The sequence below is a fragment of the Gordonibacter sp. RACS_AR68 genome, assembly GCF_030418485.1.
Classification (GTDB): Bacteria; Actinomycetota; Coriobacteriia; order Coriobacteriales; family Eggerthellaceae; genus Gordonibacter; species Gordonibacter urolithinfaciens.
Map to the genome: position 1 here is coordinate 113,231 of NZ_JAIPUP010000006.1, position 57,220 is coordinate 170,450.

Annotated in this window: 47 protein-coding genes (2 of these 47 cut by a window edge); 35 read left to right on the top strand and 12 right to left on the bottom strand. The window is 67.3% G+C overall.

Annotation, left to right across the window (positions count from 1 at the left end):
* Positions 1-1,006: the 3' portion of an MFS transporter gene (locus K9U15_RS12430; RefSeq protein ID WP_301156253.1), read on the top strand. It extends 767 nt beyond the left edge of the window; 1,006 of the gene's 1,773 nt are visible here — the last part of the coding sequence; its start codon lies beyond the left edge, outside the window; the stop codon is at positions 1,004-1,006.
* A 76-nt stretch (positions 1,007-1,082) separates the two neighbouring features.
* Positions 1,083-1,934 carry an energy-coupling factor transporter transmembrane protein EcfT gene (locus tag K9U15_RS12435; RefSeq protein ID WP_301156254.1) on the top strand — a complete coding sequence of 284 codons (852 nt, stop codon included), beginning with the start codon at positions 1,083-1,085 and terminating at the stop codon, positions 1,932-1,934.
* A 163-nt stretch (positions 1,935-2,097) separates the two neighbouring features.
* Here K9U15_RS12435 and K9U15_RS12440 read toward each other — a convergent pair whose 3' ends face one another.
* The gene (locus K9U15_RS12440) at positions 2,098-3,831 is read right to left on the bottom strand and encodes an FAD-dependent oxidoreductase (protein WP_301156256.1); all 1,734 of its coding nucleotides are present in this window, start codon (positions 3,829-3,831) and stop codon (positions 2,098-2,100) included.
* 205 nt (positions 3,832-4,036) lie between these two features.
* Here K9U15_RS12440 and K9U15_RS12445 point away from each other — a divergent pair, with 205 nt between their 5' ends.
* The 5 genes from K9U15_RS12445 (at position 4,037) to K9U15_RS12465 (ending at position 9,509) form a co-directional block, all read left to right on the top strand.
* Entirely contained in the window at positions 4,037-5,638 is a 1,602-nt protein-coding gene (locus K9U15_RS12445) for a response regulator transcription factor (protein WP_301156258.1), read from the top strand.
* A gap of 62 nt (positions 5,639-5,700) precedes the next feature.
* Complete coding sequence (locus K9U15_RS12450; RefSeq protein WP_301156259.1) at positions 5,701-6,594, top strand: MerR family transcriptional regulator; 894 nt, start codon at positions 5,701-5,703, stop codon at positions 6,592-6,594.
* A gap of 75 nt (positions 6,595-6,669) precedes the next feature.
* Entirely contained in the window at positions 6,670-7,149 is a 480-nt protein-coding gene (locus tag K9U15_RS12455; protein WP_301156260.1) for an SAM-dependent methyltransferase, read from the top strand.
* Positions 7,150-7,536: 387 nt separating this feature from the next.
* Entirely contained in the window at positions 7,537-8,829 is a 1,293-nt protein-coding gene (gene eno, locus K9U15_RS12460; RefSeq protein ID WP_227153804.1) for a phosphopyruvate hydratase, read from the top strand.
* Between the two features lie 101 nt (positions 8,830-8,930).
* Positions 8,931-9,509, top strand: coding sequence for a GNAT family N-acetyltransferase (locus tag K9U15_RS12465; protein ID WP_301156262.1), 579 nt, complete (start codon positions 8,931-8,933; stop codon positions 9,507-9,509).
* Positions 9,510-9,660: 151 nt separating this feature from the next.
* On the opposite strand, the gene K9U15_RS12470 is transcribed toward K9U15_RS12465, so the two are convergent.
* A complete protein-coding gene (locus K9U15_RS12470; protein ID WP_301156263.1) occupies positions 9,661-10,230 on the bottom strand; it encodes a gamma carbonic anhydrase family protein in 570 nt (189 codons plus the stop codon).
* A gap of 310 nt (positions 10,231-10,540) precedes the next feature.
* On the opposite strand from K9U15_RS12470, the gene glp reads away from it, so the two are divergent.
* Positions 10,541-11,797: a gephyrin-like molybdotransferase Glp gene (gene glp, locus K9U15_RS12475; RefSeq protein WP_301156265.1), complete on the top strand. Its 1,257-nt coding sequence runs from the start codon at positions 10,541-10,543 to the stop codon at positions 11,795-11,797.
* A 183-nt stretch (positions 11,798-11,980) separates the two neighbouring features.
* Entirely contained in the window at positions 11,981-12,463 is a 483-nt protein-coding gene (locus K9U15_RS12480; RefSeq protein ID WP_096227802.1) for a molybdenum cofactor biosynthesis protein B, read from the top strand.
* Positions 12,464-12,641: 178 nt separating this feature from the next.
* On the opposite strand, the gene K9U15_RS12485 is transcribed toward K9U15_RS12480, so the two are convergent.
* The 4 genes from K9U15_RS12485 to K9U15_RS12500 form a co-directional block, all read right to left on the bottom strand.
* On the bottom strand, positions 12,642-13,496 hold the full coding sequence (locus K9U15_RS12485) for a DmsC/YnfH family molybdoenzyme membrane anchor subunit (RefSeq protein ID WP_301156266.1): 855 nt from the start codon (positions 13,494-13,496) through the stop codon (positions 12,642-12,644).
* A gap of 2 nt (positions 13,497-13,498) precedes the next feature.
* Entirely contained in the window at positions 13,499-14,140 is a 642-nt protein-coding gene (locus tag K9U15_RS12490; RefSeq protein WP_301156268.1) for a 4Fe-4S dicluster domain-containing protein, read from the bottom strand.
* A gap of 167 nt (positions 14,141-14,307) precedes the next feature.
* Positions 14,308-14,943, bottom strand: a complete 636-nt coding sequence (locus K9U15_RS12495) for a DMSO/selenate family reductase complex B subunit (protein WP_301156269.1) — start codon at positions 14,941-14,943, stop codon at positions 14,308-14,310.
* A 15-nt stretch (positions 14,944-14,958) separates the two neighbouring features.
* A complete protein-coding gene (locus K9U15_RS12500; protein ID WP_301156271.1) occupies positions 14,959-17,373 on the bottom strand; it encodes a DMSO/selenate family reductase complex A subunit in 2,415 nt (804 codons plus the stop codon).
* A gap of 227 nt (positions 17,374-17,600) precedes the next feature.
* On the opposite strand from K9U15_RS12500, the gene K9U15_RS12505 reads away from it, so the two are divergent.
* The 5 genes from K9U15_RS12505 (at position 17,601) to K9U15_RS12525 (ending at position 24,372) form a co-directional block, all read left to right on the top strand.
* Positions 17,601-19,178, top strand: a complete 1,578-nt coding sequence (locus tag K9U15_RS12505; RefSeq protein WP_301156272.1) for a LuxR C-terminal-related transcriptional regulator — start codon at positions 17,601-17,603, stop codon at positions 19,176-19,178.
* A gap of 131 nt (positions 19,179-19,309) precedes the next feature.
* Positions 19,310-20,179: a hypothetical protein gene (locus tag K9U15_RS12510; RefSeq protein WP_096227808.1), complete on the top strand. Its 870-nt coding sequence runs from the start codon at positions 19,310-19,312 to the stop codon at positions 20,177-20,179.
* A gap of 314 nt (positions 20,180-20,493) precedes the next feature.
* Positions 20,494-21,708, top strand: coding sequence for an IS110 family transposase (locus K9U15_RS12515; protein WP_096227809.1), 1,215 nt, complete (start codon positions 20,494-20,496; stop codon positions 21,706-21,708).
* 536 nt (positions 21,709-22,244) lie between these two features.
* The gene (gene alr, locus K9U15_RS12520; protein ID WP_096227810.1) at positions 22,245-23,633 is read left to right on the top strand and encodes an alanine racemase; all 1,389 of its coding nucleotides are present in this window, start codon (positions 22,245-22,247) and stop codon (positions 23,631-23,633) included.
* Positions 23,634-23,667: 34 nt separating this feature from the next.
* Positions 23,668-24,372: a uracil-DNA glycosylase family protein gene (locus K9U15_RS12525; RefSeq protein WP_096227811.1), complete on the top strand. Its 705-nt coding sequence runs from the start codon at positions 23,668-23,670 to the stop codon at positions 24,370-24,372.
* A 270-nt stretch (positions 24,373-24,642) separates the two neighbouring features.
* Here the strand turns inward: K9U15_RS12525 and K9U15_RS12530 are convergent, their stop codons facing one another.
* Positions 24,643-25,566 carry a CorA family divalent cation transporter gene (locus K9U15_RS12530; protein WP_123673315.1) on the bottom strand — a complete coding sequence of 308 codons (924 nt, stop codon included), beginning with the start codon at positions 25,564-25,566 and terminating at the stop codon, positions 24,643-24,645.
* Between the two features lie 300 nt (positions 25,567-25,866).
* On the opposite strand from K9U15_RS12530, the gene K9U15_RS12535 reads away from it, so the two are divergent.
* From K9U15_RS12535 to K9U15_RS12545, 3 genes are all read left to right on the top strand, one after another.
* Positions 25,867-26,730, top strand: a complete 864-nt coding sequence (locus K9U15_RS12535) for a sulfide/dihydroorotate dehydrogenase-like FAD/NAD-binding protein (RefSeq protein WP_041239275.1) — start codon at positions 25,867-25,869, stop codon at positions 26,728-26,730.
* Between the two features lies 1 nt (position 26,731).
* A complete protein-coding gene (gltA, locus tag K9U15_RS12540; RefSeq protein ID WP_096227813.1) occupies positions 26,732-28,219 on the top strand; it encodes an NADPH-dependent glutamate synthase in 1,488 nt (495 codons plus the stop codon).
* A 73-nt stretch (positions 28,220-28,292) separates the two neighbouring features.
* Positions 28,293-29,612 (top strand): folylpolyglutamate synthase/dihydrofolate synthase family protein, encoded by a 1,320-nt coding sequence (locus K9U15_RS12545; protein WP_123673311.1) that lies wholly within the window; start codon positions 28,293-28,295, stop codon positions 29,610-29,612.
* 139 nt (positions 29,613-29,751) lie between these two features.
* Here the strand turns inward: K9U15_RS12545 and K9U15_RS12550 are convergent, their stop codons facing one another.
* Positions 29,752-29,970: an acyl carrier protein gene (locus K9U15_RS12550; protein ID WP_123673309.1), complete on the bottom strand. Its 219-nt coding sequence runs from the start codon at positions 29,968-29,970 to the stop codon at positions 29,752-29,754.
* A gap of 121 nt (positions 29,971-30,091) precedes the next feature.
* On the opposite strand from K9U15_RS12550, the gene K9U15_RS12555 reads away from it, so the two are divergent.
* Positions 30,092-30,703 (top strand): SOS response-associated peptidase, encoded by a 612-nt coding sequence (locus tag K9U15_RS12555; protein WP_301156276.1) that lies wholly within the window; start codon positions 30,092-30,094, stop codon positions 30,701-30,703.
* A gap of 18 nt (positions 30,704-30,721) precedes the next feature.
* Here K9U15_RS12555 and K9U15_RS12560 read toward each other — a convergent pair whose 3' ends face one another.
* On the bottom strand, positions 30,722-32,260 hold the full coding sequence (locus K9U15_RS12560) for a serine hydrolase (protein ID WP_301156278.1): 1,539 nt from the start codon (positions 32,258-32,260) through the stop codon (positions 30,722-30,724).
* 18 nt (positions 32,261-32,278) lie between these two features.
* Entirely contained in the window at positions 32,279-32,854 is a 576-nt protein-coding gene (raiA, locus tag K9U15_RS12565) for a ribosome-associated translation inhibitor RaiA (protein ID WP_087189928.1), read from the bottom strand.
* A gap of 338 nt (positions 32,855-33,192) precedes the next feature.
* Between raiA and nhaA the strand changes: the two genes are divergently transcribed.
* The 4 genes from nhaA to pth all read left to right on the top strand — a co-directional run bounded on the left by nhaA (position 33,193) and on the right by pth (position 38,598).
* The gene (gene nhaA / locus K9U15_RS12570; RefSeq protein ID WP_087189927.1) at positions 33,193-35,013 is read left to right on the top strand and encodes a Na+/H+ antiporter NhaA; all 1,821 of its coding nucleotides are present in this window, start codon (positions 33,193-33,195) and stop codon (positions 35,011-35,013) included.
* A gap of 280 nt (positions 35,014-35,293) precedes the next feature.
* Positions 35,294-36,673: a bifunctional UDP-N-acetylglucosamine diphosphorylase/glucosamine-1-phosphate N-acetyltransferase GlmU gene (gene glmU, locus K9U15_RS12575; protein ID WP_301156280.1), complete on the top strand. Its 1,380-nt coding sequence runs from the start codon at positions 35,294-35,296 to the stop codon at positions 36,671-36,673.
* Between the two features lie 395 nt (positions 36,674-37,068).
* On the top strand, positions 37,069-38,034 hold the full coding sequence (locus tag K9U15_RS12580) for a ribose-phosphate pyrophosphokinase (RefSeq protein ID WP_301156281.1): 966 nt from the start codon (positions 37,069-37,071) through the stop codon (positions 38,032-38,034).
* A gap of 6 nt (positions 38,035-38,040) precedes the next feature.
* Entirely contained in the window at positions 38,041-38,598 is a 558-nt protein-coding gene (pth, locus tag K9U15_RS12585) for an aminoacyl-tRNA hydrolase (RefSeq protein WP_301156282.1), read from the top strand.
* 208 nt (positions 38,599-38,806) lie between these two features.
* Here pth and K9U15_RS12590 read toward each other — a convergent pair whose 3' ends face one another.
* Positions 38,807-39,469, bottom strand: a complete 663-nt coding sequence (locus tag K9U15_RS12590; protein ID WP_301156283.1) for a DUF1648 domain-containing protein — start codon at positions 39,467-39,469, stop codon at positions 38,807-38,809.
* Positions 39,470-39,717: 248 nt separating this feature from the next.
* On the opposite strand from K9U15_RS12590, the gene K9U15_RS12595 reads away from it, so the two are divergent.
* The 4 genes from K9U15_RS12595 (at position 39,718) to K9U15_RS12610 (ending at position 45,920) form a co-directional block, all read left to right on the top strand.
* Positions 39,718-41,094 (top strand): DHA2 family efflux MFS transporter permease subunit, encoded by a 1,377-nt coding sequence (locus tag K9U15_RS12595; protein WP_301156284.1) that lies wholly within the window; start codon positions 39,718-39,720, stop codon positions 41,092-41,094.
* A gap of 400 nt (positions 41,095-41,494) precedes the next feature.
* Positions 41,495-41,929 (top strand): PadR family transcriptional regulator, encoded by a 435-nt coding sequence (locus K9U15_RS12600; RefSeq protein WP_096227821.1) that lies wholly within the window; start codon positions 41,495-41,497, stop codon positions 41,927-41,929.
* Positions 41,930-42,174: 245 nt separating this feature from the next.
* On the top strand, positions 42,175-42,555 hold the full coding sequence (locus K9U15_RS12605) for a NifB/NifX family molybdenum-iron cluster-binding protein (RefSeq protein ID WP_096227822.1): 381 nt from the start codon (positions 42,175-42,177) through the stop codon (positions 42,553-42,555).
* Positions 42,556-43,010: 455 nt separating this feature from the next.
* Positions 43,011-45,920 (top strand): hypothetical protein, encoded by a 2,910-nt coding sequence (locus K9U15_RS12610; RefSeq protein WP_301156286.1) that lies wholly within the window; start codon positions 43,011-43,013, stop codon positions 45,918-45,920.
* 9 nt (positions 45,921-45,929) lie between these two features.
* On the opposite strand, the gene K9U15_RS12615 is transcribed toward K9U15_RS12610, so the two are convergent.
* Positions 45,930-46,859, bottom strand: coding sequence for a LysR family transcriptional regulator (locus tag K9U15_RS12615; RefSeq protein ID WP_096227824.1), 930 nt, complete (start codon positions 46,857-46,859; stop codon positions 45,930-45,932).
* Between the two features lie 440 nt (positions 46,860-47,299).
* On the opposite strand from K9U15_RS12615, the gene K9U15_RS12620 reads away from it, so the two are divergent.
* From K9U15_RS12620 to dsrA, 9 genes are all read left to right on the top strand, one after another.
* On the top strand, positions 47,300-48,163 hold the full coding sequence (locus K9U15_RS12620) for a respiratory nitrate reductase subunit gamma (protein WP_096227825.1): 864 nt from the start codon (positions 47,300-47,302) through the stop codon (positions 48,161-48,163).
* A gap of 6 nt (positions 48,164-48,169) precedes the next feature.
* Positions 48,170-49,786, top strand: a complete 1,617-nt coding sequence (locus tag K9U15_RS12625; protein ID WP_301156287.1) for a (Fe-S)-binding protein — start codon at positions 48,170-48,172, stop codon at positions 49,784-49,786.
* 105 nt (positions 49,787-49,891) lie between these two features.
* On the top strand, positions 49,892-51,253 hold the full coding sequence (gene hemA / locus K9U15_RS12630; protein ID WP_087189917.1) for a glutamyl-tRNA reductase: 1,362 nt from the start codon (positions 49,892-49,894) through the stop codon (positions 51,251-51,253).
* Positions 51,250-52,179, top strand: a complete 930-nt coding sequence (gene hemC / locus K9U15_RS12635) for a hydroxymethylbilane synthase (RefSeq protein ID WP_154270037.1) — start codon at positions 51,250-51,252, stop codon at positions 52,177-52,179. The genes hemA and hemC overlap by 4 nt, the downstream gene beginning before the upstream one ends.
* Before the next feature lies 1 nt (position 52,180).
* Positions 52,181-53,713 carry a uroporphyrinogen-III C-methyltransferase gene (gene cobA / locus K9U15_RS12640; protein ID WP_227115064.1) on the top strand — a complete coding sequence of 511 codons (1,533 nt, stop codon included), beginning with the start codon at positions 52,181-52,183 and terminating at the stop codon, positions 53,711-53,713.
* On the top strand, positions 53,710-54,687 hold the full coding sequence (gene hemB, locus K9U15_RS12645; protein WP_087189914.1) for a porphobilinogen synthase: 978 nt from the start codon (positions 53,710-53,712) through the stop codon (positions 54,685-54,687). The genes cobA and hemB overlap by 4 nt, the downstream gene beginning before the upstream one ends.
* 52 nt (positions 54,688-54,739) lie before the next feature.
* Positions 54,740-56,026 carry a glutamate-1-semialdehyde 2,1-aminomutase gene (hemL, locus tag K9U15_RS12650; RefSeq protein WP_087189913.1) on the top strand — a complete coding sequence of 429 codons (1,287 nt, stop codon included), beginning with the start codon at positions 54,740-54,742 and terminating at the stop codon, positions 56,024-56,026.
* 63 nt (positions 56,027-56,089) lie between these two features.
* Complete coding sequence (locus K9U15_RS12655; protein WP_087189912.1) at positions 56,090-56,278, top strand: 4Fe-4S dicluster domain-containing protein; 189 nt, start codon at positions 56,090-56,092, stop codon at positions 56,276-56,278.
* A 34-nt stretch (positions 56,279-56,312) separates the two neighbouring features.
* On the top strand, positions 56,313-57,220 hold the 5' portion of the coding sequence (dsrA, locus tag K9U15_RS12660) for a dissimilatory-type sulfite reductase subunit alpha (RefSeq protein ID WP_154270036.1). Its footprint extends 283 nt past the window's final position; 908 of the gene's 1,191 nt are visible here — the first part of the coding sequence; it begins with the start codon at positions 56,313-56,315; its stop codon lies off the right edge, out of view.

Genomic DNA, 57,220 nt, shown 5'->3' on the forward strand with positions numbered 1-57,220 from the left:
GCTGGCCTTCGTCGTGCTGCTGCCGCTGTTCGTGCTCATCGAGCGGCGGGCGGCCGACCCGGTGCTGAACCTGTCGTACTTCCGGAACCGCGACATCCTCGTCACGCTCGTGCTGTCGGTGATCACGGGCGTCATCCTGATGGGGATCATCTTCATCCCCCAGTTCGCCGAGAACGTGCTGAAGCTGCCCTCAGGCAGCGGCGGCTACGTGGTGATCGTCCTCGCGGCGTTCGCAGGCGTGGGAGCCCCGGTATCGGGCAAGCTCATCGATCGGTTCGGCGTGAAGGCGGTCCTGGCCTTCGGGCTTGCCGCCTCGGCCGCCGGCGCGCTGTTCCTGGCGCTCGTGGCCACGCGGTTCGCGAACCTGGTGACGCTGATCGTCAGCCTGGTGGCTATCGGCATCGGGATGGGCTTCACCATCGGCACGCCGCTCAACTACATGATGCTGGCGAAGACGAAGGAGAGCGAGTCGAACTCGGCGCTGGCAACGTTGTCGCTCGTGCGCTCGGTGGGGACGGCGGTGGCCCCGGCCGTGCTGGTGGCGTTCATCGCGCATGCGGGCATGGCCGTGCCCGATCGCATCATGGGCGTGCTGCCCGACGTGCCGAACGGGCCTTCGATGGCGCAGCTGGCAAGCGGGGAGGGCGGGGGCGCGGGACTGCCTCCCGACCTGCAGCAGCTGATGGAGAATTCGGACGTGACGACGATCGTCGGCAACGTGAAGACGTTGGCGAAGACCGAGATAGCGCAAGAGGTGACGGCCGCCGGGATGCCGTCCGAGGCGGTCGATGCCGCCGAGGACCAGTACCTTGCCGCCATCGACGAGCGGGCGGGGACCATCGAGGACACGTTCCAGAGCACGCTCGACGAGGGATTCCGCGGAGCGTTCCTCCTGGTGGGGGCGTGCTCGCTGGTTGGCTTGGCGCTGCTCGCGCTCTATCGGGAGGATAGCGGGTCCCACGGGCGCGGGAGCGGCGAGTCCGCGGAGGCGCGGCGCGGTCGCTGACGGCGCCTTCCGCTGAACGCGCGGAATTGTCACCCCATGCGCGGCGGGCGGCCGGCACTTGTGGCATACTGCCAGCATGCGCATCAACGTCAGCTCCTACATCCCCGGAACCTCGCCGATCCACGCGTGCGATGCGCGCGTGAAGATCGTGCTGCTCGCGATGTACTCGGTCACGTTGTTCCTCGTGGACATGTGGGCGGGGCTGGTGCTGTGCGGCGCGCTGTTCGCGGCGGCGGCCGTTTCGTCGCGCATTCCCCTGCAGCGGTTCTTCGCGCTGCTCGTGCCCGTGTACGTGCTCGCGGCGTTCGCGGTCATTTTCAACGGGTTCACCTTCGATGTGGGCCAGGCCGCTCCGGGGGCGGCGCCGCCCTTGCTGGGGCAGGAGCCGGGGCTCTTCGGCAGCCTGCCGCCGGTGGCGCTCGTCGGGTCGTTCGGCCTCGTGCCCGCAGGCCTCGCGCGCGGATGCTTCTTCGCGGTGCGCATCGTGCTGCTGGTCACGGCCAGCCTCGTGGTCACGTACACCACCACGTCCACCGCGCTCACGGACGCGCTCGCCGACTTCCTGCGCCCGCTGCGGCGGCTGCGCGTGCCGGTGGACGACATCGCCATGGTGTTCTCGCTGGCGCTGCGCTTCATTCCCGTCACGGCCGAGGAGTTCGGGCGCGTGCACGACGCGCAGCAGGCGCGCGGTGCGTCGTTTACCGAGGGCGGCCTGTGGGAGCGCCTGCGTGCGTGGCAGACCGTGCTCATACCCCTTTTCGTGGGCCTGTTCCGCCGTGCCGACGCGTTGGCCGCGGCCATGGACGCCCGCTGCTACGGGGCCCAGCCGCATCGCACCTCCCTGCATGACCGTCGCCTTGCGGGCCGCAGCCTGGCCGTGCTCGCCGCCGGCCTCGCGCTGTGCATCGCCGTCGCCGTGCTGCTGTAGGGCTCTTGCGGACGGGCCTTGCCCGGAAGGGGAGCTGCCGGCCAGCCTGTCGCCCTTCGCCTGCCCGGCAAAAAGCGGCGGCCGCACAGCGGTCGCCGCTTTTTTGATAGTTGCGGCCCGGCCGCCGGGAGGGAGATGGCGTCCGGGCCGTTGCCGGGCCGGCCTACTCGGCGCCGGCCAGCTTGCGGCCGGTCACGTAGCCGAACGTGAGGCACGTGCCGCCCAGGTTATGGCCGGGGAAGTGCGTGGAGTAGCAGTTCGTGTACATGTCGCCCACCGTGGAGCCCAGGCAGTACAGCCCGTCGATGACCTCGTCGTCGGCGTTCATGGCCTGCAGGTCCTCGTTGCAGCGGATGCCGCCGGTGGTGGACAGGAACCACGGCGTGCACTCTATGCCGTAGAACGGGCCCTTCTTGATGGGTAGCAGCAGCTCTTTGCGCTTGCCGAACTCCTCGTCGACGCCTGCGTCGCAGTAGCCGTTGTACGCCTCGATGGTCTTGAGCGTCTCGTCCTTCGGCAGGCCCAGCTTCTCCACCAGCTCCTCCACGGTGTCGGCCTTGATCATCTTCACCGGGATGTCGCCCGAGCCGTTCATGTTGATGGTGCCGGGGCCGTCCACCACGGTCTGCCAGTAGGCGCGCACGTCGTCGGGCGTGTCGAACACCTTCGGGCCGTCCACGTAGCGGTGGTTCTGCCAGCCCGGCTCGTTCGCGTAGTCGTCGTCCCAGATGGCGAACGCGTGGTTGCCCTTCTGGTGCATGAGCGCCAGGCCGCCGTGCGAGATGACGTTGTCCTCGTTGTCGTAGCGGCGGCCGTCCTCGTTCACCATGAGGCCCTGGAACGCGCGCACCTGGCGCGTGATGGAGCGCCACTGGAAGCAGAAGATCATGGGCGCGGGCGTCTCGCTCTTGTCGACGGCGGCGCCGGCCCAGTACGCCATCTTGTGGCCCGAGCCGTTCCAGATGCCGCCGAACTCGGTCTGGTGCGCCGCCCAGGGAATGAACTTCTCCAGCATGTCCTTGTCCTGGCCGAAGTCGCCCGAGGCGATGACCACGCCCTTCTTTCCGTTGAACCGCACGTAGCCGTCCTTGCCCTTCGCCACGACGCCCACTACCTTGTCGCCGTCCTTCACGAGCTGCTGTGCGTCCGTCTCGTAGCGGATGTCCACACCGGCCTTCTCGCAATACAGCGCCATGTTCGCGCACACGTCCTGCTGCGGGTTGTCGTCGGGGCCCTTGCCGTTGGGCCCGTCGAGGAACTCGTGCGTGCCGGGGAACTCGCCGTTGATGTTCTCGGGATCCTCGTACCAGTGCTCCATGACGGGGGTCAGGTCGTCGCCGCCCACGGAGCTGGCCGTGGTCATGCGGTCGATGAGCCAGTCCATGGCCTCGCCCGAGCGGTTGAAGTGCAGCATCCACTTGCGGCCGTCCACGCGGTAGGAGTGATAGCCCATCATGCGCTTGTAGCGCTGGGCCACTTCCTCGACGGAGCACTCGTAGCCCTTCTCCTTCGTCAGCTTCGAGTTCATGGCGTAGATGGAGCCGCCGCGCCCGATGACGTGGTCCATGCGCTCGAGCATGACCACGTTCGCACCGTTCTCGGCGGCTGCGAGCGCGCAGCACAGGCCGGAGAACCCGGCGCCGATGACCACGACGTCGGCGTCCACCGTCTCCTTGATGTCGCCCTCGGCGATGGGATCGGGCGCCGTCTCGAAATCGTAGGTGCCGCCCGCGGCCTTGCCGTCGGAGGCCGACGTGCCCGCCTTGCCCTCCTTCGGCTGCGCAGCGCAGCCGGCGAGCGTCCCCACGCCCGTGACGGCGGCGGTAGCCACGGCGCCCGTGGCGAATGCGCCCTTGAGGAAGCTGCGGCGGTCCATGCTCGTCTTCTCGTTCTCCATGTGAAACCCCTTCCCTCCGGCGGAACGCGTCCAGCGCGCCCGCTCCCTGCCCGGCGCCCTCCGCACCGTGCGTTGCCCGCACCCTAGCACGCGTGGCGTGCGCTCCGCTTCGCGCATCGCAGGGAAAAAGCCGAATCGTGCGTTTTCACCCTGCGGGGTGAGGCGCGACGCGGTATGCTTGTGCGAGGGACAAAGGGGAGGGCCCATGAAGGGAAGCCACGTTCGCCACCTGTTCAACGAGCCGGGCGACCGCGAGCGCGTGCGCGCGGAGCTCGGCCACGCCGCAGCGGGAAACGCCCGCATCGCGCTGGCCATGGCAAGCTACATGGTTTGGCTCATAGCTTGCTGTACCGGGCCGGCCGTCGTGCTCGGGGCATGGGGGTCGGGAGGCGGCGAGATGCTCCTGCCGGCATGGCTGGGGCCGCTCGCGTGCATGGCGGCGGCGAGCGCGGTCATAGCCGTGTGGTTCAAGCGGACCCGCAAGGTGCCGAGTGCGACCTCGTGGACTGTGGCATTGGCGTCGCTTATGACGCTCGCGGCGGCCCTTCATCTGGTGTGGGCGCTCGACACCGGGCTGCCGACGGCTGCGCGGGGCGCGCTGTACCTGCTGGCGAGCCTGGTCATGGGCGTGGGATGCGCGCTGTTCCGCGTGGAGGTCGATCGCGTGTTCGGCTGGATAGGAACGCAGCAGACGTTGTGCCAGGGCATGCTGGCCACCGTGGCGACGGCAGCCGTGCTCGCGATGCTGGCGGTGGCGGGCCGGGTATCCGGGTCGGGCGACCTGCCCCTGCTGGCAGCGCCCCTCGTGCTGCCGTTCGCGGGCGCCGCGCTGCTGCGCTCCGTGGTGGGCGGTTTCCCCCGGGCGCGTTACTACGGGCATGGGCGCGACGTGCCGCTGCCGTTTCCCGCGAAGTTCGCTGCCACGTCGTGCGTGCAGGGTCTGGCTGCCGGCGTGTTGTTCGCGGGAATGTTCGCGTTAGGCGGCGACGGCGCCGGGGTGGCCGCCGTCTTTGACGGGGCGGGCGGCGCGGAGGCCGTGGCATGGACCTCCTCGTTCGGGAGCACGGCGCTGTGCTCTGTGGGGCAGCTTGCGGCGGTGGCTCTGCTGTTCGGCACGCTCGTGTTCCTGCGTCTCGATTTCAACCGGCTGGTGTACAAGGTGGCTTTCCCGTTCGTGGCCCTCGGCTTCGTTCTGCTTGCGCTGCTGCCCGATGCGACGGCGGTGGGCAGCGCGGTGCTGGCTGCCGGGTTCTGCTACCTCGACCTGGTGCTGTGGAGCCTGGGCGCCTGTCTCATGAAAAACATGGGGCTGCCCGCCACCTGGATCGCCAGCTGTCCGGGTGCCGCGCTGTTCTGCGGCGTGGTGGTTGGCGCAGGGCTGGCCTTGGGCTTTTTGGGCGCCGAGATGTCGCCCGATGCCGCGCTGCTCGCCAGCTGCGTGGCGTGCCTCGTGCTGGCGGCGGCCCTGTTCCTGTCCAGCGGCAGCAACCTCAAGTACGGCTGGGGCACCGTGCGTCCCGGCGAGAGCAGCCTGGCGGCGGGCGACATGGCGGGGGTGGTGAAGTTCGTGGCCACCGAGCGTGCGGTCACGCAGCGCGAGAGCGAGGTCATGCTGCTGCTGGCCGAGGGCAAGTCGCGCCGCGCCGTGTGCGAGGCGCTGTCCGTGTCGCCCGACACGGTGAAGACGCATGTGCGCAGCATCTACCGCAAGCTCGCCGTGCACTCCCAGCAGGAGCTCATCGACTACCTGGCGCGCGAGCGGGAGGACCTGGCCGCCGACGGCTCCGAGCATCCGTTGGGGGCGTGAGGCCGCCGCGCGCCCTTTCATGCTATGCTGCGTCAGCCGATTGGTCCCAAGGAGGTTTCCCCGTGCTGCAGATAGGCGAGTTCTCCCGGCTCTCGCGCATATCGGTGCGCATGCTGCGCCACTACGACCAGGTGGGTCTGCTCAAGCCCGCCGAGCAGGACGCCCAGACGGGGTACCGTCGCTATGCCGTGTCCCAGCTGGCGGAGGCGAACCGCATTACCGTCCTGCGCGACCTGGGGTTCCTCATCCGGGAAATCGGGCGGCTGGTGCATGCGGACGACAGGGAGCTGGCCCGCGCCCTGGACGATCGCGCGCGTGAGCTCGAGGAAGGCATCGGGCGCGAGCAGCGCCGACTTGCCGACCTGCTCCGCTTCCGGCAGGACGTGGAGGCCGGCGGGGCGGCCATAAGCTGCGAGGTGGCGCTCATGTCGATTCCCTCCTACCAGGTGGTGGCGCTGCGTATGGAGCTGGAGGGCTACGGCGAGGAACGGCGGGCTTGGGAGCGGCTGGGCGCATTCATGAGAGAGCGGAAGATTGCGCCATCCGAACCTTATACGGAGTACTGCGAGTTCTGCGACGAGGGGGCGGCGGCCGATGCGGGCGGCGACGCTGCAGGCGGTGCGGGGGACGCGATCGCCGCAGGCGGCGCGCCCTGCGGTGCCCCATCGCCCGTCACAGTGGAGGTGGCCGTGGCCACCGATGCGCACGGCGAAGACGACGGGCCGCTGCGCTTCTACCGCAGCGCCGCGCTGCCGCTTGCCGCGAGCATCAAGGTGTACGGCCCCTACGAGAACATCGCGCCCGTGTACGCGTCGTTCGCGCGGTGGCTGGAAGATCATCCCGCGCTGCGCATGGCCGGCCCCACGCGCGAGGTGGCCCATCGCGGCCCGTGGAACGCGGAAGACCCGCAGGACTACCTTACGGAGTTTTTGGTTCCCGTCCAGAAGACCGCTTGACCCTCCCACGGTGTCAGCCCCTATGCTCCTCATCATGTGCCGCCGCAGGGGCGGCCATCGCGAGAGGAGCAATCCATGCAAACGTTTTCCGTTCATCCCGTCGGCGTCGTGAGCGGGGGAGGGGAGGGGCCTGCGCAGCTGCGCATCGACCCGGCGTACCGCGACGGCCTGAGCGGCCTCGAGGGCTTCGGCCACGCCGTCGTCATCTGGTGGGCGCACGAGGTTGACGACCCCGAGCTGCGCGCGCTCACCGACGCGGGGCGCCCCTACACGCGTCTCGACCACGACCTGGGCATTTTCGCCACGCGGAGCCCGCTGCGGCCCAACCCGCTGGCTCTCACGGCCATCGAGCTGGCCGCCGTGGACGCGGACGCCGGTATTGTGGAGACGCCCTACCTCGACGCCGCTGACGGCACCCCCGTGCTCGACCTCAAGCCCTACACCCCCAGCATCGACCGCATCGAGCGCCCCATCGTCCCCGCCTGGTGCGCCCACTGGCCCGCAAGCGCGGAAGCCTCCGCCGATTTCGACTGGGCGTCCGAGTTCCGCTTCTAACGCGACGCGGAGCGCAGAAGTAATAAGTTCGTAATTTGACAAATCGTAACTTCATAAAGCACCGTATCCAGCTGATTCCCGCGGAAAAGCGCCTCTTGTTCCTGTTCTCGAAGTCCGGGTTCACCGAAGCGTGCCGCAACCGTGCGAATGCGATCGGCGCGACGTTGGCGAGCTTGGCCGAGTTGGGGTTGCAGAAAACGCTTCGCCGCCAATGCTTGCCCGGGCACCCTCGATCGCGTCGGCCAGCTTTACCGTTCGCCTTCATGGTTGTGGGAAACGGCCGCAGAATGGGGGATTGTGCTTCCGACGTGCTATGATTGCCGGGAAGGTCACGCTTCGGCGGAACGGTCCGGCGAAGCGGATTGGACAGACTACGAGGAGGCATTCATGAGCGTCATCATCGATGTGTTCGGTCGCGAGATCCTGGACTCGCGCGGCAACCCGACCGTGGAGGTGGAGGTCGTGCTGGAGGACGGGGCGTTCGGCCGCGCCGCCGTGCCGTCGGGCGCTTCGACCGGCGCGTTCGAGGCCGTGGAGCTGCGCGACTGCGACAAGGGCCGCTACCTCGGCAAGGGCACGCTCGACGCGGTGGCCCACGTGAACGAGGAGATCGCCGAGGCGCTCATCGGCCTGGAGGCCGACGACCAGCGCACCATCGACGACATCATGCTCGAGGTGGACGGCACCGACAACAAGGGCGCCCTGGGCGCGAACGCCATTCTGGGCGCCTCGCTGGCCTGCGCGAAGGCCGCGGCCGAGTCCGCTGAGCTGCCGCTGTACAAGTACGTGGGCGGCGCGAACGCGCACCTTCTGCCCACGCCCATGATGAACATCCTCAACGGCGGCGTGCACGCCGACAACAACGTGGACTTCCAGGAGTTCATGATCATGCCGGTGGGCGCGGACAGCTTCGCCGAGGCCCTGCGCTGGTGCGCCGAGATCTACCACACGCTGAAGAAGGTGCTGCACGACGCGGGCCTGGGCGGCGGCGTGGGCGACGAGGGCGGTTTCGCCCCCAACTTCAAGACGAACGAGGAGCCGCTCGAGTACGTCACGAAGGCGTGCGAGGCCGCCGGCTACAAGCCCGGTGTGGACATCATGTTCGCCATGGATCCGGCCTCGACCGAGTTCTACGACGCCGACAAGCAGAAGTACGTGCTGGCCGGCGAGGGCCGCGAGCTCACGAGCGCCGAGATGGTGGACTACTGGGAGGCCCTGGTGAACAAGTACCCCATCATCTCCATCGAGGACGGCATGGCCGAGGAGGACTGGGACGGCTGGAAGGCGCTCACCGAGCGCATCGGCGACCGCGTGCAGCTGGTGGGCGACGATCTGTTCGTCACGAACTCCAAGCGACTGGCCAAGGGCATCGAGATGGGCTGCGCGAACGCCATCCTCATCAAGGTGAACCAGATCGGCAGCCTCACCGAGACGCTGGAGGCCATCGAGATGGCGAAGCAGGCCGGCTACGCCTGCGTCATGAGCCACCGCTCCGGCGAGACCGAGGACACCACCATCGCCGATTTGTCCGTGGCGTGCAACACCGGCCAGATCAAGACGGGCGCGCCCTGCCGCTCCGACCGCGTGGCGAAGTACAACCAGCTGCTCCGCATCGAGGAGGAGCTGGACACCGCCGCCGTCTACGCCGGCATGAGCGCGTTCTACAACATCAAGCGCTAAACCGGTTGCGCACTGTGCGGGCGGCCCGCCGTGGGGAGCGGCGGGCCGCCCGCTTTGCAGGTGACAGAAGAAAAAGGGGATTCTACCAGGGGGTTCGTCCAATGTTGGAAGCACGTGCCGTCACGGCGGGAACCGAGGATGCGCAAGAGGTGGAGCGGTTGCTGGAAGCCGCGTTCCCACCGTATGAGCGCCCGCCGTTCTCGTTTCTTACCACGCAGGCCCAGCGCGAGGAAGTGTCGCTGCTCGCCTATCGCGACGAAGGGCTGTTCTGCGGATTCGCCTTCATGATAGAGGACGCGAGGCTGGCGTACGTGCTCTTCCTCGCCGTTGGCGAGGGGGTTCGCTCGAAGGGCTACGGCGCGCGCATGCTCGCCGACATCGAGCGGCGCTGCCCCGGCAAGACCATCGCGCTCGACATCGAGCCCGTGATCGAGGGCGCCCCGAACGTTGTCCAGCGGCAAAGGCGCCGCGACTTCTACCTGCGCAACGGCTTCGCGCCCACGGGCATTGCGAACTGCTTCGAAGGCGACGTGTACGAGGTGCTCGCGAAGGGTCCGGGTTTCGAGTCGGATCGCTTCCTCGCGCTGATCAACGAACTGCCGGAAGGCGAGGACAAGACGCTCGCCCCGCTCGAGCAGGCGGTGCCGGCCTACGCCGAGCGGCTGCTCGCTTCTCGATGAGCGCCCAGAGAAGCGCTGATTGACGCAACGGCGACGGAATCCCCCAAGGCAAGGGTTTCTGCCCTTGCCGGCAGCGGGATTGTTCCGCAGGAGGCGGCAAGCGCAGGGTGCTTGCCCTGCGAAACGGCCTATGACGGAGCTTCGGCGTTTTCTAGAAGCCCAGATGCGCGTCCGCGCCCGGCTCGGGGTTGTGCAGCAGGCCTTCCTCGAGCATGCGGGCGCCCACGGCCAGGTACTCGTCGCCCGCCGCGGTGCACAAGCATGCGATTTCCTCATCCGACAGTGTGCGGTTCACGCGCGCGGGCATGCCCATAACCAGGCTTGCGTCGGGAAGCTCTTTGCCCTCGGATACCAGCGCGCCGGCGGCCACCACGCAATTCGCGCCCACCTTCGCCCCGTTCATGACGATGGCGCCCATGCCCACGAGCGCGTTCGGCCCTATCTCGCAGCCGTGTATGACGGCGCCGTGCCCTATGGTGCAGTGGTCGTGGAGGATGGCGGGATGATCGCGGTCCACGTGGACGACGGCGTTCTCCTGGATGTTCACCTCGTCGCCGATGATGACGGGCGCGTCGTCGGCGCGGATCTGGGCACCGGCCAGCACGCAGGAGTCGCGCCCGATGGTCACGTCGCCCACGATGCCGGCGGCGGGGGAGAGGCGCGCGCTCGGGTGGATGCGAACGTTGCGGTAGAGGGAGGGCTTGGCTTCGGCGTGGGTCATAGGGATTCCTTTCGGTCGATTCCCTTCCTATTATAACGGCGCTTGCGAGGTGCCGACTGGCTTCGGTGGGCGCAGGAGAGGAAGCGGGGGAAATGCGGCAAGGGGAGGTGGGCTCGGCGAAGTCGAAGGTCGGTGCGGGCGGAGGGCGCGGCGAAATCGAAGAGCGGCGCGCACGGGGGCGGCAAAGTCGCCGTCCGCAACTATACTTTCAGCGCTATAATAGTCGGCATGGTATATCGAAGGTGCGCAACGGCCCGCGTCGGCGAAGGCGGCGGGGCGGGGCGCGCTTTTTCAGGAAGGGGACGAACCGATGAAGGAAATGATCTCGCTCGAAGAGGCCCGCGAACTCGTGCTCGCGAACGTGGAGCCGTTGCCGCAGGAGACGGTGCCGGTGCTGGAGGCGGTGGGCCGCGTGGCAGCCGAGGACCTGCGCAGCGACATCGACATCGCCCCGTTCGCGCATTCGGCCATGGACGGTTTCGCGGTGCGCGCGGCCGAGCTGGCTGCCGCGAGCGCCGAGGCGCCGGTGGAGATGGACGTCATCGCGGAGGTTGCGGCCGGCGACGTGTACGAGGGCTCCATCGGGGAGGGCCAGTGCGTGCGCATCATGACGGGCGCGCCGGTTCCCGACGACGCCGACGCCGTGGTGAAGTACGAGATCGTGGACGTGGTGACCGGTGACGGCAAGCCGGGAAGCCGCGTGGCGTTCACCGCCCCCGTGAAGGAGCGCAACAACGTGCGCGAGGCGGGCGAGGAGGCCAAGGCCGGCGGGGTTGTGGTGGAGGCCGGCGAGGTCATCGGCTCGGCCGGCGTCGGGTTCCTGGCGGGCTGCGGCGTGGTGGAGGTGCCCACGCACCGACGCCCGCGCGTGGCCATCATCTCCATCGGCAGCGAGCTGGTGGACCCCACCGAGGTCCCCACGCCCGGCAAGATCCGCAACTCGAACAGCTACGCGCTGGCCGCGTGCGCCCAGGCCGCGGGCGCCGCACCCACGATCCTGCCCATCGTGGAGGACACGCTGGAGGCTCTCGCGGCCGCCGTGTCCGCTGCGGCCTGCGAGTACGACTTCGTGGTGACGAGCGGCGGCGCCTCCAACGGCGACTTCGACTTCATCAAGCCCGTGGTGGAGGAGCTGGGCGAGCTGCTCATGACCACCGTGAACATGCGTCCCGGCAAGGCGCAGACGTTCGGCGTGGTGCAGGTCACGCCCGTGTTCGGCCTGCCCGGCAACCCGGCGGCCGCCTACGTGGGCTTCGAGATGATCATTCGCCCCGCGCTGCGCAAGATGCAGGGTTACCGCCATTTCACACGTCCCGTGGTGAAGGCGAAGCTCTCGCGCGACGTGAAGAAGAACGATCCGCGCCGCATCTTCCTGCGCTCCACGTTGTACAAGGACGATGCGGGCGAGTACGTGGTGGCGCCGGCGAAGAACCAGAGCTCGGGCCTGTTCGGCGTCATCCAGCGCAGCAACTGCATGGCCATCATGCCCGAGGGCTTGGAGTCGCGCACGGCCGGCTCGCTCATCGACTGCATGCTGCTGGACGTTTCCGAGGAGGTCAGCCTGTAGGTTCCGCCGGCCTGTCGGCCGCCGGAACAGCCGACGCTGCGAAGGGCCGTGGCACGCCGCCTTCGCGCGATCCCGGAAGCTCGCGTACCCAAAGTACGCTTCGCCTCCGCGATCCCGCGAATTTGGCGCACCCCAGCCCCTCTCGCTGACTTACTAACGCCAACCTGCGAGAAAGGAACGACCATGTCCGAACAAGCTCTGACATTCGCTCTTATCACCTGCTCCGACACGCGCAGCATGAAGGAGGACACCGCGGGCGCCGCGCTCGAGGCGCTCATTGCCGAGAAGGGGTGGACGTGCGCGAGCCACGTGGTGGTGCGCGACGAGCGTGCCGACATCGCCGCGGCCATCGTGGCCGCCTGCGACGAGCTTGATGCCGATATCGTGCTGACCTGCGGCGGCAGCGGTCTTTCTTTGCGCGACGTGACGCCGGAGGCCACGATGGACGTGTGCGAGCGCAATGTGCCCGGCATCGCCGAGGCCATGCGCGCCCACTCGCTGGCCATCACCCCCTACGCCATGCTCTCGCGTGCGCTGTGCATGCAGCGCGGCCGGCACCTGGTGATCAACCTGCCCGGCAGCGAGAAGGCGGCCCGCGAGAACTGGGACGGCATCGTGGCCGCCCTGCCGCACGCCGCCAAGATGATGGCGGGCGGCGGGCACTAGGAAGGTTCCGGCGGTCTGCCGACCGCCGGAACGAGCCGACGCTGCGGCCGGCTGTGGTACCCGATCTTCGCGCGATCCTGGAGACTCGCGTACAAAAGTACGCTTCGCCTCCGCGATCCCACGAATCTCGGGTACCACAGCCGGCCTCGCTGACTTACTACGCCAACCTGTGCGTCCCCTAAAACCCCACCGTCAAATGCAGCTGGTAGAACTCCACGCGGGTGACGAGCACGGCGGTCAGCAGCAGCAATGTTCCTGCCCCGCTCAAGGCCAGGGCCGCCTGCGGGCTGCGGCGGGATCGCAGCGACAAGGCGGCGCAGATGCAGCCGGCGGTGCCTGCGAGGGCGTGGAACGCGATGGCCGTGCCGTAGCCCGGCACGAGCGCGCTGGCCACCAGCTCGTTGTTCGCCACGTCGGCGAGGCTCTGCTGGTGCAACGCCAGCACGACCGTGCCCGCCGCCAGCGCAACGGCGCTCACCGCCACGAGCACGGCGCCGTACCGTCGCCGCCCGGCGCGTGCCAGGTGCAGGAACAGCAGCCCGAGCACCGGCCCCGCCAGCAACGCCGAGAACCACAGGTTCGTCGGCGTGAACCAGGTGTCCCAGGTGGGCACCGTGTCCACCGCATAGGCAAGCGACGTGCAGGCCACCAATGCCGCGCCGGCTGCGCAGGTCAAAACGAGCCACGGCTTCGCCACTGAATCGGGGAAGTGCTGCTTGAAGGCCGCCATCCAGTACGAGCCGGCCAGGAACAGGAAGGCCACGGCCGCCAGCACCTCGTTCGACAGCGGCGAGCGCCCCACGCCCGAGAACACGTGCAGCGCGTTGGCCGGCGTGCCCAGGTGCGTGGCCGAGGCGATGAAGCCCACGAGCACCACCGAGAACGGCAGCGCCGCCAGGCGGTCGATGCGCACGGCGGCCTCGTGGTCGCGCTCGAGCAGGCGCGCCAGGGCGAGCGCGATGAACGCGATGGTGCCGGCCGGCGCCAGCGTGGTGAACAACGCGAGCGAGAGCTCGTCGAAACCGCTGGTCATACCTATATCTCCTGGTGATTCGCAATATACCCGCCCTCTTGAGCGGCCAGTACGGCCGCGGGCGAGGGGAGGATGAAGAGGTTCGGCCACGTGGCGTCCTCCGGCGGCAGCGGCAGGATGGAGCGCACGACGCCCGGATGCCGTGCCGCGAGCTCTGCCGGGTCTCCCCATTCGAGCGCCCGCACGGGGCAGGCCTCGACGCATACGGGCCCCAGCCCCTCGTCCAGCCGCGCGCGGCAGCCGTCGCACTTCGAGCTCTTCTTCAGGTGCTGGTCGATGAAGGGGGCATGATAGGGGCAGGCCATGGTGCAGTACCCGCAGCCGATGCACTTGCGCTCGTCGGGCCACACGAGCCCGCGATCGTCCTTGTGCATGGCGCCGGTGGGGCACACGCGCGTGCAGGCGGGGTCGCCGCAGTGGTTGCATGCGAGCGACAGGTGGTAGGCGAACACGCCCGTGGCAACGGCCATGCCCGCCTCGGTGCCCGCGCCCGCCGCACCGGGCCGCTCCCACGTGCCGCCCTCGTAGTCGATGACGCGCCGGAACACGGCCTCGGCCCCGAGGTCGCGGTAGTCCTTGCACGCCATCTCGCAGGTCTTGCACCCGGTGCAGCGCGTGTTGTCGAAGAAGAACCCGAACGCCATGAGCAGCCCTCTGCCACGCTCCCCTGCCCGCACGCTCCTGGCGCGGGCATCCCCGCCCCAGTATACCGGAAGCGGCCGCGCCGGGGAGGGAGGGGCGCGGCCGCTTCTTCAGAGAGGTGCGGGCCCGGCGGCCGCAAGCGCTGCCGGGCCCCGCGGAAACGGTGCTGTTACGCGGGAACGTTCGTGACTTCCTTCTCGTTCGCTATCGCTCCCGTGGTGTCGCCGGGCTCCTTGGCGGCCGGGCAGGGGTTGATGGCGATGGACGGCGTGGTCTCGTCCGGCGAGGGCATGGGGGCGATGCCGGCCACGGTGCCGGTGTGAGCCGCACGCAGCTCCTCGATGTCGCCCCACTCGAGCGCCCGCACGGGGCAGGCGTCCACGCAGATGGGGTTCAGACCCTCGGCCACGCGGTCGGCGCAGCCGTCGCACTTCTGGGCCTTCTTGGCGTCGTCGAGGGCGGGCACGTTGTAGGGGCAGCTCGTCACGCAGGCGCCCACGCCCGTGCACTTCTCCTGGTCGATGTGCACGAGGCCCGTCTTGCCGTCCTTCTCGATGGCGCCCGACGGGCACTTGGCCATGCACGCCGGCATGGCGCAGTGGTTGCAGGCCAGCGACACATGGTAGGCGAACGTGTCGGTGGTGTAGACGCCGTCGCCGGCATCGGTCCACGAGCCGCCCTCGTAGTCGTACACCTTGCGGAACGCGATGGTGGCGGGCAGGTCCTTGTAATCCTTGCACGCCATCTCGCAGGTCTTGCAGCCCGTGCAGCGCGTGCTGTCGAAATAGAAACCGTACTGGGTCATGGTTGCGTTCCTCCTTTACGCTTTCGCTACTTGGACGATGAGCGAGTGCACGCCGTTGCCCTTCGCGAGCGGCGAGGGATGGTAGGGGGTGATGGTGTTGATGCAGCCGCCCTTGTCGATGCGATCGCCCGCCATATCGGCGTCATGCCACGCGCCCTGCGGGATGCCCACGGTGCCGGGGATGATACGCGGCGTGACCTTGGCCTCGATGAGCATCTCACCCACGGGGCTCTTCACGGAGCACTTATCACCGTTGGCGATGCCGCGCTCCTGGGCGTCCAGATCGTTGATCCAGATCTGCTGGCGGCAGGCCTGATTGAGCTCTTCCACTCCGCCGTAGGAGGAGTGTGTGCGGGATTTGTAGTGGAAGCCAGAGGCGTACAGCGGGAATTCGTCGGTGGTGCTGCCGTAGCCTAGGTAGCCCGGGTCGAACACGGGGATGGGGGTAACGACGTCGCCCTCGGCCAACTCGAGCTTCGCGGCATCCTCGGCAAGGCGCTCGGCGTAGATCTCGATCTTGCCCGACGGCGTCTCAAGCGGGTTCTTAGCGGGATCGGCCACGAAGTCGACCAGGCCGATGACCGGCTCGAGCTCGCGCTTGTAGTGCCCCTGGGCCTTGATTTCGTCCCAGCTGGGCATGTTGCCGTCCTTCTCGGCGGACTTCTTGTAGATCTCCTCGATCCACTGCTCCTGCGTCTTGCCCTCGGTGAAGTCATCCTTCAGGCCCAGCTTGTCGGCGATACCGGAAACGATGTCGTACTCTTTCTGGGCATCGCCCGGGGCATCCTGCGCCGGGCCGCCCACCACGACGCCGTTGTAGTACTCGGCATAGCCGTTGGCCGCCATGTGCATCTGCTCGGCGCGCATGGCGTCGGGCAGCAAGTAGTCGGCGTACTTGGCGGAGTCAGTCATGACGGTGTCGATGACCACGATGCACTCGAGCTTGCTCTCGTCCTGCAGGATGTCGTGCACGAGGTTGATATCGGAGTGCTGGTTCGAGATGCAGTTGCCGCCGTAGTTCCAGAGGAACTTGATGCCGGTCGAAAGCTTGTCGGCGCCGCGCACGCCGTCCTTTGCGGCGGTCATCTGCTCGCCGTGGTCGGCGGCGTTGAGCCACTGGTAGCAGTTGATAGCCGTCTTCACCGGGTTCTCGCCCTTGGGCATGCTGCCCAGGATGCCGCCCGGCTCGGCCTCGCGCATGCCCGTGTTCGTGCCGGGCTTGCCGATCATGCCCGTGAGGATGGGCAGCATGCAGATGGCACGCGAGGTGTTCTCGCCGTTGTTGTGGCGCTGCGGGCCCCAGCCCTGCACGACGAACAGCGCCTTTGCGGACGCGATGTCGGCGGCCAGCTGGCGGATGCGATCGGCGGTGATCTGCGTGATGGGGGCAGCCCACTCTGGCGTCTTCTCCACCATGTCGTAGCCGGTGCCCATGATGTAGTCCTTGTAGGACTTGTTCTGCCCCTTGGCGGACTCGGGCATGGTGTCCTCGTCGTAACCCACGCAGTACTTGTCCAAGAACTCCTTGTCTACCTGGTCGTTCGCGATCAGCTCGTGGGCGATGGCGTTCACGAGGGCCGCGTCGGTTCCCGTGCGGATGGGCAACCACTCGTCAGGGTGTCCGGAGCTCGTCTCGTTCAGGCGGTAGTCGATGTTGACGATCTTCGCACCGGCCTCGCGCACCTTCGCGAAGTCGTAGACGATGTTGGCGCCGCCCATGCGCGTGTCGGCCGGGCTGTTGCCGAACATGATGACCAGGTCGGACTTCTCGGCCTCCGACATGGACGAGGCGTACACGCTGTCATAGGGGTTGCAGCCGTCGCCGTAGGTGTAGGGCATGCCGGACTGCATCATGTTCGTGGAATAGTCGGCGTAGCTCTTCAGGTAGCCGCCCATCAGGTTCGCAAGGCGCGGGAACAGGCGGCTTGTGGCGGAGGAAACGCCGCTGCCGTAGTTCATGTACACGGCCTCGTTGCCGTACTTGTCGATGGTGTTCTTGAGCGCGTCGGCGATGCCCTGGTATGCCTCGTCCCAGCTGATCTCCTTGAACTTGCCCTCGCCGCGCTTGCCCTCGCGCTTCATGGGCTTCATGAGGCGGTCGGGCGAGTTGATCCAGCGGCGGATGGTGCGGCCGCGCAGGCAGGCACGGGCCTGCAACCCGGCGGCATTGCCCACGTTGTCCGTTTCGGCGTAGACGATCTTGCCGTCCTGCACGTGCCAGCGCAGCAGGCACGAGCCGCCGCAGTTGACGACGCACTGGCTGTAGACGATCTCGTCAGCCGTCGCGGCGCCCCCGTCCTTGGCGCCTTCCTCGCTCTTGGGGGCGCAGCCGTACAGCGCGCTTCCGGCGGCCCCGGCCAGCGCGAGCCCGGCGAGCGAGCCCTTCACGAACGTGCGGCGCGACAGCGTCGCTGCTTCGTTCATTGCCATGGTTTCCCTCCTTCTCCTTGGTAACTCCTCCAAGGGCCACGCTACCGAAATAACAGGGCAGCAGAATCACACTTTGCATGTGATTTAAGCGTTTGTCCAGTTCAGGGAGGTGTGGTATCACCCCATTCGCCGGGCGGCCTGCACAGTGCGCAGGTTGCCCGGTGCTGCTTTATACTATAATGGACGCACAGGGCAAGGAGATCGAGGCAGGGGAGGGCCGACTTCACGTGGCAGAAGGCGCCGCGCATACGCATGTGTCCAGTTGGGGGTACGCGTGCTTCCTCACGGTGAACGCCACGTCCATCTGGGGCGGCGTGTTCCCGTTTCTGCCGATGGAGTTCCAAACGGCGGAGGTCACGCTCACGTTCTTCCTCGCTCAGTCGCTCGCGTTCTGGGGCGCGTTCGTGGCAAGTGCCGTGGGGTCGTACCGTTTCCCGCACGGGGCGCGGCGCATGCTGGTGTCGTTGAGCGCCATCCTCGTGTTCGCCGGGTCGGCGTGCCTCATCGGCGCCATGTACGTTTTCGAGGCCGTGCTCGTGCTCGTGGCCGCGGGCGGCGTGCTCTTGGGCATCGGGTGCGCGGGCCTGTTCATGCTCTGGCAGCGTTACTTCGCCTCGCTGCCGCCCGCCCAGGGCAACGTGCGGCTCGTGGTGGGCACGGCGCTTGCTCCCTTCATCTACTTCGCGCTGTACCTTGTGCCCATCGCCCTCACAGCGTTCCTCGTGCCGCTCGTGTTCGTGCCCTTGTGCGGTCTCTGCATCGCGCTCTCCGTGCGCGAGATGCGCATGGACCAGCCCATGTTCGAAGATGTGCCGCGCCAGCATCCGCAGGTCTACCGCCAGGTGGTTTCCGACTACTGGCGCAGCGCGCTGTGCGTGGGATCGCTCGCGTTCGCCAGCGGGGTCATCCGCGGCATCGCCCTTCTGCACCAGGAGATCAGCTTCGTGGTGAACAGCGCTTCCATGCTGGGCTCGTTCGTGTCGGCTGCCGTGCTCTTGCTGCTGTGGCGGCGCATGAGCTTCCGCTTGGGGCTCACGTCGGTGTTCCGTGTGGTGTACCCGCTGGTCATAACGGGCTTTTTGCTGCTGCCGTTCTTGGGCGCGGGCTACCTGAACCTGTTCGTCGCCTTCACCTACATGGTGTTCTCGCTCGTGCTCATGCTCATGATGATGCAGTGTGCGCAGGTCTCGCGCGACCGCGGCATCAACCCCGTGTTCATCTACGCGTTCTTCGGCGCCGTGGTGTACCTCATGCAGGCCGTGGGCTTTCTGCTGGGGTGGGTGAGCGACTTCGTGTCGGTGGACGGGTTCGACTGGTTGTTCTTCGTGGCCATGGTGTCCAGCTACGTGCTGGGCATCACGCTGCTGGTGTCCACGGGCACGCTGTTCAAGGCCGTGGCATCGAAGGGCACCGTGACGGCGGATCCCATCGAGTTTTTGCGCCGCGGCTCCGCCGACGCCGACGGACGGAGCCCCGCTTCCGGCCCTGCAAAGGACGGCAAGCCCGCCAAGCCCGCCAAGGCCGCGCCGAAGCGCCGCAACCGCCCCAGCGCCTCGGACGACGCCGGCGCCATCCGCGACCGCACGTCCAAGCAGTGCCGCGCCATGCAGGAGGCCTTCGGCCTGTCCACGCGCGAGACGGAGGTCATGGAGCTCATCGCCCGCGGCAACAGCATGGCGAGCATTGCCGAGCGCCTGGTCATCAGCGAGAACACGGTGCGCACCCATGCGAAGCACATCTACACGAAGCTCGACATCCACAAGCGCCAGGAACTGTTGGACATGCTCCACGAGCGGGAGGGGTAGGGAGCTGCGTGCGGGAAATCGCTGATTGCGATCAGTGCACAGGGTGCCTACTTCGCGAATTCTACAGGTTCTGTTACAGAGCAGTGAACGTGCTCCGAAAAGGCACGGCAAAGACGAGAAAGGCTACTTAAATGAAGGAAATTACGATTGATGTATGGGCGATAGTGTCTGAACTGATCGAGCGGGTTCCCGGTTTGCTTATAAATCGCGAGGCATTTTTGAGGGATGTATTTCGCGATAAACTTAGTCCTGATCAGTTGAATAGAGTGGTTGAACTTGGCGATTACGGAGATGTTTCGCTGGATATGCTCGACTCGGCGGCGAATTCTTGCATCAACAAAACGCGCTTAACCACTTCAGGAGCTTCGTTCGTCGCGGGCTTACCGAGTTCGCTTCCGACGCTTCCCGCCACTGTAACCGCCGACATAACGCAGTCATTCGCTTTTTATGTTCGCATTGCGCAGCAGCTTTCTTACATATATGGAGAAGCGAACGACTTTACAAAGATGCAAGATGACGACAGGATGACGAAGCTTCTGCTGTACATCGGGGCTATGTTCGGCATCGAGGCAGCGTCGCAAGTGCTTGCCTTGATGAGCTATAACGCAGGAAGAATACTTGCCAAGAAATTCGGTCAGGTTGCTGTAACTAAAGTTCTTAATGGGGTCCCATGGAAAGTGGCGAGAACGATTGCCAAAATGCTCGGGGTCAAGCTGACGAAAGGCGTTGTTCAGAAGGGTATCTCCAAGGTCGTACCGGTTCTTGGCGGGGTCGTGTCGGGTGCTTTAACTTACGCAACATTCGGTCCGATGGCGAAGAAACTTCAGTGTGCTCTTCGCGATAACCTTAAAGCATCCGAAGCGGAAATCGAGGAGCTGTACGAAGTTATATCTTCGGAAGACGATATGGATATTGCGATCTCTGTCTGCAGCGATGTTATTGAAAGCGAGGTGTTGGACCCCGCAGAGTTCAAGGAGGATGGCTCCAAGGAGAAAAGCTAAGCAGGAGGTCACTGATATATCGGGCTCCGCCCACCTTGAAACGCGAGCGGCTGGTTCTCCCAGTGCTATTCTACTAGGTAGTTTCACTTATAATCCTCTTGCGGAAGCTATGCATGGCTTCCGCAGCTGGTCGTCGCTGGAACCGGACACCGGCGCAGTGCTAATGCTACCTATAGCTCCCAGTATCATGCCACCGGATCCAGCGGCGCCCGTCCATCGCCGATAAGATTGATGCCGACAGGCTCCGTAGAATACTGCTCGAGGACAGGCGCCCTGCGACAAGGCCAGCTTCCATTCATCGAGGAAGGGGAACTATGGAGCGGGCGGAGATGGATTACGACGTGTATGTCGGCGTGGATGTCGGGAAGACCAAGCATTACGCGGTGGCGCTCGACGGAGCAACGGGCAAGCGGTTGTTTTCCCGACCCTTCGGCCAGGATGAGGCGAGCATTCGCGAGCTGCTGGAGGATGCGAGCGGCTACGGCAAAGCGCTCGTGACCGTCGACCAATTCGGCAACATCGGACGATTGGTGGTGGCGGTCGGCAAGGATATGGGATTGGACGTTGCCCATATCACCCCCAAGGACTTTAAAGACATCTCTACGACCTACAAGGAAGGAAAATCGGACGCCAAGGACGCCTTCATCATCGCCGACGTGTCCCTCAGCACCCCGAGGCTGATCCGGCCGGTCGGCACGCGCGACGGTGTGATCGCAGAGATCAAAGTCCTCAACTCGCGGCGGGCGGATATCGTCAAAGAGCGCACGCGCTACTACAACCGCCTGCACGACCTCCTGCTTCAAGCGTCCCCGCCCCTCGAGCAGCTTTTCGAGGGCGAGAAGCTCCATTCAGGCCTGGCCGTGAAGATGTTCGAACGCTACGGCGGCCCGCGCGGGCTCAAGCGCGCCGGCAAGGCCCGCGTGTCAAAGTGGGCAGGAAGCGTCAAGTGCCAGAAGAACCGTGGCCCGGCGATGGCGGAAGAGGTATTCGAGGCGCTTGGCACCATGACGGTTGAACTCCCGGCGACCGAGGTCATCGAGATTCAGATCAAGAAGCTGGCCAGGCGCATCCTCGAGCTCGACCAGGAGGAATCCGAGCTGGACGCCGCCATCGAGGAGCGCGCAGATGCGGTGCCCGAGACGGCGATCCTGAAGAGCATTCCCGGCATCGGTCGCGTCCACGGGGCGACGATCGCCGCCGAGATCGGCGACATCAGCCGCTTCCCAGACGCGAACCACCTGGCTTCCTACGGGGGCATCGCGCCCGTGAAGGAAGAGTCGGGAACGAGCGTCAAGAAGAACAAGCGGAGAAAGAGCGGGAACCGGAGGCTCAAGAACGCGCTCATCCAGTCGGCGCAGATGGCGATTCGATTCGATCCCAGATGCAAGGCCTATTACAACAGAAAGCGCGCCGAGGGCTTGAAGCGCAAACAGGCGCTCCGAGCCCTGGCGCGACGGCGCGTAGACCTCATCTACGCGCTCCTGGCGAACGGCACCTTCTACGAGCCGTCGCATCGCGCAGCAGCCTAGCCCTTTTCCGAAAGCAGGTCCTTTGCGCTCCTCGTATTATAGAGCATGGGGGGTAGATTTTGCACACCCTGATCCCAGTCGGGGCAACAAGAAAGCCTTTCTTTTCCTCGAGGATCGAGCGGAAATGTCGCCTATAATATCGATCTGGACGGGCTGTGCATGGCTCGTCCGCTGGTCGTCGCTGGAACCGGACACCGGCGTTGCAATATTGCTCTCCGAGAGCCTAGCAAATCATGCCACCGGTTCCAGCGGCCCCCGTCCATCGCCGATAAGATTGATGCCGACAGGCTCCGTAGAATACTGCTCGAGGACAGGCGCCACGCGACAAGGCCAGCTGCTCCGTCTAGGGAGATAAATCAAAGAGTAAGGAAAGCTTCTGACAACGGAGGCTTGGTTGGTTGTGCGCCAAACAGGCTGGCAGCCGTCTCTTGACCGCAGTTTTCAAGGAATCCACGCCCCGTGATTTGCTTTTATTTCGTTATAGATTGATACTGGTGCGCGAAAACGAACGGCGATCGAGCGAGGACGACAGCAGCATGACGGCACAAGAGCTACCGAACGGATTCACCGGGTTCGCGAACCGCAAGCCGGGCTTCGAGCCGGCCAGCGCCAGCGTGGGGCACACGCCGGTGGGAGGCTACACCACAGGCGGCGGCGCGTCGCTCGCGGGCGTCCCAGCTGGCTACGAGCGGGGCGCGCAGGGGGCGTTCCAGTATGCACGCGACCATGCGCGGCCCGACACGGGCGCGGCGAGCTTCGACCCCGACAAGCTGCGCCTCATCCCCGACACCGACCGTCGCTGGGCCTGGACGGAGATCGATTTGAACGCTTTGCGCCACAACGTGGCGTCTCTCAAGCGCCACGTGGGACCCGGCGTGCGCGTCATGGCCGTGGTGAAGGCCGACGGCTACGGGCACGGTGCGGTGCGCTGCGCGAAGACGGCGCTGAACTCCGGCGCCGAGTATCTGGGCGTGGCCACGGTCAACGAGGCCATCGAGCTGCGCGAGGCACTGGTGAATGCGCCCATTCTCGTGCTCTCTCAGCCCCCTGACGAGGCCATTCCCCTGCTGCTGGCCTACAAGGTCATGCCGAGCGTCTACACGCCCGACTTCGCCATCCGCTACGCCGAGGCGGCCGACGCCTTCGGCATCCGCGCGCCGTACCACCTGGCCGTGAACACGGGCATGAACCGCATCGGCGTGCGGCACGACCAGGTGGTGGAGTTCCTGTCGCAGGTGAGCTTCCACCGCGCGCTCGACCTGGTGGGCACGTTCACCCACTTCGCCACGGCCGATGCGCCCGAGACGCTGGACTTTCACATACAGACGAAGCGCTTCCTCGAGGCTATCCAGGGCATGCGCGTGGCCGGCGTCGACCCCGGCATCATCCATGCCGCCAACTCGGCTGCGGCCATCCGCTATCCCGACGTGCACTTCGATATGGTGCGCCCCGGCATCGCGTTGTACGGCCTGCACCCGTGCCCGGAAACGCGCACGATGATCGACCTCAAGCCCGTCATGAGCGTGCACGCGCGCGTGACCGATGCGCGGCTCGTTCCCATGAGCGAGGGCGTGAGCTACGGCATGAACTACCGCAGCCCCGGCAGCGTGAAGATATGCACCGTGCCCGTGGGCTACGCCGACGGCCTGCGCCGGGGGCTCTCGGGCCGCACGGACTTCATCGTGTCCGGCCAGCGGTTCCGCCAGGTGGGCAACATCTGCATGGACCAATGCATGTTCGAGGTGGACATGCGCATCTACGGCACGCGCCGCCGCGTGGACCCGCAGATCGGCGACGAGGTGGTGCTGGTAGGACGCCAGGGAGACTCGGTGATCACGCTCGACGACATGGCGAACACGCTGGGCACGATCCACTACGAGCTGTCCATCGGGTTCGCGCAGCGCATGCCCAGAGTGTACGTGTAGGCTCTCGCAAAGAGCAGGGAGAAGGGGGATTCGCATGCCCAAGCCGCATATTCCGCTGGAGGACATCCGCGCACAGGTGGAGGCCTGCCGCAAATGCCCGCTGGCCGACGGCCGCACGCAGACGGTGTTCGGGGTGGGGAACCCCTCGGCGCGCGTGCTGATCGTGGGCGAGGCGCCGGGCAAGAACGAGGACTTGCAGGGCGAGCCCTTCGTGGGCAAGGCTGGCCAATATCTGAACGAGCTCTTGGCTATCGCGGGGCTGGCGCGCGAGGACGTGTTCATCGCGAACGTGCTGAAGTGCCGGCCACCCGGGAACCGCGACCCGCGCCCGGAGGAGATCGAGCTCTGCACCCCGTACCTGCGCGAGCAGACGCGCACCATCGACCCCGAGTTCATCGTCACGCTGGGCAACTTCTCCACGAAGTTCATCCTGAAGACGGAGATCGGCATCACGCGCCTGCACGGCACGCTGCAGCGCGCGGGCAAGTTCAAGGTGTTCCCCATCTTCCACCCCGCCGCCGCCATCTACGACGGCTCGAAGCGCGAGGCCCTGGAGAACGACTTCGCCACGCTCGGCGAGCTGCTGCGCGCGAGCGACGCGGAGAAGGCGGCGGCGCCTGCCGAGCAGGTCGACAGCTCCGCGACTCCTGCGCAGCCCGCCTCTGTTGCCGCCGAGCCGCCGGCGGACGAGACCTCCGCCGTCTCGCAGCCCGCGGTGGAGCAGCCGCATCTGCTCTAGGGAACACCGATATCTGCGTCACCTGCCCTGCGCTTCCGTACCCCGCTAACGAAAGTTTTCTTTCGTTAGCGGGGCATTATCGCGTCGTAACGAAAGAAATCGGCTGGTTTCTTTCGTTAGCGGGGTGTGACAAAGGGACGGGGATAATGTCACGCTCTGCGACTGGCAACGACGCCGAAACTCTTGCAGGAGCGTGACATTATCCCCGTCCCTTTGTCACACCGAAACTCGTGCGGGAGCGCGACATCAACCCCGTCCCCCTGTCACGCCCTACAGCCATTTCTTCCTCTTGAAGATCACGAGCTCCACCACGATGATGACGATGCATATCACGATGATGGCCTGATAGCCCCATTGCCAGTCCAGGCCGGGCATGTTCGCGAAGTTCATGCCGAACCAGCTTGTGATGAGCGTGAGCGGGGCGAACAGCGTGGTGATGACGGTGAACCACTGCATGGTGTCGTTCTGTTGGATGTCGATCTGCGTCTGGTAGAGCTCGCGCAGCTGCAGGCTGTACTCCTTGAGCGTCTGCGAGCGCTTGAGCAGGCGCTCCACCGTTTTCTCGAGTGAGTGGAACAAGCGGGCCTCCCCGTTGGTGAGCAGCTTGTTCTCGTTGTCGCCGATGGTGCCCGTCATGTCCACGAGCTGCTGGTAGAAGGTGTCGATGCGCAGAAGCCGCCGCCGAAAGCCCAGCATCTTGCGGTTCGCCACGTTGCCGCAGCGGTCGATGATCTGTTCCTCCACGTCCTCCATGCGGTCCTCCACGTCGGCGAGGTACGTCAGGTCGTCCTTCACGAGCAGCTTCATGAACTCGAACAGGCAGTGCGCCGCCGTGGGTTCCTTCAAAACGCCGATGCGCTCGATGTCGTCGAGCAGGCGCGTGCATACCTGTCCCTCGTCGATGAAGATGAGGTTCGTCTTGTTCAGGTAAAAGGCGAACTTGAGCGTCTCGCCCATGAGGTCCTTCTTGTCGGGGACGGCGAACGAGCCGATGAGGCTGTCGGGAAACACGTCGAGGTAGGTGCTCTCGGCTTCCGTGAGCGTGCGCAGCGCCGAGAGCGTGTCGGCGCCGGCCACGCCGAGCTTGGCGAACTCCTGGGTGGTGATGACCTCCACCACCGATGCCCCCGGCTCGATGGGCTGGTCGAGCGGCACGGCCTTCAGCTGCTTGGTCAACACGTATTTCTGCGCCATGGCTGCTTCCTCCTCGATGGGCGCCGATGCGGACGGCTGCACCGCGCCCTGCGGACGGCTACGCGGCAATCAGCTCGCCTTCTCCGTCGAAACGCAGGGGCCGCATGCGCCGGCTGCGCCCTCCATCGATTATAGGTTCCCTGCCACCTCGGCGATTTTCTCTCCGCTGACCGCTCGGTAACCTGTTCGAAACATGGGGACGGCGGGCATGTTGCTATAATGGCCGCCATACTTCTATGGGGAGCGGCACCGCCATCGTCCGGTGCTGCTTCTCTATCTGAGAAGAGAGAGGGCGAAGCCGTGTATCCCATCGAACGAGTAGAACCGCTCAATGCGGAAGTCACCCGCATGGTCGTGCGCGCGCCCGAGATAGCGCGCAAGATCAGGCCGGGCCAGTTCATCATGCTGCGCATCGACGAGCGCGGCGAGCGCATCCCGCTCACGATGAACGAATGCGACCCGGAGGCGGGCACCGTCACCATCGTGTTCCAAGCGGTGGGCGCCACCACGATGCGCCTCGCGCAGCTGAAGGCGGGCGACGCGCTGCTGGACTTCGCGGGGCCGCTCGGCAACCCCACCGAGCTCGAGGGCGCGCGCCGCGCGTGCGTCATCGGCGGCGGTCTGGGAACGGCCATCGCGTACCCGCAGGCCAAGTGGCTGCACGAGCATGGCTGCGAGGTGGACGTGATCACCGGCTTCCGCAACAAGGACCTCATCCTTCTCGAGGACGAGATAAAGGCGTGCTCCACGCGCCAGATCATCATGACCGACGACGGCTCGAACGGCAACAAGGGCCTCGTGACGCAGGCGCTGCAGCAGCGTATCGACGAGGGCGCGGATTACGACCTGGTGCTGGCCGTGGGTCCCGTCATCATGATGAAGTTCGTGGCCGCCACCACCAAGCCCTACGGCATCAAGACGCTCGTGAGCATGAACCCGCTCATGATCGACGGCACCGGCATGTGCGGCGGCTGCCGCGTGAAGGTGGGCGACGAGTACCTGCACGCCTGCGTGGACGGGCCGGACTTCGACGGCCACCTGGTGGACTACGACGACGCCATGCGCCGTGGCGTGATGTACCGCAGCTTCGAGGGCGCGGCGCGCGAGGCGGCCGAGGGCCGCGACTGCAACGGCGGAACCGACGGCGAGCGGAAGGGGGCGTAGCATGGCGACCAGCTACGAGGTGAACCGGCAGAAGGAGAAAACGCCCGTTTCCGAGCTCGATCCGGCCGAGCGCGCGAAGACGTTCGACGAGGTGGCGCTGGGCTATACCGAGGAAGAGGCGGTGGCCGAGGCGCGCCGCTGCATCCAGTGCCCGAACACCCCCTGCGTGGGCGGCTGCCCGGTGGGCGTGCCCATCCCGCGGTTCGTCGAGCAGGTGGCCGAGGGCAACTTCGCCCGGGCGTACGCCATCGTGAAGAGCGCGAACTCGCTGCCGGCCATCTGCGGGCGCGTGTGCCCGCAGGAGACGCAGTGCGAGGGCGTGTGCACGCGCGGCAGGAACGGCGAGCCGGTGGCCATCGGCCGCCTGGAGCGCTTCACATCCGACTGGGCGTTCGCGCATCCCGAGGAGGCGGCCGCGGCCATGGACGGGCTGCGCGAGGAGTGCGCTGCGGGCGACGAGCTCGCCTGCAGCATCTGGCGCGGCGCGGAAGGCGCGGTGTCGCAGGACCTGGCCGGCAAGCGCGTGGCGGTCATCGGCTCGGGTCCGGCGTCGCTGACCTGCGCGGGCGAGCTGGTGAAGCGCGGATGCGACATCACGGTGTTCGAGGCGCTGCACAAGGTGGGCGGCGTGCTCACCTACGGCATACCCGAGTTCCGCCTGCCGAAGGACCTCGTGCAGCGCGAGGTGTCGAAGCTGGGCGACAAAGGCGTTTCGTTCGAGGTGAACGCCCTGGTGGGCAAGCTCTACGACATCGACGAGCTCATGGAGGACCGCGGCTTCGACGCCGTGTTCGTGGGCACGGGCGCGGGGCTTCCCAGCTACCTGGGCATCGAGGGCGAGGGCCTCAACGGCGTGTCGGTGGCGAGCGAGCTTCTGACCCGCGTGAACCTTATGAAGGCGTACCAGTTCCCCGAATACGAGACGCCGGTGTACGCGGGCAAGAAGTGCGTGGTGGTGGGCGGCGGCAACGTGGCCATGGACGCGGCGCGCACGGCGAGGCGCCTGGGCGCCGACGTGACCGTGGTATACCGCCGCGGACGCGAGGAGATGCCGGCGCGCGCCGAGGAAGTGCACCATGCCGAGCAGGAGGGCATCAAGTTCCAGCTGCTGACGAACCCGGTGCGCATTCTGGGCGACGAGAGCGGCTGGGTGTCGGGCGTCGAGTGCGTGCGCATGGAGCTGGGCGAGCCCGACGCGAGCGGACGCCGCCGCCCCGCGCCGATCGAGGGCAGCGAGTTCGTCATCGACATCGACATGCTGGTGGTGGCGGCAGGGTCGAAGACCAACCCGCTGATCGCGAAGACCACCCCGGGGCTCGAGGTGACGCCGCGCAGCCTGATCGTGGCCGACGAGCGCACGGGCGCCACGTCGAAGCCGGGCGTGTTCGCCGGCGGCGACGCGGTGATCGGCGCGGCGACCGTCATCCTGGCCATGGGTGCCGGCAAGCGCGCCGCGGCGGGCATCGGGGAGTATCTGACGCAAGAGTAACGCGTTTATCCATCGTTTTCTGGAACGAGTGTTTCACGTGAAACACTCGTTCGTTTTATTGAGGAGGCCTTCCATGTCGTTCGACCCGATCGCCTACATCAACGAGCCGCGCTGGCTAGAGTCGCGGCTCGGGCTCGATCGCATTCGCGAGCTGCTCGATCGGCTGGGCCGGCCGCAGGACCGCCTCAAGTTCGTGCACGTGGCCGGCACGAACGGCAAGGGGTCGACCTGCGCCTACCTCGCCTCCATCCTGCAGGCCGCGGGCTTGCGCACGGGGCTGTTCACCAGCCCGTACCTCATCGCGTTCGAGGAGCGCATCCGCGTGGACGGGGCGAACATCTCGGCCGACGACCTCGCCGAGGCGACGCTGCTCGTGAAGGAGCAGGCCGAGGCCATGGCGGACCATCCCACCGAGTTCGAGCTCATGTGCGCTGTGGCGCTCGTGCATTTCGCGCGGAGCGGCTGCGACATCGTGGTGCTCGAGGTGGGCCTCGGCGGCCGCCTCGACTCCACGAACGTCATCGACGCGCCCGAGGTTGCCGTCATCGCGCGCATCGGGCTCGATCATACGAAGCTGCTCGGCACCACGCTTGCCGCCATAGCAGGAGAGAAGGCGGGCATCGTGAAGCCGGGTTCGGCCGTGGTGTCGTGGCCCCAGGAGCCCGAGGCGATGGTGGCGGTCGAGGCAGCGGCTGCGGCGGCGGGTGATGTGCTGACCGTGCCCGACTTCGCATGCTTGGAAGCAGGCTCGGTGGACTGGGGGGCTCCCGGGGCGCCTCTGCGTCCGTTCTCCTATGGGCGCTTCACCGACCTGCGCACGCGGCTGCTCGGCAGCTACCAGCCCGCGAACGCGGCGCTCGCCATCGAGGCGGTGGAGGCGCTGCGCGTCCGGGGTTGGGCCGTCAACGACGATGCGGTTCGCCGGGGCATCGCCGAAACCGCGTGGCCCGGGCGTTTCGAGATCGTGCGCGCGGCGTCGGGGGAGCCCACGGTCGTGGTGGACGGCGGCCACAACCCGCAGGGGGCCCGCGCGCTCGCCGATTCCCTGGCCGACGTGTTTCCCGGCCGCAAGCCCGTGTTCGTTGTCGGCGTGCTGGAGGACAAGGACTATCCGGCCATGTTGGAGACGGTGCTGCCGCTCGGTGCGGCGTTCGTGTGCGTGGCGCCCGACAACCCCCGCGCGCTTTCCGCCGACAAGCTGGCGCGCGCCATCCGCTGGACGGGCCAGGACCTCCTGGGATGCTCGGCCTGCACGCGTCCCTACGTTGCGCGCGATATGGCCGATGCGCTCGCCCGCGCCCGCGAGCTGGCCGGCCCGGACGGCCTCGTGTGCGCCTTCGGCAGCCTCTACTCCGTGGGGGCGGTGAAGGCGGTGCTCGGGGCGACGGCGTAAGCGGGCGGAAGGCGGCTGCCGGACGCCCGGGCCGTCTTCGCGCGAACCGGCCGCCAAGGCAAAGCCCCGCCCGTTGCAGGCGCGCAACGGGCGGGGCGGCGGGGCGCAGCCGGCAGCGCCGGCGTGCTAGGATGGTGCTCTACAGGGAATCGATGTACGCCACGAGGTCGCCCACGGTGTTCAGGCCCTCGGGCTCGCCGAAGTCCACCTCGCAGGCCTCCTCGAGGTCGCAGATGAGCTCCACCATGTCGAGCGAGTCGATACCGAGCGAGTCGAACGTGGACTCTGCGGTCACGGTGGACGGGTCGATGTCGAGGTTCTCCTGCAGGATGTTCGTGATGGTGTCGATGGTGGCCATGGGCCTTCCTTTCTATGGAAAATCGTCGGCATCCATGGTAGCAGACGCGCGGGGCGCGCGCAGCCCCCGCGCACGGAAAGGGCGGCGCCCGGAGCGCGGGCGCCGCGGCGAGGAGGCGGCGATGTGCGGACGGTTCGTCATGATCCCGCGCGACGTGGTGGAGCGCATCGTGCGCGAGGTGGAGCAGGGCCTGCCGCCCACCGTGCCCGACTACGAGCTGGCCGGCCTGGACGCGTTCCCCGGCGCGTGCGTGCCCGTGGTGGTGCCGGGGGAAGGCGCGGGCGGGTCGGGGCGCCTGGCGGTGGCGGAGCTCGATTGGGGGTATCCGGTGAGCTGGGCGAAGCGGCCCGTGTTCAACACGCGCGTGGACACGGCCACCGGCCCGCGCGGCCAGATGTGGCGCGAGTCGCTTGAGCAGCGCCGCTGCGCCGTGCCCACGCTGGGCTTCTACGAGCCCCACCGAACCGAGCGCGCCGTGAGCCCCAAGACGGGCCGCGAGGTGAAGGTGCAGTGCGCGTTCGGCCTGCCGGAGAACCCGGTCACGTTCTTGGGCGGCATCTACGAGGACGGCCATTTCTCGATCATGACCTGTGAGCCCAACCGCTGGGTGCGCGACGTGCACGACCGCATGCCCCTCGTGCTGCGCCCGTCCGAGCTGGGCGATTGGCTGGGCCCGCGCTATGCCGACTTGTTCGACCGCCGCGACGTGGAGCTGGCCTGCCGCGTGGCGTGACCGGACGAGGCGCGTCCCCTACGCCAGGTCGCCGCGCGCGGCGAACACGGCGGCGATCACGTCCTCGAACAGGTCGACGTTCGAGGTGGTGTACGGTATGTTCGACATGACGCTCACCAGGTAGCGGCGTCCGTCCTTCGCCACGATGCCCGCGTCGCACAAGGCGTTGTACTCGCCGTTCTCGAACGATTCCATGGACCAGCCCGGCTTGCTCTGTACCTGAACGCCCTCGTCCTTCAGAGCTTCGCGCAGGTAGGATGTCTCGTCCCTCTCGAGCAGCCCCGCGAGCCACTGGGCCGTCTCGGTGCCGGAGGCCAGGTACTCGCTCGCGTTCGGCCACAGCCGCACGCCGTCGCGCACCGTATAGTGCGGGAACCACGTGTCGTAGGCCAATGCCGGGTCGACGCCCAGGCCCTCCAGGTACGCTGCCAGCGCGTCGTCGCTGTAGTCGTAGCGCAGGGCGCCGTAGGTGTCGTTGCTGGAGAACAGGATGGCGCTCTCTATCATGCTGCCTATGAGTTCGGAGCCCTGCGAGGAGAACACGCCCGACTCGCTCATGAAGCCGCTCGTGACGAAGTCGTCGCGGGTGGCGAGGCCCGTCTCTAACTGGCTTTGGCAGAAGTAGACGCAGTACGGCCCCTTGAACGAGCTGGCCCCGTAGAACACGGCGTCCACGTTGCTCGCGATGCCGCGGCCGGTGCCCAGGTCCACAAGCGCGAACCCGAAGGAGCGGTCGTTTTCCGCGAAGGGGGCGAAAGCCTGGTCGATCGCCGCTTTCGACGCGTCGGACAGCACGGGCTGCACGGCCACGGCGCTGCCCTCCGCCGGGGCGGGGGCGAACGCTTGCGGCTCCGTACCCGTCGGAAGATCCAGCTCGGCCAACCCCGTCTCGACGGCGGGCAGCGCCGCAAGGCGCTCCTCGGGTGTGGGAGGGCTCTCGGCCTCGGCCTCGGCGGCGGGCTCCTCTTCCGTCGGGGTAGCAGAGCAGGTGCTGAACAGGTTTGATATCCCGAAAAAGAGCAATGCGCACGCGGCTACGACGCCTGCGACGAGCACGATCCTCCGCAGCGGGTTCTGGTCGGGCCCGCCGCCGGCGTAGAGCGTGGGGGCGGGGCGCGCGGAGGAGCGGGTCGCCGGGCGCTTGGACGGGCGGGCGGCGACCTGTCCGGCGGGATGGGCGTCGGGCCGCGGTGCGGTGCGGTTCGCGGGGCGCTTTGAAGCCGGGGAGGTACGCTCGGCCGGTCGGGACGCTGGGCGTTCGGTCACGTGCGCGGAAGGCCGGGCCGAGGGGCGCTGCGGGCGGTTCGACCGGGTCTGCGGCCGATCCGCATCCCCGTTCTCGGGCGCCAATGCCTCGCCGCACGTGCGCGTCTGCGCGTCCTCCGGGGTCGACGACCTCCGGTTTCCCGCATTTTCCGCGGCCGGGCCGATCTGCTCGGCCGTCTGGCCGGGGGTGCTCTTCAGGTAGTCCCGGGCGGAGAGCACGACCCGCCCCGCCCGGGCAGGGCGGGGAGAACGGGAGGACCGAGCGTCATCGTGCTTGTTGGGATCGGTCACCGTTCTCCCCTTCGGATGCTAGGCTTCTTCGCGCTGCTTGAGCAGGCCGTAGCCGCCGTCGTCGCGGCGGTAGAGCACGTTTACCATGTTGGTGTCGCGGTCGGTGTAGGCGAAGAAGTCGTGGCCCAGTAGGTCGATCTTCACGAGCGCCTCCTCCTCGGTCAGCGGCTCGAACTCGATCTCCTTCACGCGCACAACCTCTTCGTCGGCTGCGAGCTCCTCCATGAGCTGGTCGAGGTCCTTGGTCGGCACGGGCTCGGTGCGGATGGTCTCGTCCACGGCGCGCAGTTTGCGGTCGATGACCTTCGTCTTGTACTTGCGCAGCTGGCGGACCACCTTGGCGGCGGCCACGTCGATGGCTGCGTACATGTCCTCTTCGCATTCCTCCACGCGGATGATATGGCCCTTCGTGCGCAGGGTGACCTCGCAGCAGGCAGGACGGGGATTCGCGGGATTCTTCTCCACGTACAGAACAACCTCGGCAACGAGAGGGTCGATGTCCATGACCTTCATCGAGTTGCCGATCTTCTCCTCGGCGTATTGACGCAGTGCATCGGTTACGGGCATTTTGCGTCCGGCTACGGTAATGCTCATAGCACTCACCTCTTACCTCGTGGCGAATAAAAAAAGCTTGGCCGGAAGCCCTGGCCGAGGTCGTGCGGGGCGGATACCGATATGCCGCTCATGCAAGACCCAAGTCGACTCCTCACGCCAAACTGATAGGTACAGCATAGCGCAAAACGCCCGACTGCGGCAGGGTATTTTAGAGTCGTTGGCAAAACGGCGCACGCGGCGGGGGCATGCGGGGTGCCGTCTTGGAGAGAATGCGCTACGTTGTGAAATCGGGTTGGAAACGAGTGGCGAATACGTGGCCCACGAGGGTGTATAAGGGATAATACGACCTTCAGGCATTGTCGACAGATAGGGCGGACATGGCATCCACACCGGCCAAAGAGCAGAAGCTGTTCATCAACGAGGTGCAACGCCATCAGGCGCGCTACCGCAAGCTCATCCAATTCACGCACTCTTCGACGAAGGCCGCGGGCGCCATGCTCCTGGCGGCCGTCGTGGCGCTGATCGTGGCGAACACCGGGGCGTACGAGGCGTTCCTGGACTTCTGGCACACGGAGGTGGGCGTTTTCTTCGGCGACGGGTTCGCCGGCATGTCGCTCGGACACGTCATCAACGACATCTTCATGGCCATCTTCTTCCTGCTGGTGGGCCTGGAGGTGAAGTACGAGCTCACGGTGGGCGAGCTCACGAACATCCGCCAAGCGCTGCTGCCCATCGTGGCGGCCGTGGGAGGCGTGCTGGCTCCCATCGGCATCTACCTGGCCTTCAACGCGACGAACCCGGAGACGGCGCACGGCTGGGGCGTGCCCACGGCCACCGACATCGCGTTCGCGCTGGGCATCCTGGCGCTCTTGGGCAACCGCGTGCCGAACGGCGTGCGCGTGTTCCTGAGCACGCTGGCCGTGGCCGACGACATCATCGCCATCTTGGTCATCGCCATCTTCTACGGGCACAGCCCGTCGCTGCCGTGGCTGGCCGTGGCCGCCGTCGTGCTGTTCGTGCTCGTGCTCATGAACCGCAACCACATCTACTCGCTCATTCCGTACCTGCTGGTGGGAGCCGTGCTGTGGTACTGCGTGTATATGTCCGGCGTGCACGCCACCATCGCCGGCGTGCTGCTGGCGTTCACCATTCCCTCGGGGTCGCGCGTGAACATCAAGAGCTTCCTCACCTGGTCGGGCGACAAGGTGCGCGAGGCGCGCTCGGCCTACCAGCCCGAGACGCCCGTCATCGCGCAGGGCGGCTACATCGAGACGGTGCAGGACCTGAGCCGCGTGGCGCGCCAGGTGGTGCCGCCGGCCACGCGCCTGGAGCACCGGCTGTACCCCTGGGTGTACTTCGGCATCCTGCCGCTGTTCGCCCTCACGAACGCCGATGTGAGCTTCCTGGGTGTGGACGTGGGCGCCATGCTCTCGAGCCCGGTGCTCTACGGCGTGCTGCTGGGCCTGCTCGTGGGCAAGCCGCTTGGCATCATGCTGTTCAGCATGGCGGTGGTGAAGTCGAAGCTGGCGTCGCTGCCGGAGAACGTGAACTGGTTCCACATGCTGGGCGCGTCCATCCTGGGCGGCGTGGGCTTCACCATGGCCATCTTCGTGGCGAACCTGGCGTTCCCCGACGAGGGCCTGGTGGCCACGGCGAAGCTGGGCATCCTGGCGGCGTCGCTCCTGGCCGGGGTGCTGGGCTTCGTGCTGCTGCTGCTGCAGGCGAAGGCGGCGCAGAAGCGCGGAGTGGCGTACCTGTCGTCGAGCGCCGACGACATCACGCGCCAGACGGCGGGCGACGAGGCCGCGCGCGAGGCCGAGGAACTGCTGCGTGATTTGGAGGATCCGGCGATCAAGGACGAGGTCGAGGCGGCGAAGAAGCGCGGCGGCGTGTTCGAGATAGCCGTGGACTTGGGACCGACCGGCCTTTTGGGCGGCGGCTCCATCGGGGACGTGCGCGAGGCCGTGCGCAACGAGGTGGTGCGCGTGCTGCGCGAGGAGGGCAAGGACGACCTCCTGGAGAAGGTGCAGGAGGAGTTCAAGGAGCACGCCGGCGAGCCCCCGCTGGCCAGCGTGGAGGAGACGCTTCTGCGCGAGAGGGGCGAGGACGCCCTTTTGAGGGCGATTCGCCGCGAGAGCGATGACGTCGTCGGCATGAGCGGTGGCAAGGGCGGAGACGAGGACGAGCCGCGGGATTAACGGCCTCCGGTATCCGCGTAGGGGGGCGTGCCGGTGCCCGGTATGCGCCCGTCCAGGCCGCCGAGCTTCCGTTCTCCGCGCGAGCCGTGCCGCACCTGCGCCATGCCGCGACCGCCGGTGCCGCGCTTCCGCACGGCCGCAGGCTGCGCTGCGTGCGAGTCCCGGGAGACGGCTGCCCGGGCCTCGCTGTCCGCATGGCTTCTGCGTGGGGTTCGCGCCCGCCGTGCGAGCCCTGCGCTATACTGTACGGTCGAAAACGCCATGCGAACGAAGGGAAACCATGGAAGCTGCCGCCATCGTGCTCGCCGCGGGTGCCGGAACCCGCATGAAGTCGAAGAAGCCCAAGGTCGTCCACGAGGTGCTGGGCAAGCCGCTCGTGCGCTGGGTGGTGGACGCCGCCCACGAGGCCGGCATCAGCCGCGTCGCGACCGTCGTGGGCCACGAGCGCCAGCAGGTGGAGCCGCTTGTGGAGGCCGACACCGACGTGGTGGTGCAGCCCGAGCGCCGCGGCACGGCCGACGCCGTGGCCGTGTGCGCCGAAGCGCTCGCCGACTTCGACGGCTCGCTCGTGGTTCTCTCGGGCGACTGCCCGCTCATCACCGCCGACACCATCCGCCGGCTCGTGGACATGCGCGAGCAGGCCGACGCGGCCGTGGTGGTGCTCACCATGGAGCTGGAGAACCCCTACGGCTACGGGCGCATCGCGCGCGACCGCGTGGGTGCCGTGGAGCGCATCGTGGAGCAGAAGGACGCGAACAGCGCCGAGGCCGCCATCTGCGAGTGCAACTCCGGCTTCTACTGCTTCGACGCCCGCGCGCTGTTCGACGCGCTCGGCCAGGTGGACGACGACAACGCCCAGGGCGAGTTCTACCTCACCGACGTGCTGGCCATCTGCCGCGCCGCCGGCCGCCCCGTGCTGGCGCTCCCCACCAACGATCCGTCCGAGTGCCTGGGCGTGAACTCGCGGGCCCAGCTGGCCGAGGCCACGAAGTTCGCCCAGCGCCGCATCAACGCCGCGCACCTGGCGGCTGGCGTGACCATGACCGACCCCGACCAGGTGTGGATTGGGCCCGACGTGGTCATCGAGCAGGACGTGGAGCTGCTGCCGCAGACGTTCCTCATGGGCAGCACGTCCGTGGGCGAGGACAGCGTGATCGGCCCGAACTCGCGGCTGACCGACACGGTGGTGGGGCGCGGCTGCACCGTGGACGAGACGGTGGCCGTGGAGGCGCTCATCGACGACGGCGCCTCGTGCGGCCCGCGAACCTACCTGCGCCCGGCCGCGCACCTGTGCGAGGGCGCCAAGGCCGGCACCCATGTGGAGATCAAGAAGTCCACGGTCGGCAAGGGCTCGAAGGTGCCGCACCTGTCCTACATCGGCGACGCCACCATCGGCGAGGACGTGAACATCGGCGCCGGATCCATCACCTGCAACTACGACGGCAAGAAGAAGTGGCCCACCGTCATTGGCGACGGCGCGTTCGTGGGGAGCGACACCATGATGGTGGCCCCGGTGAGCATCGGCGCGGGCGCCATCATCGGCGCGGGCTCCTGCATCACGAAGGACGTGGCGGCCGACGCGCTGGCCCTGACGCGCCCCGAGCAGCGCGAGATTCCCGGTTGGGCCGCCAAGAAGCGCGAGCAGCAAGCCCAAGGGTAGGTCTGCCGCTTCCTGCCCAAGGGTTCTTCGTGAAAACGGGGTCGGAAAGTCACCGTTTTGGTCGCTGTGAAGTGTTTTGACGCGCCCGGAGGCTCTCCGGGCGCGTTTTTCGTGGAGCACAAGCGCATTTCCCCTGGTCGGCGAAAGCACGTGGCCCCCTTTAGGCGTCCGAGAGCTTCACGGTGTCCAAAACTGTGCATCGAGTTCCCGGAAGGTCGAAATGCCCCGAAGGGGGGCAATTCCCGATCAGGATATTTCGTTGCGGTCAATCTGCGAAGATACCGAAGTTGTCACTGTGCGGGCACGCTGCCTGCGGATACAATAGTGCCCATGTGAGAGGGGGCGACTGCTGCGGCGGGCGCGGCGGCCCCGCGGCAACACGAAGGAGCGCGCACATGACGGAAGTGCAGAAGAGCATGGCCTTGTTCTCGGGGTCGGTCAACCCCGAGCTTGCCGACGAGATAGCGAGGCACCTGAACGCCTCGCTCGGCAACGTGAAGCTGGAGAAGTTCGCGAACGGCGAGATCTACGCGCGCTACCAGGAGAGCGTCCGCGGCGCCGACGTGTTCCTCATCCAGTCGGTGTGCGGCGCCGAGGGCTACGACGTGAACGACGCGCTCATGGAGCTGCTCATCATGACCGACGCCGCCAAGCGCGCCTCCGCGCGCTCCGTGTCGGCCGTCATCTCGCACTACGGCTACGCGCGCCAGGACCGCAAGGCCGCGCCGCGCGAGCCCATCACGGCGAAGCTGGTGGCCGACCTCTTGGCCGCGGCGGGCGTGGACAACGTGATCACCGTCGACCTGCACCAGGACGCCATCCAGGGCTTTTTCGACCTGCCGGTGAACCACATGACGGCCATGCCCATCTTCGTGGACTACTACCGGTCCATGGGCTTCGACCCCGAGCAGCTGTGCGTGGTGTCGCCCGACGTGGGCCGTGCGAAGGCGGCGAAGAAGTTCTCCACCATGCTGGACTGCGACATCGCCATCATGCACAAGGATCGTCCGAAGCACAACCAGGCCGAGATCACGGCGCTCATCGGCGACGTGAAGGACAAGGTGTGCATCCTCAACGACGACATGATCGATACGGCCGGCTCGCTGGTGGCGGCCGCGTCCACCCTCAAGGCAAAGGGCGCCGCGCAGGTGTACGCGTGTGCCACCCACGGCCTGTTCAGCGGTCCGGCGTACGACCGCATCGCCAACTCCATCATCGAGGAGGTCGTGGTGACGAACGCGGTGCCCGTGCCGCTGGAGCGCCAGACCGGCAAGATCAAGGTGCTGTCGCTGGCCTCCCTGTTCGCGAAGACCATCAGCAACGTGTACGACAACGGCTCCGTGGCCTCGCTGTTCGAGTAGGGCGCGATGTACCTGATCGTAGGCCTGGGGAATCCGGGCGAGGAATATGCGCACACGCGCCACAATGCCGGGTTCGACGCGGTGGATGCCATCGTGGGCGAGGTGGGAGCGCGCTACTGGAAGACGGAGTGCGGGTCGCTCACGGCCAAGGGCGCCTACCGCGACGTCGACCTCGTGCTCGCCAAGCCCCAGAGCTACATGAACACGTCGGGCGGCCCGGTGAAGCAGCTCATGAACGCCTACGGCGTGGACGCGGAGCACCTTATCGTCATCCACGACGAGCTGGACATCGATCCCGGTACCGTGCGCGTGAAGTTCGGCGGCGGGCACGCGGGGCACAACGGCCTGCGCTCCATCTGCGACAAGCTGGGCACGCGCGATTGGAGCCGCGTGCGCGTGGGCATCGGCCGCCCGCCGGGACGCATGCCCGTGGTGGACTGGGTGCTGTCGCTGCCAAAGAAGGAGGCCGCCGACGACTTCGCCTACGCCGTGGACCGCGGCGCCCAGGCCGCGCTCTCGCTGGTTACGGCGGGCTTGGAGAAGACCCAGCAGGCGTTCAACTAGGGGAAGCGCCGATTCTCGCCGCATTGGCGTTGGTGCCGTAAAGCAAGGGCTGGGCCCTCGTTGGAAACCTACGGCATTTTCCTGTTGAGCGACAAGGGCAGTGCCCCTGCTCTGCGGGACGGCTGCGGCGCGCCCAGCGCTCGCCCCGATGCGGATGCGCGGGTTTGCGCTTCAGCAGCTCCTTGTCTGCAATAAAGCCGTTTCTCGCTCATCTCATCGTCACTATCCACTCCACGAGCAAGAACGCCGTGATGAACAGCAGCAGCGCGCCGATGGCGCGCGCCTGCTGCTTGTCGGCTCCCAGCTTCCGCTCCAGCTCGCTCGATCCCGGGTGGGAGTTCACGAACTGCAGCCCCTTGTCCGTGATCAGCATGTACAGCGAGAACGCGAGCAGGCCGAACACGATTGCGCCCATCCCCAGGTCGACGAGCAGCTGCGCCACGTCGACGGGCGCAGCGAACCCGGCTTCCGCGAAGCACATCGCCACGCTTGCCGCCTGGAAGAGGTCGAGCACGGCGAACACGCCGGCGACGACGGGAAACGACATCTGACCGCCGAAGCTGTCCGACACGAGCCAGTCCTCGCGCCCGGTCGCTCGCTGACGCTCGAAGACAGCGAACAGGAGAGCGGCCGCGATCTCGATGACGAAGAGAATGCCAGCGCCGACGAAGAGCTCTGCTTTTGATCCCCAACGGTCGGGCCCGTCCACGTCGAAGTGCACGGGAACCGTCTCCGGCAGGAACGGCTGGGCGGCGGCGGTGAGGACGAGGGGAAGCGCGGCGAGCGCGATGAGGGCCGCGATGCGCCAGCGACTCCGCCGTGCAGGGACTTGACCGTCGGCAACGCAGTTGTGCTCGGAGTTGGAAGACATGGCCGCCGTCCTTTCGAACGCTCGCATAAGCATATTTAGCAATACTAAGTATAGACGAAGGGGAATCAACGAGGCAAGCGGGTCCCGGGCGCTGCGTCCTGCCGGGCGCTTAACGGCAGGACACCTGCCCAGGGAGCGCACCTCGGCCGCTCCGCCCGGAGCGTTTCCCCGATTTAGGAGCGTTTGGGCCGCGGCGCTTGGGCTATACTTGAAGGGACGGCGAAGGTACGGAGGCAAAGGAGGCTGCGGTGCGGGAGTTGGTCAAGGGCGAGCGGGGGCGTGTGTACGCGCTGTTCGCCATCGTGATGCTTGCCTCCGCCTTCGGCAACCTCTCGCAGACGGCCGTGAACGCCATGATGCCCGAGATCATGGGCGAGTTCGCACTCGACGTGAGCTTGGGCCAGTGGCTTACCACCAGCTACATGCTGGTGCTGGGCATCGCGGTTCCCGCGGCCACGTTTTTGGGGAAGCGGTTCACCACGCGCCAGCACGTGTTCATCGCCCTGGCGTTCTTCCTGGTGGGGGCCCTTGCCGACTGCCTGGCCTCGAATTTCGCCGTGCTGCTGGCCGGGCGCATCTGCCAGGCCGTATCCACGGGGCTTCTGCTTCCGCTCATGCAGACTATCGCCATGACGCGCTTTCCCGAGGGTCGCCGCGCCACGGCCATGGGCATCGCGGGCATCGCCATGGGCTTTGCGCCGAACATCGGACCGACTGTCGGCGGGGCCTTCAGCTTCTCGTTCGGATGGCGCAGCTTCTTCGTGCTGCTGCTGGCAGGCGTGGCAGTGCTGGGGGTTGCCACGGCGCTGCTCGTGCGCGGCGGGGAGGGCAACCGCAGCGAGCGGTTCGATACGCTGTCGTTCATGCTGTCGGCGCTGGGCTTCGGCGGCTTGCTGCTGGGGTTCTCCGAGGCGAGCAGTTTCGCGCTCACCAGCCCGTTCGTCTGGGGCCCGCTCGTGGCGGGCGCGGTGTTCCTCGTGCTGTTCGTGCAGCGGCAGAAGCGCGTGGAAGATCCGCTCATCAACATGGACATCTTCAAGTCGGGCCAGTACACGGTCGGTTTCGCGGTGTTGTGCCTGCTGCATGCCTCGTTCATGGGCGTGACGCTGGTCATCCCGCTGTACGTGGAGGGGCCGTGCGGCGGCACGGCGCTCGACGCGGGGATCGTGCTTTTGCCCGGCACGTTGGCGGCGCTGTTCCTGAACCCGCTGGCCGGCGTGCTCACCGATCGGTTCGGCATCCGTCCCGTGACGTTGGCATCGGGCGCGCTCTTGGCGGTCGGATCGGTGCTCATGGTGTTTCTGGACGAGGAGACGCCGCTCGCCGTTACCACGTTCTGCCAGGCCGTGCGCGCGTTCGGCGTGTCGGGGCTCATGGGTCCGCTCATCTCGTGGAGTCTCGCCGGCCTGCCGGGGCGTATCGTTACCGACGGCAGCTCGTTCTCCATCGCGGGGCGCCAGGCGTGCGCCTCGCTCGGCACGTCGGCCATGGTGCTGCTCATTGCCCTGGCGGGCACCTCGGCTGCCGCGGCCTCCAACCCCGCGCTGCCCTACCAGCTGGCGTTCGCCTTCTCTGCTGTGTTCGCCGTGGCCACGTTCGTCGGCATCGTGGCGAAGGTGCGCTAGGGCCGCTTCGGGCACGCTCTGGGACGGATAGCGCTGCTGCGGCTCACCTGCTCGGGTATCGTCGAACCAGGCTGTGGCTGGCGCGGGCACGTTGATATCAGCGCAACGACCGGATGACGGCTTTTCGGGACGCATGGCGGCATGGGCAAAGATATATGTTGACAACATAGATGTTTCGGGAGTATATATGTTCATGTCATATAGCTGTAGACGACAGAGCGGGCGAACGGCGAATGCCGGCAGGTCGCGGAGGAACGACGACCGCCGCAGAAGGGGCGGCCAGACGGCGTAAAGCTTGCGGCCTGCTGAGGCAGCGCGACGGAAGCGCCGCGTTGGCCGGTGCAAGCCGCTAACCCGCCGAAGAGACGGCCGACGGGCCGAGTAAAAGGAGGCGACGCGCATGCCGCGAGGCGACTGCGGAGGAGAGGGTGCCCGGCAACCGTGCTGTCGACGGCGCGGCGGGGGCGGCGGAGCGTTGGTGGAGCCGGCGGCGTTGGCGGCCCTGCTGTATGCCGGCGGCTACGGCTACGACATGCGCCGCACCATCCTCGACATGACGGACGGCGAGGTGGACGTCGACGTGGGCGGGCTGTACCGTTCGCTGCGGAGGCTGGAGGACGAGGGCGCTGTGGCGTCGCGCTGGTGCGAGGACGCCTCCGGCCCACGCCGGCGCGAGTACGAGCTCACGGAACAAGGCCTGGAGCTGGCCGAGCAGTGGCTCGACGCGCTTCGGGCACGCCAGCGGCTCGACGAGCTGCTGGTGGGGTTGCTGGAAGGCGGCCTGAACGCCGCCGGCCGAATCCGCGAGAGCGCGCAAGCGCCGAGCGAAGGCTGAAGAACTCCGGATGGCGTCGCAATAAGCTGTAGGCGATGGGCGCGAAAGCTCTTGCCAGCCCAGCGAAACGGCGGATGGCGGCGCGGGCGCGAAGGCGCGCAGATGGCTGCCGACCGTCCGTCCTGCTGACTCGGCAAGGCGGTGTCTGCGCGGGCGTTCGGGAAACGAGAAGGGCACGACCCGAGGCGACGAGGCCTCGGAAGACGATAAGCGGAACGGCGACGTTCCGGGAAAGAAGGGTCATCATGGGAGAAACGCTGAAACTCGCGGTGCCGACGATGGGCGCAGCCGACCTTGCATCCGAGCGCTCGGGCCATTTCGGCCACTGCGACTGCTTCACCATCGTGGACATCGAGGACGGCGAGATCAAGGGCACGTCAGAGCTGGCGAACCCGCCGCACGAAGAGGGCGGCTGCCTGCGCCCGGTGGGCCTGCTGGCCGACGCCGGCGTGGACGCCATCGTGGCGGCCGGCATGGGCATGCGCCCGATGATAGGCTTCAACGACGCGGGCATCACGGTGTACTTCGAGAACCAGACGCCGAACGTGGGCGAGGTCGCGAAGCTCGTGGCGGCCGGCAGCGTGCCGATCATGGGTGCCGAGAACGCCTGCAACCACCATCACTGAGTTCGCAAAACGATCGATTGCGAGGGGCGCCCGCCGAACGGCAGGCGCCCCTCGTGCGTTCTAGGGAGAGACTGATTAACGTAACGACGCCCTTCTTGATTGCGCTAGGTTTGCAGCATTTGAACACGGCCCTTTAAATACGACTGAAAGAGTCATGGACTAAATCAGAGGCTAGAGCATGCTTGAACGAATTTCTGCCGACACGAATCCGAGAAACCTCTGGTGGCGAAAAGCCGTCCCCGAGGTTCGCCGTCGAAAACATGCCATAGCCTCCGACTTCGTCCCGCCCCTTCTGCGGTGCTTTTCTGCTGTGCCCTTTTGGCGGCTCTAGGGAAGCACCGTTAACCAGCGTCTTCCTAGGGGATGGCGTGCACGTATGCCATGCAGACGTGCTGGGTTTTGGGCGCAGGGCTGCCTGGTCGTGCTATCCTGCTCGGTGAGAGAAAGGAGCGGGCTTGGGCCGCGGAGAGGAACAGGGACGAAGCGCAGGGCAAGGCGGGACGTACGTCGTGTCGGCGGCCAGGTCATTGCTTGGCGCCACGCGCCGCGTGCTGCCCGATGCCGTGCCGTCGCCGTCCGCGCCTGCAGCGGCAGACGCGCAGGCGCCGGTATACGGCTGGATTGCCGGGGCCTGCGCGGCGCCATCCAAGGGCGACCGCTACGTGGTGGAGTTCACGGGCAGGCGGGAGTTCCGCATCCTAGCCTACGTGGACCGCTTCGGGCGCGCGTTCTCCACGGACCGGCCGCTCACTGCGCCGCCTGCCCGCAGGCCCGATCTCGACTTCGCGCGCTTTGTCGACGAGGGTCCCGCGGACATGGGCCGTGGCCCTGCAGAGATGTGCGCGGACGGGCATACGGCCGTCCGGGGAGCGCGCACCGACGCGGAGCGCGGCCCGGGGGCTCGCCCGGACGGGGAGCACGGCTGCGTGGAGGTGCGCACGGGCGGCGAGGACGAGCGGCAGGTGGCGCGGTACTTGTGCAAGGGCGGCCGCTACACGTTCACGGACACGTGGTTCGACTTCGGGCCGCACGCCGCAGGCCTCTCCTACGACGACGCCCTCGCCCGCGCCTACCTGGCGTTCGTGCACCGGCCCCGGCTGGGCGGGGCGGAGGTGCCCGAGAGGGGCACGGCCTTCGTCCACGAGCGTCTGCGGGAAACCCCGCTCCTACCGGTCCTGCGCACCATCGTCGACGAGGTGCGCAGCGCTGAGAGCGACCCGGTGGTGCAGCCGCCCGCCCTGGTGAGAGGCCTTGTGCGGTGGCTCGAGGAAGCCGGCCTGGACGGCCTGCGCCCGCCGGCCGTGCCGGACGAGGCGCTGCGGCTCGTGCGCACCGCGCGCTACGCCGACCTTTACTACATAGCGCAAGAGGACGAGGACGCGGCCGTCGACCGCCGCACCGTCTGGGCCCTGGAGGCCGCGCTCAACCGGTTCACCCTGATGGAGGAGGCGTTCGGTGACCGCGCGACGCTGGCCGGCGACGCGGACTGCGCACGCTGGGATGCCTACCTGATAGAGACGGCGGGGGCGCAGGCGTTGGGCGCCGAGCGCCTGGCCGGCACGCCCCGAGGGTCCGATGACGGTGAATGGGAGGCGCGTTGCCGCCTGGCCGGCGTGCTGGAGCGGCTGAAGCTGCCGGTGCGCATCGAGGCGCAGATGCAGGCGAACGTGGCGGAGGGCCTTGCAGCTTTCCGGCTGACGGTGCCGGACGCCGCGCTCATGCCCGCGCGCCGATGGGTCGAAGGCCCGGCAGGTGCCGGCTGGGAGGACGTGCCGACCGCCGAGCGCGACGCCCAGGCGCGCCGCTACGCCATGCACTTCGGCCTGGCGCTCGCCACCGCGGCGTTCGAGGCCTCTCCGGCCATCCGCCGCGTCGACGTGGCGGCCTGCCCGCTCGGGGACGGCGCTCCGCCTGCCGCGCCCGATGGCTGCGAGAACCCTGCCTCGCCGGACGCCGAGTTTCCCGCCGATCGGCAGGAGGCGGCCTACTACCAGGTTGCGCTCACCCGCCGGGCCTACGAGGAGTCGGGCTGCTTCCGCAGCGCCCTCGAGGGCGACCCCGCGCCGCTGCTCGCGTATTGCGGCGCCGTGTGCGACCTGCCCGGGGCCGACCCGTTCGCGCTCATGCAGGCGCTGCCCTCCACCGTGCGGCGCCAGGAGCTGCCCGAGCTGGACGACGCGCCCCTGCCGCAGGCCGTGCGGCCCGTGCTCGGCACCGACGATGCGCGCGACCTGCGCATCGCGGCCGAGGCTCGCCGCCGTCGCGTGGGAGAGGGGTTGGCCGACCGCATCGCGCGCGCCGGCAGCGCCACCGAGGCCATTCGCATCGTGCGTAAGGAGCAGCACGCCGCCCGCACCCTCGGGGACGACCAAGGGGTCTCGGCCTGCACGCGCCTCATGGCGGCGCTCGCGGAGGGAACGCTGGACACCGAGGACCAGAACGCCGCGGTGACGTGCTTCCTCGGCGAGGACCGCTGCCTGGCCGCCCTCGCCCGCGCCCGTGCGCTCGCCCCGCGCGACCCCGCCGAGGCGGTGGCCGTGCTGGCGGACGCGGTGTCCGAAGCCGCCGCGCTCGACGGCTACACGGACGGCGCCGTGACCGCATACCGTGCGTTCGACTCGTACGCGGCGCGCGTGCGGTACTCCCGCGCCCTGCGGGCCGTGCGCCAGAGGGGCGCCGGCGGTTCGCAACCATCAGCCCCGTCCGACGCGCCCGCTGTGCCGACCCTCGCCGCTCGGGCGGCCGCGGACGCGGGCAGGAGCATCCAGCTGGCGCCCGACTCGTTCTTCCTCTGCCATTTGGAGATCGTCACGCTGCTGGAGCGCTCGTTCGACCGCGTGGACGACGCCTTGCGCTACGGCAGGCGCGCCATCGAGCTGGCGCCCGCCTCGGCCGGCGGTTACCGCCAGCTCGGCCGCGCCTACATGCTGGTGGGCGATATGGACAGCGCTGCGGCCGTGCTGGAGGCGGGCCTGGATGTGGCCGCGCAGCCGAACGACGTGGCCATTGCCTACTACCAGCTGGCCTATGCGCTGTGGAAGGCGGGCAGGCCGCGCGCGGGTGCGGCCTGCTACCTCAAGTCGGTCATGACGTCGCCCGTGATGGCGCTGCAGGCCGTGGCCGAGCTCAAGGAGCTGGCCGCAGAGCACGGCATGGAGCCGATCGAGCGCGATGCCGTGGATGACGAGCTGCGCAGCGCAGGGATAGTGCTGGCGCCGACGGAGGAGATGTTCGAGACCCTGGACGCGGGTGCCGCGGCCGCTGTGGACGCCGGCCTGTTCCCGGTCGCCCGAAACCTGTTGTCGCTGCGCCTGCACTACCGCCCGGACGACGCTCTGGTGAACGTGCTGAAGTCGCTGGAGTGAAGAACGCGTTTACGGGATGATGGGCTTGGGCAGGATCTCGCTTAGCTTCTTGCGGTTGCGCAGCAGCAAGAGGAATGACTCCTCGTCGGCTGTGAGGTTGCCCTTGGTGTGCGTGAGGATGCTGAGCGCCCGCGCGAACGAGCAGTCCTTCACGCGCAGCGCCGTCATCTGCTTCAGGCGGCACTCCTCCTGAACGGTCAGCGCGGAGATGACGGCCACGCCCATGTGGCACCTCACCGCCTGCTTGATGGCCTGCGTGCTTCCCAGCTCAAGCCGTATGTTCAGATCCTGGTGGTTGAAGCCGCTGCGCGCCAGGGCCAGCTCCATGACCTTGCGCGTGCCGGAGCCCTGCTCGCGGGTGATGAGCGTCTCGGACGCCAGCTCGCTGAAGCTGATGGACTGGCTCGTGCTCCATGGATGGTCGCTGGGCACCACGACCACCAGCTCGTCGTGCCAGAACGTCTCCACGGTGAAGTTCGGCTCGTCGGGCACAGGTCCTTCGATGAGCGCGACGTGCAGCCGCTTGTCCATGATCTCGCGCGCGAGAATCTCGGTGTCGGCTATCTGCACGTCGATGTCGGCATCCTGTTCGTTCGTGTAGTACTCGCGCAGGAAGAAGGGCAGGAGGTACTCGCCGATGGTGAACGTGGCCCCGATGCGGATGCCGTGATGGCAGGTGGCCGCCTTGAGCACGGCCTCGCGCGCCTCGCAGATGAGCTGCACGATCTCCTTCGCGTAGCCGTAGAACACCTCGCCGCTCTCGGTGAGGGTGACGCCCCGGTTGGTGCGGTCGAGGAACTGCGTGCCGTATTCCTTCTCCAGGTTCTGGATGTGGATGCTCACGCTTGGCTGGCTCATGTGCAGTCGTTCGGAAGTGCGGGTGATGTTGCCGGTGTAGGCAACGTCCTTGAATACGAGAAACTCCTCTAAAGAACTCATGCCGCCCCCTCATGCTTTGCAAAAGGCCGACAAGGCCCCTTGTTAGACAACGAACGGTACCCTCCCCGGAAAAAAGTATAAGTACAGCGGTGGTAATTTGGCCATAGAGAGAACAGGGGATGCCATACGTAATTCCGATTCCAGGGAAACGCTGCCTCCCACGTTGCCGAATCCTTGTCCTCCCCTTGCTGCGCTCATGGTGCCGCAGCAGAGTATCACCAGATGAACCGATGGTTTTCTTCTTCATTGCACAGAGGGGGCCCAGCGTTTGCGCAACCATTCTACCGCAAGTCATAGCCGCTTCTTATGACGCTATCGCAAAACTGAATTTTACACTTCGGCAACCGTGCCGTAGCTTTAACGTCATGCCGGTGCATCACGCCGAGACGGTTTTTCCACCGATGTGCGCTCCGGAAAAAGGGCGTAGGGGGGCGGTTTCAATGACGGTTGACATGCTCGTATCCGTGTTCATTCTGCTTGCGATGTTCGGTTTCTTCGCGCTGTCCTTGAGGAAAGCCTACAAGTTCGCGCACATGCAGATCCATGCGCGCCTCGACCTCTATCCCGTTCCCAAGGAAGGCGGCGGGCGGGCGGCCTACGGCGGCTCGTACATGGAGGAGCCCGAGTGGTGGACGAAGCCGCGCAAGATCGACCGGGTCAACGAGGCCGTCGACATCATGAAGGAAATGCTGTTCATCAAGAAGCTTTTCGTGCACCAGCGCGTGCTGTGGTGGGCGTCGTACTCCATGCACCTGGGTATCTACGTCATGCTGGGATGGTCGGTGCTGCTGCTGGTCAGCGTGGCATGGCATCCCGACTGGTACGTGCTCGTGGTGACCGTCGTCGGGGTCGTCGGCTTCGCGCTGTCGACGGTCGGCTGCGTGCTGCTGCTGGTGCGCCGCGTGTCGGACCGCGTGCTGGCTAAGTACACCACCCCGCTCGAGTACTTCAACATCGTGCTGCTGCTGACGGTGCTGCTCACCGGCGCGTACTCGTGGCTGTTCGTCGCGTCGCCCTTCGCGGTGGCCGCGCAGGTGTTCACGCTGAGCGCCACGGACCTGCCGCCCATCGTGCTCGTGCACCTCGCGCTGCTGGGCATCATGTTCCTGTACATCCCGCTTTCCAAGATGAGCCACTACGTGGGCAAGTTCTTCTGCTTCCACAAGGTGCTGTGGGACAACGATCCCAACCTGCCGGGCAGCTCCGTGGAGCGCCGGTTCGAGGACGCCGCGGCGCATCCTGCCCATACCGGCTGGTCGGCTGCGAAGCAGCAGGCGCCCACGTCCGAGTCGTCGAAAGGATAAGCGGTCATGGCCATGGAATACAAGAACGTGCGGACCACGGACATCTCGAAGCGGGAAGGCCTGCTGAGCGCCCTCGACGACTTGTCGCCCCTGCCCGCGCCGTACGACAAGAACGGCCTGGAGCCCGCTTTCAAGGACCCGAAGCCCGAATGGGCCGAGACGAACTGCTGCTCGCTCGACGGCTTCTGCGCCATCGACACGATGAAGCGCCCCGAGACGCAGGAAGAGGAGGACGAGCTCAAGGTCAAGTTCCTCAAGGGACTGGAGAAGCTGTTCCTCGACGCCAACAGCAAGTACCTGCAACCGCTCAGCTTGACGATGGAGTACTGCGCGAAGTGCAACACGTGCTCGGAGGCGTGCCATGTGTACAAGGCGGCGAACGGCGACGAGATATACCGTCCCATCTTCCGCGTGGACGTGCTGCGCAAGCTGTACAAGAAGTACTTCACCCGCTCGGGCAAGCTTCTCGGCTCCCTCACCGGGGCGGACATCGACCTGGATTGGGAGACCATCGCGCGGTTGGGCGAGTCGGCCTACCGCTGCAACCTGTGCCGACGCTGTGCGCAGGTGTGCCCGATGGGGCTGGACAACGGCATGGCAGCCCGCGAGATACGCAAGATATTCAGCATGGAGATGGGCCTGGCCCCCACGCCCGTGCACGCGAAGGGCACGCAGCTGCAGCTGAAGACGGGTTCCTCCACGGGCCTCACGAGGCCGGCCCTGATGGACACGCTCGAGTTCATCGAGGAGGACACCTACGAGCGCACGGGCCGCAAGATAAAGTTCCCGCTCGACAAGAAGGGCGCCGACGTGCTGCTCTTCCACAACGCGGGCGAGTTCATGGCTTGGCCCGAGAACCCGGCGGCCTTCGCCATCCTGCTTGACGAGGCGGGCGTCGACTGGACGCTCAGCACCGACGTGGTGGGCTACGACAGCGTGAACTACGGCATCTGGTACGACGACGTGCAGGCCAAGAACGTGGCCATGGCGCAGTTCGAGGCGGCCAGGAAGCTGGGCGTGAAGCGCATCGTCATCGGCGAGTGCGGCCATGCCCACAAGGCGGCCGTCGTGGGCGCCGACCGCATGGCCGACAGCCAGGAGCGCGGCGTGCCCGTGGAGAGCTTCCTGCCCATGATGGCCGAGTTCGTGCGCAACGGGCGCCTGAAGTTCGACCCTTCGAAGAACGACTTCCCCGTCACGTTGCACGATCCGTGCAACATCGTGCGCCAGATGGGCATCGTGGAGCCCCAGCGCGAGATCCTGCGTGCGATAGCGCCGCAGTTCCGCGAGATGACGCCCCACGGGGTGGACAACTACTGCTGCGGCGGCGGCAGCGGGTTCGCCATCATGAACTCCTACAACTTCGGCGACTTCCGCACGAAGGTGAGCGGGCGCATGAAGTTCGCCCAGATACTCAACGCGTTTGCGGACGAGATGGAAGACCCCGACATAGTGAAGTACGTCTGCGCTCCGTGCTCCAACTGCAAGGGCACGATACGCGACCTCCTTCAGGCGTACAAGGCCACTGCGCGCTACAACGTGCAGTACGGCGGCATCGTCGAGCTCATGGTCAACGGCTTGGCGAGCATGGATCGGCCCTACTTCGAGTTCCTGGAGGAGTAGGCGCTGCCCGGGGTCGCGCAAAAGGCGCGCGGCCCCGGGGTTGACCGGGTTTCGCGCGCGCCTGCTGGGGAGCGGGCGGCAGGGGGATGAGACGGGAGCGGGACTATGCATACCATCGTCGTGGGGCTGAGCATCAAGCGCGCCCCCCTTGAGATTCTGGAGCAGTTGAGCGTGCACCACTCGCAGAACGCGCTGTGCGTGCAGGATGTGAAGGCGGCAGCGGGGCTGTCCGGTGCCGTGGTGCTGAGCACGTGCAACCGCCTGGAGTTCTACGGCGTGTGCGAGGACGCCGACGAGGGCGTCGCGCGGGTGTGCGACTTCATCCTGGGCCAGAACGGTGCGGCTGACGCCGCCCAAGCGCGGCAGTTCCGCGAGCTTCTGTACGCCTTCACGGACGGGCGCGCCGTGCGCCACCTGTTCGAGGTCGTGTGCGGCCTGGACTCGCTCATCGTGGGCGAGACGGAGATAGCCGGCCAGGTGTCGCGCGCCTACCGGGCCTCCTGCAAGGCGGGAGCCAACGACAAGATGGTCAACGTGTGGTTCCAGCGCGCGCTGTCGCTGGGCAAGAAGGTGCGCTCCGAGACGCGTATCAGCCGCTACTCCACCTCCATCGGGCGCATCGCCGTGGAGCTGGCCGTGCGCGAGCTGGGCGGCATCGCGGACAAGCGCGTGCTCATCCTGGGCGCGGGCGAGATGAGCGAGCTGACCATGAAGTACCTCGTGGCGCAGGGCGTTTCGGTGGCCATGGTGTCGAACCGCTCGCTCGACAAGGCGCAACGGCTGGCCGGCCAGTACGGCTTCGGCGCCTGCTCCCTCGACGAGCTGGATACCTGCCTGGAGCAGGCCGACGTGGTCTTCGCGGCCACGGCGGCGAAGAGCTGCCTGGTGGGGCGGGAGCGCCTGGCCGCGATCATGGAGCGCCGCGCCGAGCGGCCGCTGCTGTGCATCGACATGGCCCTTCCGCGCGACATCGACCCGGATGTGCGCGACATTCGCAACGTGAGCTGCTACGACATCAACGAGCTGCGCGACGTGGCCAACCGCCACCAGAGCGAGCGCCTGCGCGCGGCAAAGACGGCCGCCCAGCTCATCGACGAGGCGGCGGCCGACTTCGAGCGCTGGCAGCGCTCGCTGGAGTACATCCCCACTATCGACGCGCTCTACCGCCAGGCCGACCGCATCAAGGCCGACAAGCTGGAGCGCGCTATGGGCAAGCTGTCGGGCCTCACGCCCAGCCAGAAGCAGGCCGTGCAGTGCCTGGCCACGTCCATCGCCCACCAGCTGGTGCACGAGCCCGTGGCGTCGCTCAACGCCATGGCGGGTTCCGAGAAGAGCCGTGCGTACGCCGCCATGCTGCAGGAGCTGTTCCACCTCGATCCCGAGGAGGAGCCTGCGAGTGCGGAGGCACCGGTGCCTGCGGAAGCGGGAGCGGGCCCCGGGGATGCGTTGACGGGAGGTTCGCGATGAAGCGCCTGGTCATAGGCACAAGAAAGAGCGAATTGGCATTATGGCAGGCGAAGTGGGTGCGCGAGCGCCTGATCGAGGCGCATCCCGGCCTGGAGGTTGAGCTGGCCGAGACGGACACGGCGGGCGACCGCGACCTGGCGACCCCCCTGCCGCTCGTGGACGGAAAAGGCGTGTTCACGGCCGAGATCGAGGAGGGCCTGCGCGACGGGACCATCGACCTGGCCGTGCACAGCCTGAAGGACCTGCCCACCGAGCTGCCGGAGGGTTTCGAGATCGGTGCATACTGTATGCGCCACGACCCGCGCGACGCGTTCCTGGGCAAGGACGGCATGACGCTGGCCGACCTGCCCGAGGGAGCGCGCATCGGCACCTCGAGCCTGCGCCGGGCCGCCCAGGTGCATCGCGTGCGCCCCGACGTGGAGTGCGTGAGCATCCGCGGGAACCTGGCCACCCGCTGGCGCAAGCTGCAGGAGGACGAGGGCATGGCCGGCATCATCCTGGCCGTGGCCGGGGTGGCGCGCCTGGGATGGCGCGACCGCATCACCGAGTACCTGGCGCCCGACGTGGTCATGCCGGCCGCGGGCCAGGGCGTCATCGCGGTGGAGGTGGCCGCGGGCCGCGACGACGCCGCCGCGCTCGTGCGGGCCGTGAACCATGCGGAGTCCGAGCGCGCAGCGCGTGCCGAGCGCAGCTTCCTGGCGGCGCTCGAGGGCGGCTGCCAGACGCCCATCGGCGCGCTGGCCGTGTGCACCGGCGACGTGGTCAGGCTCTCGGGCATGGTGTGCAGCCTGGACGGCAGTCACATGGTGCGCGTGGAGCGCACGGGCACGCAGCCCGAGCGCGTGGGCCGCGAGGCCGCCGAGGACGCGCTCGCGCGGGGCGCGGCGGATATCCTGCCCGCGGGCGCCGATCGGGCGGGGGTGTGACATGCCGCATTCGACGGGAGAGACCCGGGTATACCTCGTGGGCGCCGGACCCGGCGATCCCGGCCTGCTCACGCTCAAGGGCCGGGCGGCCATCGAGCGTGCCGACGTGCTCGTGTACGACCGGTTGGTGTCGCCGCGCCTGCTGGGCTACGCCCGGCCGGACTGCGAGCTCGTCTACGTGGGCAAGACCCCCGACCACCACACGCTGCCCCAGCACAAGATCAATGCCCTTCTGGTAAAGAAGGCGCTGGCCGGCAACGTGGTCGTGCGCCTGAAGGGCGGCGACCCGTTCGTGTTCGGGCGCGGCGGCGAGGAGGCGGAGGAGCTGCGCGACCACGGCCTGCCCTACGAGGTGGTGCCCGGCGTGACGTCGGCCATCGCCGCCCCCGCGTATGCGGGCATCCCGGTGACGCACCGCGACGCGGCCTCGTCGTTCACGGTGATCACGGGCCACGAGCGCGACGGCAAGGGCACCTCGGCTATCCCGTGGGGGCAGGTGGCGCGCCTCAAGGGCACGCTCGTGTTCCTCATGGGCATGGAGAACCTGCCGCGCATCGTGGACAACCTCGTGGGGCACGGCATGGATCCCGCCACCCCTGCGGCCGTCGTGCGCTACGGCACCTGGCCGATGCAGCGCACGGTGTGCGCCCCGCTGGCCTCCCTCGAGGAGCGCGTGGGCGAGGAGGGCATCGAGAACCCGGCCGTGATCGTGGTGGGGCAGGTGGCCGCGCTGCGCGGGCGCCTGTCCTGGGCGGAGCGCAAGCCGCTGTTCGGCAAGACCGTCGTGGTCACGCGGGCCCGCCACCAGGCGTCAGCCCTCGCGTCCTCCCTCGAGGAGCGCGGCGCGCAGGTCCTCGAGTTCCCGGCCATCGAGATAGCCCCCCCGACCGACCCGCGCCCGCTCGCCGAGGCGATGGCCGGTATCGAGGCGTACCACTGGGTCGTGTTCACGAGCGCGAACGGGGTGGACGCCTTCTTCGCCGAGGCCGCGGCCCAGCACCTCGACGCCCGCTGCCTGGCAGGAGCCGAGGTGGCGGCCATCGGCACGGGAACCCAGGCGGCGCTCGCGGCCCACGGCATCACGCAGGTCCAGGTTGCGCGGGAGTTCTGCGCCGAGGGTCTCGCAGGGCTGCTGGCGGATAAGGTGCGCGCGGGAGAGCGCGTGCTCATCGCCCGTGCCGAGGAGGCCCGCGACGTGCTGCCCCGGGCGCTCGAGGAACAGGGTGCCCTGGTGAGCGACGTGGCCGCGTACCGCACGCAAGCGGTGGCGGAGGGCGCGGAGGCGCTCGCGGCCGCCCTGAGCGCGGGCGACGTGGATGCCGTCACGTTCACCAGCTCGTCCACGGTGACGAACCTGCTGGCATGCCTGGGGGGCCCGACGCTGCTCGAGGGGACGGACCTGTACTCCATCGGCCCCGTGACCACGGAGACGCTGCGCGCAGCGGGCCTCGAACCCCGCGCCCAGGCGGCCGAGTACACCATCGCGGGCCTCGTGGCCGCGCTCGTCGATTCGCAAGAAGGAGAGCTCCCATGAAGATGCGCAAGCGCCCCCGCCGCCTGCGGGAAACGGCCGGCCTGCGGGCCATGGTCCGCGAGCACCACGTGCGCGTGGACGATCTGGTCTACCCGCTGTTCGTGTGCAGCGGCACGGACAAGCAGGAGCCCGTGCCCTCCATGCCCGGCGTGTTCCACTACTCCCTCGACCGGCTCGGGCCGGTGCTCGACGAGGTGGCGGGCAAGGGCATTCCCGCCATCCTCCTGTTCGGGCTGCCGCCCTTCAAAGACGCCCGCGGCACGCAGGCCTATGCCGAAGACGGCATCGTGCAGCAGGCCGTGGCCCTTGCCAAGGAACGGCAGCCCGGGCTCACCGTCATCACCGACGTGTGCCTGTGCGAGTACACCGACCACGGCCACTGCGGCCTGGTGGACGGCGAGCGCGTGCTGAACGACGAGTCGGTGGAGCTGCTGGCCGCCACGGCCGTGTCCCATGCCCGGGCGGGGGCCGACATCGTGGCGCCGTCCGACATGATGGACGGCCGCGTGGGGGCCATCCGCGACGCGCTCGACGAGAACGGCTTCGCTCACGTGGCCGTCATGTCCTACGCGGCGAAGTTCGCCTCGGCCTTCTACGGGCCGTTCCGCGAGGCGGCCGACTCGGCGCCGCAGTTCGGCGACCGCAAGAGCTACCAGATGGACCCGGCGAACGGCGACGAGGCCCTGCGCGAGGTCATGCTCGACGTGGAGGAGGGCGCGGACCTCGTCATCGTGAAGCCGGCCATGGCCTACGGCGACGTGCTGTACCGCACGAAGCAGGCCTGCGGCCTGCCCGTGGCCGCCTACTGCGTGAGCGGCGAGTACGCCATGGTGAAGGCCGCGGCCGCGCAGGGGTGGATCGACGAGCGCCGCGTGGTCATGGAGGCGCTGCTGGGCTGCAAGCGCGCGGGCGCCGACCTGCTTATCACGTACCACGCCCTCGACGTTGCCGGGTGGCTGCATGAATCGATGTGACCGACCGCGCCGGCAAGACGGCCGGCGCGGGGAAGAAGGAGGTGTGCCGGGCATGCTCGACACGACGAGAAGCGAGGAAGCGTTCCGCATTGCCTGCCGGGTGATACCGGGAGGGGTAGACTCGCCCGTGCGCGCCGCGCGCGCGGTGGGGCGCAACCCGGTGTTCCTGGCGCGCGGCGAGGGCGCGCACGTCTGGGACGTCGACGGGAACGGCTACGTGGACTACGTGGGCTCGTGGGGCCCGCTCATCTGCGGGCACGCCCATCCTGCCGTGGTGGAGGCCCTGTGCCGCGCAGCGCAGCAGGGGTCTTCCTTCGGCGCGCCCACCGAGGCCGAGACGGCGCTGGCCGAGGAGATACGCCGCGCGTACGACGCGGTGGAGATGGTGCGGTTCGTGAACTCCGGAACCGAGGCAACCATGAGCGCCCTTCGCCTGGCGCGCGGCGCCACCGGGCGCGACTACATCGTGAAGTTCGAGGGCTGCTACCACGGCCACTCCGACAGCCTGCTGGTGAAGGCCGGCAGCGGTGCGCTCACCAACGGGAATCCCAGCTCGGCCGGCGTGCCGAAGGAAGTGGCCGAGAAGACGCTCGTGGCTCGCTACAACGACAGCGAGAGCGTGGCCGCGCTGTTCGACCAGTACCGCGAGCGCATCGCCGCGGTCATCGTGGAGCCGGTCGCGGGCAACATGGGCGTGGTCCCGCCCGACCCCGGCTTCCTGCTCGACCTGCGCGCGCTCACGCTGGAGCAGGGAACCGTGCTCATCTTCGACGAGGTGATGACGGGCTTCCGCGTGGACTACGGCGGCGCCTCGCGCTATTACGGCGTGCTGCCCGACCTCGTATGCCTGGGGAAGGTCATCGGCGGCGGGCTGCCGCTCGCGGCCTTCGGCGGGCGCGCTGACCTCATGCAGGGCTTGGCCCCCCTCGGCCCGGTGTACCAGGCGGGCACCCTCTCGGGCAACCCGCTGGCCGTGGCGGGCGGCTTGGCTACGCTCAAGCTGCTGCAGGAGCCCGGCACCTACGAGAACCTTTTCAAAACCACCGCCGACCTGGCTGACGGCTTGGAGGGCATCGCGCGCGATTGCGGCGTGCCGCTGCAGGTCAACCGCGTGGGGGCCATGTTCTCGGCCTTCTTCACGGACGAGCCGGTGGTCGACTACGAAAGCGCCTGCAACGCCGATGCCGACAGGTTCGCGCGCTACTACCGGGCCATGCTGGAGGCGGGCGTGTACCTTGCCCCGAGCCAGTTCGAGGCGGCGTTCGTCTCGACGGCCCACAGCGGGCAGGACATCGCGTTCACGCTGGAGCAAGCCGAGCGCGCGATGCGCGCCCTTTAGCGCATCGCGCGGTACGTGCGTGCAGCTCGAAGACGAGTTCGCAACGGGAAGGAGGTGATTGGTATGTATATGGTTTCTCTTGACGAGGAGGCGTGCACCGGGTGCAACTCATGCGCAGACGGTTGTCCCGCGGGCATTTTGGATTTCGACGGGGAGAAGGCCTCTATCAAAGGCGACCCGTGCGACTGCATGGGCTGCGAGGCCTGCACGACGGTATGCCCGTCCGGCGCTATCACCGTGATGGAACTGTAGCGCCAACGAACCCCCCGGAAAACAGGAGGATATTATGGCAGAGAAGAGAGAAACCCCCCAGCTCGACGAGCTGGAGAAGGGTCCGTGGCCAAGCTTCGTGACCCAGATCAAGCGCGCCGGCGAGAAGAACGCCATGGCCGACGATCTGCTGGGGCTGCTCGAGACGTCCTACGAGGACAAGGTCGGCCACTGGAAGCACGGCGGCATCGTGGGCGTGAAGGGCTATGGCGGCGGCGTCATCGGCCGCTACACCGACATGCCCGAGGAGTTCCCGAACATCAGCGAGTTCCACACGGTGCGCGTGGCCCAGCCGAGCGGCTGGTTCTACACGACCGACATGCTGCGCGAGATCTGCGACGTGTGGGAGGAGCGCGGCAGCGGCCTCACGAACATGCACGGTTCCACCGGCGACATCATCTTGCTGGGAACGACCACCGACCAGCTGCAGCCCATCTTCGACGACATCAGCGACCGCGGCTTCGACCTGGGCGGCTCCGGCTCCGACCTGCGCTCGCCGAGCTGCTGCGTGGGCCCCGGCCGCTGCGAGCATGCCTGCTACGACACGCTTGACATGTGCTACGACCTGACCAACGAGTACCAGGACGAGATCCACCGTCCCATGTGGCCGTACAAGTTCAAGTTCAAGATGTCCGGCTGCGCGAACGACTGCGTGGCGGCCCAGGCGCGTGCCGACTGCTCGATCATCGGCACCTGGCGCGACTCCATCATCATCGACCAGGACGAGGTGAAGAAGTACGCCGCCGACGGCCTGGACATCCAGATGGACGTGTGCCACCGCTGCCCCTCGCACTGCCTGACCTACGACAAGGACACGCAGGAGCTCTCGGTGAACGCCGAGGAGTGCACGCGCTGCATGCACTGCATCAACGTCATGGGCAAGGCTATCAAGCAGGGCAAGGAGAAGGGCGCCACCATCATGAT

What these genes read in the sequence shown, in the direction of transcription:
- K9U15_RS12435 (WP_301156254.1), top strand. Translation starts at nt 1,083, where the DNA reads ATGCGCATCAACGTCAGCTCCTACATCCCCGGAACCTCGCCGATCCAC.
- K9U15_RS12440 (WP_301156256.1), bottom strand. Translation starts at nt 3,831, where the DNA reads ATGGAGAACGAGAAGACGAGCATGGACCGCCGCAGCTTCCTCAAGGGC.
- K9U15_RS12445 (WP_301156258.1), top strand. Translation starts at nt 4,037, where the DNA reads ATGAAGGGAAGCCACGTTCGCCACCTGTTCAACGAGCCGGGCGACCGC.
- K9U15_RS12455 (WP_301156260.1), top strand. Translation starts at nt 6,670, where the DNA reads ATGCAAACGTTTTCCGTTCATCCCGTCGGCGTCGTGAGCGGGGGAGGG.
- eno (WP_227153804.1), top strand. Translation starts at nt 7,537, where the DNA reads ATGAGCGTCATCATCGATGTGTTCGGTCGCGAGATCCTGGACTCGCGC.
- K9U15_RS12465 (WP_301156262.1), top strand. Translation starts at nt 8,931, where the DNA reads ATGTTGGAAGCACGTGCCGTCACGGCGGGAACCGAGGATGCGCAAGAG.
- K9U15_RS12470 (WP_301156263.1), bottom strand. Translation starts at nt 10,230, where the DNA reads ATGACCCACGCCGAAGCCAAGCCCTCCCTCTACCGCAACGTTCGCATC.
- glp (WP_301156265.1), top strand. Translation starts at nt 10,541, where the DNA reads ATGAAGGAAATGATCTCGCTCGAAGAGGCCCGCGAACTCGTGCTCGCG.
- K9U15_RS12480 (WP_096227802.1), top strand. Translation starts at nt 11,981, where the DNA reads ATGTCCGAACAAGCTCTGACATTCGCTCTTATCACCTGCTCCGACACG.
- K9U15_RS12485 (WP_301156266.1), bottom strand. Translation starts at nt 13,496, where the DNA reads ATGACCAGCGGTTTCGACGAGCTCTCGCTCGCGTTGTTCACCACGCTG.
- K9U15_RS12490 (WP_301156268.1), bottom strand. Translation starts at nt 14,140, where the DNA reads ATGGCGTTCGGGTTCTTCTTCGACAACACGCGCTGCACCGGGTGCAAG.
- K9U15_RS12495 (WP_301156269.1), bottom strand. Translation starts at nt 14,943, where the DNA reads ATGACCCAGTACGGTTTCTATTTCGACAGCACGCGCTGCACGGGCTGC.
- K9U15_RS12500 (WP_301156271.1), bottom strand. Translation starts at nt 17,373, where the DNA reads ATGGCAATGAACGAAGCAGCGACGCTGTCGCGCCGCACGTTCGTGAAG.
- K9U15_RS12510 (WP_096227808.1), top strand. Translation starts at nt 19,310, where the DNA reads ATGAAGGAAATTACGATTGATGTATGGGCGATAGTGTCTGAACTGATC.
- K9U15_RS12515 (WP_096227809.1), top strand. Translation starts at nt 20,494, where the DNA reads ATGGAGCGGGCGGAGATGGATTACGACGTGTATGTCGGCGTGGATGTC.
- alr (WP_096227810.1), top strand. Translation starts at nt 22,245, where the DNA reads ATGACGGCACAAGAGCTACCGAACGGATTCACCGGGTTCGCGAACCGC.
- K9U15_RS12525 (WP_096227811.1), top strand. Translation starts at nt 23,668, where the DNA reads ATGCCCAAGCCGCATATTCCGCTGGAGGACATCCGCGCACAGGTGGAG.
- K9U15_RS12530 (WP_123673315.1), bottom strand. Translation starts at nt 25,566, where the DNA reads ATGGCGCAGAAATACGTGTTGACCAAGCAGCTGAAGGCCGTGCCGCTC.
- gltA (WP_096227813.1), top strand. Translation starts at nt 26,732, where the DNA reads ATGGCGACCAGCTACGAGGTGAACCGGCAGAAGGAGAAAACGCCCGTT.
- K9U15_RS12545 (WP_123673311.1), top strand. Translation starts at nt 28,293, where the DNA reads ATGTCGTTCGACCCGATCGCCTACATCAACGAGCCGCGCTGGCTAGAG.
- K9U15_RS12550 (WP_123673309.1), bottom strand. Translation starts at nt 29,970, where the DNA reads ATGGCCACCATCGACACCATCACGAACATCCTGCAGGAGAACCTCGAC.
- K9U15_RS12555 (WP_301156276.1), top strand. Translation starts at nt 30,092, where the DNA reads ATGTGCGGACGGTTCGTCATGATCCCGCGCGACGTGGTGGAGCGCATC.
- raiA (WP_087189928.1), bottom strand. Translation starts at nt 32,854, where the DNA reads ATGAGCATTACCGTAGCCGGACGCAAAATGCCCGTAACCGATGCACTG.
- nhaA (WP_087189927.1), top strand. Translation starts at nt 33,193, where the DNA reads ATGGCATCCACACCGGCCAAAGAGCAGAAGCTGTTCATCAACGAGGTG.
- glmU (WP_301156280.1), top strand. Translation starts at nt 35,294, where the DNA reads ATGGAAGCTGCCGCCATCGTGCTCGCCGCGGGTGCCGGAACCCGCATG.
- K9U15_RS12580 (WP_301156281.1), top strand. Translation starts at nt 37,069, where the DNA reads ATGACGGAAGTGCAGAAGAGCATGGCCTTGTTCTCGGGGTCGGTCAAC.
- pth (WP_301156282.1), top strand. Translation starts at nt 38,041, where the DNA reads ATGTACCTGATCGTAGGCCTGGGGAATCCGGGCGAGGAATATGCGCAC.
- K9U15_RS12590 (WP_301156283.1), bottom strand. Translation starts at nt 39,469, where the DNA reads ATGTCTTCCAACTCCGAGCACAACTGCGTTGCCGACGGTCAAGTCCCT.
- K9U15_RS12600 (WP_096227821.1), top strand. Translation starts at nt 41,495, where the DNA reads ATGCCGCGAGGCGACTGCGGAGGAGAGGGTGCCCGGCAACCGTGCTGT.
- K9U15_RS12605 (WP_096227822.1), top strand. Translation starts at nt 42,175, where the DNA reads ATGGGAGAAACGCTGAAACTCGCGGTGCCGACGATGGGCGCAGCCGAC.
- K9U15_RS12615 (WP_096227824.1), bottom strand. Translation starts at nt 46,859, where the DNA reads ATGAGTTCTTTAGAGGAGTTTCTCGTATTCAAGGACGTTGCCTACACC.
- K9U15_RS12620 (WP_096227825.1), top strand. Translation starts at nt 47,300, where the DNA reads ATGACGGTTGACATGCTCGTATCCGTGTTCATTCTGCTTGCGATGTTC.
- K9U15_RS12625 (WP_301156287.1), top strand. Translation starts at nt 48,170, where the DNA reads ATGGCCATGGAATACAAGAACGTGCGGACCACGGACATCTCGAAGCGG.
- hemA (WP_087189917.1), top strand. Translation starts at nt 49,892, where the DNA reads ATGCATACCATCGTCGTGGGGCTGAGCATCAAGCGCGCCCCCCTTGAG.
- hemC (WP_154270037.1), top strand. Translation starts at nt 51,250, where the DNA reads ATGAAGCGCCTGGTCATAGGCACAAGAAAGAGCGAATTGGCATTATGG.
- cobA (WP_227115064.1), top strand. Translation starts at nt 52,181, where the DNA reads ATGCCGCATTCGACGGGAGAGACCCGGGTATACCTCGTGGGCGCCGGA.
- hemB (WP_087189914.1), top strand. Translation starts at nt 53,710, where the DNA reads ATGAAGATGCGCAAGCGCCCCCGCCGCCTGCGGGAAACGGCCGGCCTG.
- hemL (WP_087189913.1), top strand. Translation starts at nt 54,740, where the DNA reads ATGCTCGACACGACGAGAAGCGAGGAAGCGTTCCGCATTGCCTGCCGG.
- K9U15_RS12655 (WP_087189912.1), top strand. Translation starts at nt 56,090, where the DNA reads ATGTATATGGTTTCTCTTGACGAGGAGGCGTGCACCGGGTGCAACTCA.